Below are 43,198 nucleotides of genomic sequence, written 5' to 3' on the forward strand. Positions count from 1 at the left end.
GTCAGGCCGGACGCGTAACTGGGAACCGATCGGCACCGTGTTGTTGAACCCGGATCGAGAGCAACAGAACGAGAAAATGGCGGCATAGTTAGACGGTTGACGCGACAACTACCTTGAAAAATGCCGGGTTTGCCAAGCACTCAATCTTCCAGTGGAGAATGCTCGCTGCAAATTCCGAGGAGCGTTACAAGGAACTCTGCGCCTCACTTGGGAAGTTGTAAGTGAAACAGGGTTGGCTGTGGAGTTGGAACAGGGCAAGTACCCACTCGCTTATGCAAAGTCACGGGTCGCCGGTGGTAAGCCCACGGAGGTTGCTCTGTTCGTAGGGTTGGGGACTTTGCTGCTCCTCCCGCTCCTCCCGGAGGCGATGCTGTTTCTTCGCAGGCGCCGGTCAGTGGACGTTGCTAGCGTGTAGGGTCACTAGATGCTCGCGAGTCGCCATACAAGTCAGGCACCCGCGCAGACCTTGAGCTACCAGGATTTGTGATAAATCTGCCCCCGTTCAATGGGGCGGATAGCCGCATTTGGTTCCAGCGAGGTATGGAACCATTGCGGAACGCACATATATCTCTGGAGCAACTTGTGATAAATGAATTCTGGCGCCTTTGGCGCAGGCAATGGTTCAAACGCACGGTCATCTCCGTTGCGGTCATTGTGGTGGCGCTTTCGTTGAAGGCGTGGTCGGTCTATCAGGCGCCGAATGAACCTGCCCCAGGCTCAACACAGGCGTTACTCGTAGAATTGGATGAACAAGGACATAAGTGGCAAAAAGAGACTCAGCCTGTATCCCAACTTTTTGCTGATCTGCAGGATGGCAAAGTTGAAGGCGTAGTGCTCGGGCAAACACGAGTCTATGTGAAGACTCAGGCAGGTCAACGCTACTCGGTGAGCGATGCCAAGGGCCTGGTTAGCGAGCGTCTAGTGAATGAATACGCGAAGGAAGGTTCAGCGCCCTTTCCTTTGACCTCGGTACCACTATCGGGCTTTGACCTTGGAAGGCTCGTAGGGATCGTATTCAACACGTTGCTAGTTGGACTGATCGCCTACATGGTCATCCCACTGTTAAAAACACTGCTGCCATTCGATGTGCACAGAGGCGGTACTGATCTTACGTTTAACGACGTGGTTGGCTGCCATGGTGCTAAAGAAGCTCTGCTCGACATAATCCAGGCTAGCGAGATGCGTCGAGCTTACCGGGATGCTGGCGCCCGTCCACCAAAGGGCGTTTTACTTGTCGGCCCTCCCGGTGTTGGTAAGACCCAGTTGGCCAAAGCTCTGGCCACAGAATGTGGAATGAATTTCATCTCTGCAACCGGGAGCGACTTCACGAAGTCGATTGTGGGCCAGGGCGTTATGACCGTGCGACAGCTTTTCAATACTGCTCGAAGGAATACTCCATGCATCGTCTTCATTGACGAGATGGACGGAATTGGAAAGCGTACGCAGGGCGGAGACGCCGTAGCTACCGAGAACAACCGGATCATCAACCGCATGCTTGTCGAGATGGACGGATTTAGTAGCACCGAGGGGATCTACGTAATTGGTGCAACCAACTTCATCGGCTCAGTCGACCCAGCCATGCTGCGGGAAGGTCGTTTCGACCGAATAGTAGAAATTGCCCCGCCAAATAATGACGAGCGCCTTGAACTCTTGGAGCTGTACACCGGCAAGTTGAACAATCTCGGTCTGATGAATCTTGATGATGTATCACGGCGTTGCATCGGTCTTACCCCGGCAGCGATCGCTGCTGTGGTGAACCTAGCTGCTGTACGTTCGGTGCGGGCAGGGTCCAGGACGATCACGCAGGAGCACCTGCTGCAGGCTATCGAGACTCACCGAATTGGAGAGGTACGGGTTGGAGCCTATGCCATGACTGACGAAGTGCGCAGGCGCGTTTCGATCCACGAGGCGGGACATGCGGTCGCTAATGTGCTGCTTGGATTAGGGCAACTTGAAAAGGTATCGCTGTTACCCCGTGGTCAAGCCCTAGGAGTCACTCTTGTTACTCCCGCAGAAGATCGTCGTTTGGTAACCAGGACTCAGCTGGAGCGAGAGATGCAGATGCTCCTGGCGGGTAGGGTTGCAGAGCGGATTGTACTGGGTGATGAATCGAGTGGCGCTGCTGACGATCTCCATCGGGCAACTGAGATTGCAATCGCGATGGCGGCTGAGTTCGGCATGGCCGGCATGGGGCAGATGGCTAGCGCACGTGCTCTGCGTGCTGCGAGTATCCCGCTCTCAGCAGAGCAAATGGTTAAGTCAGCCAACCGGCTGCTTGAAGCCGCTGATTGTGCCTGTGAAAAAATGCTGGTGGAGATTATGCCGGCGCTACTCCAAATCGCAGAGTCATTAAATGAGAAGGAAGAAATTCTAGGGGAGGAGGTAGAAGGAATCCTTGCCCTGGTGCAGAGGTCACCAGAGTCCGAACAGGGTCTGAAACTGGCTGTGAACAAGGGGTAATACGTGGGTAACATGGTGCTTGAGAAGGCTCTAACTCCAGATCATGAACCGGCCTAACGGCTTATCTCCACGCGCAGACATCTAAGCAGCTGCACACAAGCCAGAACTTTGAGCGGAGTTGTGTGCAGCGGTAATTTCCTATGGTCGGCTGTCGTTCTCGGCAAGAAGCGCATGATAAAAATGCGCAGCGTGAAATGCTTTAGACAGAATCAGCGTGAGCACCAGCGCGATACCAATTGCTGGCCAAATAGTTGCGCCATATACGAATTGGTAGGCTGATTTCCATTCGGTAAAGAAGTTGGAGAAAAAGAGACCTACATGGGCGATGAGCAGTCCCTGAGTTGCGCGATAGGCCATGAGCCATTTTGTGTAGCGTTTCTCTAAATCTTCACTTGGTGATTGCATTGGTTGTTCCTTGATTCGGTTGGCGCGGGGTCAGTGGTTGTTAGCGAAGGCTTTGCCCGGAGAAACCGAGGGACATCGAGAGTTCCTGAGCCGCAGATGTACCGATCCGCTTGGCGAATCGGTCGAACGGGTTGTCCTTAGTTGAGAAATCGACAACCTTGCTTGCGCCTACGACCTCACGCGCCACATAGTCCACATCACCCAACTTATCGATAAGACCAAGCTGCTTTGCCTGCTGGCCCGACCAGATGAGCCCCGAAAAAAGCTCCGGGTGGTCCGCTGACTTCAGCCTGTCGCCGCGGCCGGCTTTGACCGCCTCGATAAATTGATTGTGGGTTGTTCTCAGGACCTCGCCCCAGAAGGCGGTTTCGTCAGCGTTCCTGGGTTGAAATGGGTCCAAAAAGGCTTTGTGCTCGCCAGCGGTGTAGGCCCGGCGTTCGACCCCCAATTTTTCCATCACACCGACGTAGCCAAAGCTTGCAGCGGTGACGCCGATGGAGCCGACCAGGCTGGCCTTGTCCGCGTAGATCTCGTCGGCGGCGCTGGCGATGTAGTACGCGCCTGAAGCCCCCAGGTCGGTAATCACTGCAAAGACTTTGATATTGGTGTGCAAGCCGCGCTGGCGCTTGATCTCGTCATACACATAGCCCGCCTGCACCGGGCTTCCACCTGGACTGTTGATCTTCAGCACGACGGCTTTAGTGCGCGCATCGGCGAAGGCCTGGCCAATGCTTTTCTTCAGAGCCTCAGCGCTGGCGGCTTCGCCCTCGGCGATGGGACCGCTGACATCGACCCGTGCCGTGATTTCTTTGGCATCAGCACCGTCTGCAGTGAAGTGCTCGACTGCCAGTGTGGTCGAGACGACAGCTAGGGTGCCCAACCACATCACGTACTTGAAGCGGCGCCGGCTTCGTTGTTCACGGACCAGGTCGCGTACCAGTGTGTCGAGCACCTCTATAGGTTGAGTCATATGTTGCCTCTGTCGGGGTCTGAAAATTGGGGTGAGGATGCCCCAGGGAGCGTCTGATAGGGCCCTAATTGGCCCCTAAACGCTGACCCAATCCACGAAAATGATGCTCGATGCTTTGCGATGCTCAGTGTCCGGATGTCGACGGATCAGCGGACGAGGATCGTCAAATGCTTGCAGATCTCTCAACTGTGGCAAAATCGCGAGCAGCTTTCGGTGTTAATCGGAAGTTAAGAACTGAGGCCGGGTACCCTGCCTCCAGACCGTTGCAGGTGCCCTTGAACAATCCTCCCACCACGTTGCCGGATGACTCGCTGAGCGAAGCGCTTCGGCAGGCCCCATATTCTCTGGAAGCGGAACAAGCCGTTCTGGGCGGACTGCTGCTTGAGAACTTGGTATGGGAACAACTTTCGGACGTGGTGTCGGAAGGTGATTTCTACTTCAGCGATCACCGTCATATTTTTCGCGTCATCAGTTTGCTGGCAGAACGTGGGCATCCATTCGACGTGGTGACGGTTCGAGACCAGTTGGTGCTGGAAGGGTTGCTTGAGAGCTCACCTGACCTCGACTACATCACGGAGCTGGCCAAGAGCACTTGGTCCAGCGCGAATGCAAAAACCTATGCGAGCGTCATCAGAGAGCGAGCAAAGCTGCGGGAAATAATCGCCACATGCGAGGACATCCAAGCCCACGCTCTATATCCGGAGGGTAGGTCGGCGTCAGACCTCGTTGAAGAGGCCGAGCGGAAGATTCTTCTGGTCGCCGGAAAGCAGCCCAAAGAGGGCGGCCCCGTTGGTGTCAACGAACTCCTGGTCAAAGGCCGTGAAAAGATTGAGGCGCGCGCAAAGGGCCAAGTAGCTGGGTTGCGCACGGGGTTCGATGATCTGGACAAAATTGTCGATTCTCTGCAACCCGCTGACCTGGTCATCGTCGCGGGCCGCCCCTCCATGGGTAAAACCACCTTTGCGATGAACATCGTTGAGAATGCGGTGCTTAAGACCGACAAGGTGGTTATTGTCTACTCCCTTGAGATGCCCGGGATCTCCTTGATCAACCGGATGATTGCCTCGATAGGCGGGATAGATCTGACCAAGGTTAACAATGGTCAACTGCAGGATACGGATTGGCCGAAGCTGGTTAAGGCCGCCGACCTGCTCAACCAGCCTAACCGATTTTTCATCGACGACTCCTCCGGTGTGAGCCCGTCGGAGATGCGGGCCGAGACACGGCGAATCTTCAGAGCGCACGGTGAGATCGGCTTGATCATGGTGGATTATCTGCAGTTGATGAGGATCCCTGGTTCAAGCGGGAAAAACCGGACCAATGAAATCTCTGAGATCTCACGTTCCCTGAAGGCGTTGGCCAAAGAGTTCGGCTGCCCGGTGGTTGCGCTGTCACAACTTAACCGCAGCCTCGAGTCGCGACCGGATAAGCGCCCCCTCAATTCGGACTTACGCGAGTCCGGCGCCATCGAACAGGACGCGGATGTGATCATGTTCGTGTACCGCGACGAGGCGTATTACCCCGACTCGAAGTACAAGGGCACTGCCGAAATCATCATTGGCAAACAACGAGAAGGCGCTACCGGGTTCTGTAGGCTGGCCTTTGTTGGAAAGTACAGCCGATTCGAAAATCTGAAGACCGGGACTCACGAGTTCAGTGAGCTGGAGATGGGGCGCAAGACCCCGCCGGTATCGCCGCGGGTTGGGCGCGTCCATGTGCCTCAAGTCGCTACCGTTGACAACTACAAGCAATCACGGCGCAAACCCCGCAAGAAGTAGCCGCTTAACACTGCGCTTCCTCTACTTGAAGGCTCGCGAGGTCGGTTTCAACCTTCAAGATCTGGGTTGGGCGTTCCTCATTTCCACGACTTCGAATCGTTATCCCAAAGCAAACCCTAACTCTGCTCGCCACAGTGCAAGTTCGTCCCTGCAATCTGGGGCGGATTGAACACTGCGCATTTTAATCAGGTGAGACCATTTCTATCTGATTGGAGAGGGGCGAGCTCCGGGGTATCCACGGGAGTGAGCCTCTTGAATCTGGCCATTGACCAGCAAATGACGTTGCCAGTTGGACGGGGCATATGGCTTCGCACGACCTGGCATTTCGAAGTGGCGCTATGCGTCCCGCCCCGACCGGAAGCTCGGAATGAGGAATGAGTTGTGGAGAAGACACCGGATAAATGGGTGGTAAGCATGAATGGGGTTTCGGTTGGCGAATTGGAAGTTCAACAGGTTGAGGCCTTTGAGCAGGAAGCCAAGCGTGACAAGCGCCTGTATTTGAGTCAGTGCCTTAACGTCGCCGGCTGCATTCTGCGCGGCCTGGCAACTACCGTACAATTTGCCCCCTTGCTCCTGGTCGCGGGCGCGACGTTATTCGCGATCGATTCGCCTGGGCGGTTTAACGAGTTACTGTCGGAAAACGCAGCGGGTCTGTTGGTTGTTGGCGTCTACACGTCACTCCTGGTTGGTGGGTTCGTCGTCGGCCTTGCGACCGCTTGCAGCATGCTGAAGCTTGGCTTCGTAAACCACTTTACCGACCGCAAGCACTTGTTGATTCGACGCGCCCTGGGCCTCGCGGCAAATGGTGACATTGAGCTCCTTTTGGAGCAGAAGGGGTAGCCAACGGCCAGACCTGAATTTTGTGCAATAAAAAACCGGCATATGCGCCGGTTTTTTTTTAGGAACAATCTAGTTTTGCAGCTGCTGAACCGAGCGCAAAGTCCTTACCACTGCTGTCGTACGCGGGGTGAGGGAGTAGCACTGTTCGATCCGATCAGCGAAGCCATCGAAACTGACCCGCTTGACCTGGGCTGATCCGTCCTTCAGCACGTGACCGAAACAAATCAAAGCGTGAGTCACAATTTCTGCTTGTTCAGATGTGCCGAGATACGAATCCACGCCAATGGTTTGGCCGCAGACAATAATGGGATCTTGCATTTTCTCGCTCCTACAGGGGAGTGAGGCGACGCCCCGCAGGGACATAGCCCCACTGGCGGTTAAGTTTTTTTCACGAAGCGCAGGCAGCTGAGCTTTACGCGATGACAAACAACACATCGAAGTGTTTTGCCCTAAGGGATCACTGCGAAGGATTCAATGACTCTACGAGTACCTGGTTTTAGTCCGGGATCTCAGAGATTGGCTTTAGACCGTTTTGTACAGCGCCACAAGAGACGTGACAGAACAAAGGTGATGGCCAGGCAGATAAAAGCGAGCAGCAGCAGGAATGTCGGCTCGTACTGGTAAGAGCCCCAGATCATCGCGATAAACCAAAGGAAAATTTCCATGGAGACCTCATGCGTTTTGAGGTTCCAGGTCCCGACAGGGGCTTGGAACCCCGGTGGGTGGATTGATGTGCTCTGTTCGGCGAACCCAGGTCCAGCTTGACCTGCCCCGAAGGGACAGCCGGTGGCTGTAAGGAGACACGATCTTACACGCCGGCGTGCATGCCCGACAACACGAGGTATGGGGTACCACACCAGTGGAAATGGGAGTACCTGATCAGCGAGGCGCTTGCAGAATTTTGAAGTGTGAAACAATTTTGGCTCTGCGTGCCCAAGGGACAGGCGTCCCGTGGCGCTCGTTGCCGGCTGCGAAGTGGGCCGGGTGATGTCCCGCATCTAATTCACTGATTGACGCGTAGGCCCTCTCTGGGGTCAATTGCGTGCAGTCAATAGCAGCCAACCCCAGTGCAAATTCGACCGGGGCCGGCGGCAACGGGTTTTCATTTCACCAGATGAAGATAAAACGAGCCCATGAACGAAATATCCGCTCCTGAGCAATACGATCTACAAACTGCCGCTCTCAAGGTCCCACCGCACTCCATCGAGGCTGAACAGGCTGTTCTCGGTGGTCTGATGCTGGACAACAACGCTTGGGAACGCGTGCTCGATCAAGTATCCGACGGCGATTTCTACCGTCATGATCATCGCCTGATTTTCCGTGCGATCGCCAAGCTGGCCGATCAGAACTCGCCGATCGACGTCGTGACCCTGTCTGAGCAACTGGACAAGGAAGGTCAGACGTCACAGGTTGGTGGCCTCGGCTACCTCGGCGAACTGGCGAAAAACACGCCATCGGTCGCCAACATCAAGGCTTATGCGCAAATCGTTCGCGAGCGGGCGACATTGCGCCAGTTGATCGGTATCAGCACCGAAATCGCCGACAGCGCGTTCAATCCGGAAGGCCGTACAGCCGCCGAGATTCTTGACGAGGCTGAGCGCCAGATCTTCCAGATCGCCGAGGCCCGGCCAAAAACCGGTGGCCCGGTGGGTGTGAATGATCTGCTGACCAAAGCCATCGACCGTATCGACACACTGTTCAACACCGACAACGCCATTACCGGCCTGTCCACGGGCTATACCGACCTCGACGAGAAGACCAGCGGCTTACAGCCGTCCGACTTGATCATCGTCGCCGGCCGTCCGTCCATGGGTAAAACCACCTTTGCGATGAACCTGGTGGAAAACGCCGTGTTGCGCAGCGAGAAGGCTGTTCTGGTTTACTCGCTGGAGATGCCAGGCGAATCGCTGATCATGCGTATGTTGTCGTCCCTCGGCCGTATCGATCAGACCAAGGTCCGTTCCGGTCAGCTTGAAGACGACGACTGGCCGCGACTGACCTCGGCGGTCAACCTGCTCAACGACCGCAAGCTGTTCATCGACGATACCGCCGGCATCAGCCCGTCGGAAATGCGTGCCCGGACCCGGCGACTGGTGCGTGAGCACGGCGAAGTCGGCCTGATCATGATCGACTACCTGCAGTTGATGCAGATTCCGGGTTCCAGCGGTGACAACCGGACCAACGAGATTTCCGAGATCTCCCGATCCCTGAAAGCCCTGGCCAAGGAATTCAACTGCCCGGTGGTGGCGTTGTCCCAGCTCAACCGTTCCCTGGAACAACGGCCGAACAAGCGCCCGGTAAACTCCGACTTGCGGGAATCCGGAGCGATCGAGCAGGACGCCGACGTGATCATGTTCGTGTACCGCGACGAGGTGTATCACCCGGAAACCGAACACAAGGGTATTGCCGAGATCATCATCGGCAAGCAGCGGAACGGGCCGATCGGCTTTATCCGCCTGGCCTTTATCGGTAAGTACACGCGATTCGAAAACCTGGCACCGGGTAGCTATAACTTCGACGACGACGAGTAAGGCTATGGGGGCCTGACTGAGTAAGCCTTCTCGCTTGGAGCGCTTGTTTTTGACCGGCCCCAAAGCTACCTTAGATTCTGATTTTGGCCTGCAGAATGAACTGCGCCCAAATGGGAAGCTGGCCCGTCTGCCAGCACTTCGTATCGTTGGGAATTCTTGGTCTATTTAGGACCTGATTCTCGTCTCAATCTCCCGGCAATTCTGCCCGGGTTCTTCGCCTACCGGGCATACTCTCCCGGTAGGGTGGGTGTGCCTGCAAAGCTAATTTGGAGGTACACACTATGTCGCAAGAACCAACTTTTTCCGGCTTTGAAACCATTGAGGCTGCACGCGCTCACCGTGAGTCGGCAGGAGGCTGGATTTTCGAAGCCGCCACCGGAGAGGTCGTTTGGTTTCACTACCGCTATACGCCTACGGTCATCCTTGGGCACCACGCAATTTCCGGTCTCACCGGAAGGCTGGTGTGACGATGAAAATAGAAACGGTCGTTCAGCTTCTGCCCGAGGACTGTGGTCTGCAACACTCCATCGTCCGCCTGCACAACAGCAACATCGATTCCAAGCGGTTGGACCGTGAAAGGTTTTTCCGGCGGGAAGCGGTGGTCATCTGTAATCCACAAAATGGGTCACGGGTTCTTCGGTATGCAATGGGTACACCAGGGGGCATCTCGATTACCAAGCGTGCTGTTGCCTTGGATTACGATGCTGTCGATGTGCTCGGTATCAGATTCAAAACTGACGTCGACCTGGAAATCAGACGGGCGTCGACCTTTGAGGTCTACCAGTGGTTTTGGAGCCATCCTGATCTTGGTATTCGGCTCTCAACTCGGCTCGGCGTGATGGGTGGCGTCCTTGGCATAATGGGGTTTCTCGTTGGCTTAATGCCATTCCTCCACTTATAGGTACCTGTTGCTCATGAAGTGCAGAACTGCTGTCGCTGCACTTAACCGAGAAATGGAAAAAGTAAAGGCCCGGCATTTGTCCGGGCTTTTTTTTGCCCATGAATTAGAAAGATGCCTTGCTTGCTCCTGCTATCCCATGTCAAGCAGGTGCTGTTCGCTGCATTGCAGCAATTCTTTAAGCTCTGGAACAATCTGGTTAGTCAGGGTCGCCTGAGCCCACGCAGCGAAGTTAGGGTCTGTCATTCGAGCAATCTCAAGTAGCGCTATGTGGAGTCGGGCAAGTAAGGCGGTGGACTTTCTGGTCAACGCCCACTCAACCAAAGCCTTGGAGTCGTTTAGGTCCTCCCTAAGGTACGATAAAAGCGATTGCGTGATTGGTTCAACAATACCAACGTCATGGCAGACAACAGAGCCACCATTAGGTAGATCGTGATGCGGCAGCTGCCCGGTGATCATTGGGTGGGATGAGAGCAACGGGAAACTCGCTGAGGCGATCTCTAAAAGAAACGGTTGTTCTAACCTGACCAGGTTGCCACTGTCATCCATGACTTCGGTTCGCGCACCACACACATGAGAAAGAATTTGCCAAGGGGTTACATCCTCGAATAACCGCCCTAAAGGTTCGCCAAGTTCAAGTCTTTTTGGCACTCCCTTTATAAAAAGATCAATAACCGTTTCGTCAACGACACGAAATTTTATATGGCCAATGCCTGGATGTAAGCCAGCGTACGTCGTGCCTGGCTTCGGTGATTTGCTTTGGGGTTTTGTAGTGAGGAGTTTAAGCATAACGCCGACCGGCAACCCCTCATCTTCCGTTGATGCCTCGAGCAGTGCATGTGCTGCAATCACATCCCCAAGTGGCAAGCGAGATGCTGCGTCAGTCAGCCAAGTGGCCGCATCCTCAGGATTCTCTTCTGATCGACTACGGATTTCGGATTTGATGACCCTGGCAATCTCGCTGGCGAGAAGTGCTGGCTGTCGTACGTAACTGATTTGCTCTTCCGTAACCTCATGAATTGCGCCTTTCAGGTAACCCGCTTCCTCAAGTAAATTCAATTCCTCAGAGCTCAGCACCTGCAACAACGTGGCACGACGGATCCCAAATGTGCGATTGCATTCGACAATTAGAGTCGGGTGTCGCGCGGCGTCGCTCGATTCAATAATCATGGCTTGAGCGACTTTTGCGAAGCCACGACGAAGATCGATGTTCTCAAATCGATCACGAGCGTATTGGATAAGGTCGGTGTTGAGCATTGGCAGGATGGCCAGAAAGGTTTCCTGGGTTTCACCTTCAAGGCCCGACAGCGCCAATGCGGCTACGGACCGGAGTATCCATGGATGACGGTAATCCGGCGTGTAAAACGCCCCCTGCATGAGCACAAGGCGATTATCGAGCAAGGTCTGTACGGCACGAGGGAATTCATAGTTATCCAGCGGCTCTACTTCAACACGCACCGCTCTGCGTCCGATTGGCGATTTGTTGCGGCCATTTGTGATCACAATTCTGCTTGCCACTGTTGTATCCAGTGCCACCACCAGCTTTAAATGTTTTCCAAACTTAGTACTCGAGAGGTCCTCAATCTCCTTTCGGACGACTCTATCGTCACTGTTGAGCCCATCGATTGCCAGAATCAGGTCGGGGCCATTGGCGTCTGACACCTGTTTCAACCAATAACGGGCCTCTTCCACCGTAACCGGCCAGTTCAGGTGACTTTCTAAAGCATCCGCGATGCACTGAAGAATGCTGCTTCCTGTATCGGTTTCTATGTAGAGAGTCGCTCCAACCTCATTGGCGGCCGTCAGCTCGCATAACTCACGCAAAACGTTACTTTTGCCTACCAGTGACGACCCCTCGAGCAAAACGAGTTTCTGATTATTCATCAGGAAGTCGACGACCACTGATGTCGCTTGCCTCGGAATAAGAAAGTTTCGGCCGAAAGGCTGATCAGTGTCCTCAATGTCGCCCGTCAGTTCCTCCATGTTCGCACTGGAGGCATGCAGTACCGCCTGCATCCAGACGGAAGAATTTGTGCCCATGAGAGTCTGAATTGCGAGCTTAAGGTCTGCCCTGGCTGCTTTTGAGGCGCTGTCCATCAAGGCGGTAAATGCCTGCGCATCCTTGTCGACCGCTACCCATACACATCCGGTGTGGGTTTCAAGGTAACGCGTTTCGATTCCGTTGCTGACCACCACCAATGGTGGAGTTGGATTAAGCGCACGAGCATACGAAAGACCTTGTTGACCATCATCGGGCTGGAGCTCTTCGCTCATCCTTTTGAGCTCTAGCACCGCCAGCGGCTTGTCCTCAACGTACAGCAGGACGTCGGCCCGCGATCTAGCGGATGTGGGTTTTGAACCGTCAACCTTGATTGCAGCATGGCCAAACTTGAATTGAAACTGGATTTGATGGCGAATGGCGTGAGCTGGCATAAGGGGAAAGGCCAGCCTTATGGACGCATGGATTTCTGCTTCTAGATCGGTCTCGGTTGGGGCGGTAGTTAGCTGTGTCACTGTCATAGTTGCCTGCGTCCGTAAGATGGTATTACGTAATAGTTGGGTGAGGTGGCCGCAAGTCTGCTGGCTTTATCGCGCGATGATCGCCGTGAAAATTTGGGGAGTATCATCCCTCTTTTGGTAAAAGGCCGCGAATGGTCAATCACCGCTCAGTCACCTGGTGAGCGTCTTCCGCACAGGTCACCCCTTCCGGTTTTGGTCGACCTGTATCAACCATTGTCTTGAAGGCACTACCAGTGCGGCCCAGCGCACCTATGGCGGCGGATAGGTCCTGCGCCGGGGCGAGGTATTCGCGCCTCAGCCGCGTTCACGCGTTACCACAGCGCTAATATTTCCTCGGTCGTTTCATCTCCAAAAACCTTTCGGCCCCACCCCATGGCCATGGCAGCTACGATAGAAGCTACCGTGAGCAAGGGTAGCGAGACCCTCATCTGACCAGGGTTATCAACTACCCATCACTTAAGAATGATCCACCGCTCACAGCCTTTGCCAGGTAGAGGCGCTCCCTCAATCAATTCTGCTGGTTTGACTTCAACTCCCTCAGCCCTGGCCTTACTTTGAACCAACTCCCGCGCTTCGGCGTGGGAGGCGCAGTGTAAGGTGGTGAACGAGTAACCACTTGCCCCTGCAACATTGCGGTTGATTGCCGTGTAATCAGAACCTGCAGGAATGATTTCCAACCACCTACCGAACGGTACTTCCTTGCCATCGGCTGTTGACGCATGCACTTCAAGCACATCGCGCGGATCGTAGTCATCTGGCAGTGACACGCCAAGCAACGAATCCAGCTGAAGATTCCCGTTTTCATCGACGCAACCATCTGCAAGCCAAGCCTGAGAACCTCTGCCATCTCGGCGCATCCAGTTCGCGTACGCAGTCGCCAGGCGCGGATCAGGATGAGAACCGCCCATAGGTCTCATATAAGCCCCGGATAGAGGTTTCATGCCCTCATGTCGGTGTTCCGCTGATAATTGAGCGAGGCCCCATGGGGATTTGTTGGCTATCAGCTGGTCATGATGTGAGGCCGCATATTCCTTGTCGACAAATGCTCGAATGAACCGGCGGCGCATTTCAGCTCGGGTATTGTCATCCGGGGCATTGTGGTACAGCCACCCATACGGGTTTGAAATACAAGCGCCGATATAGTTTACGTTCCTGGTGCTGGGATAGAGGTAGGCGCCTACAGGAATCACCAGGTTGGGGCTTGCAACGATGCTGGTTTCTTCACTCATTTCGCTGCGAAGTTCGAACCAATCCTCGAGCAGTACCCGGTGCGATGCCGCATCTTGCCCCCTAAGAAGGGCCTTGAGCTCGCCGGCGTGGCCAACGACCTCATCCAAAACCTCTTGCTTGAGCTCGTAGGAATTAAAAACAGAGGTTCGCAACCACTCATTGATCTCGCTCCACTCCTGTAGGGACGTCTCGGCGGCATCAACTTGGCGCAGGATGACCCAACGCCGGCTCTTTTCTACCAGTACGCCCTTGCTGTGCTCGAAGACCATGCGATTCACCCACGCATGAGGCTCGAGTCGATTATCAAGCTCGTTGTCTTTTGGAGCAGCGTAGGCGACGAATTTGCTGTTGCCTGTCAGGGCAATCCTTAGTGGCTGGTAGCCCAACTGACGAACGAAGGCTTCAATCTCTTGGGCCTGGCGTTTACCGTTCCCGGCCAGTGCGTACATCTGGTCGAGGAGGCCTTTCCACGCCGCGGGGGCCTTGCCATCCACAAACTGCGGGAGTGGCTTGCCACGGTTTGCTGCACGCCATGCAATTACGGTTTGACTGATGATTCCTCGCGCTTCTTCGCCGTGGGCAATGGTCCCATCGGAAAGGGCCTGTAGCATCCGATTACGGGCATCCTGCTCACTTGCTCGCTCTTGCTCGAGGTGGGCGAGCGCCAGCTTGAAGAAGCGAATGAACTGTAGGTGGCTGTAGCGAGCCTCACGGTTGTGGATGTACCACCGCAGCTCTTCAGGTTCGACCGTATCGAGACACAGGAAGGCAAGGCTGTCTGATGCCCAGGTACGACGGTCAAAGGAGGTGAGATTCACGTTGCAGGCAAACCTGCGGGCTCTAGAGCCGTAGCCACCGCTCACCTCAACTTTCACGCAGAGCGAATCGGCAACCCTTGCGGCAATTTTGAGGTTTATCGGGTTTGAGGGGCTGAAGACTCGATCAAAATGGTCTCCAGGCCGTTCCTTACATGCGCTAGGGGCAGTGTCGGGATTCATGAGCTCGTGCCACAAGCACAGGACCCTGCTACCAGAGCAGAGGTAAGCGTTTTTTTCTTTGATCCATTCTGCAACCGGCTGGCGAGGGGTGGTCTCGATCAGGCCTTCACCGTCATCGTCATGAATAAAGCGGCAGAACTTCTCCTGGAAGTCCAAGGTTACAAAGTGCAGCGATTCCGGCCCTGGGTAAAACTCACCGAACAATTTCTCTCGGTGGTCTAGGCCGCACATCAGCAGCAGGAATCGTTTGTAGTGCAAGGCGTAGCGTGCATGGCTGGACAGATGAGCCGTGTAGGCCACGTCCTCAAATTTGATCTGTGATCCGTCTACGCCACGAAAAATCCGGTCTTGGTCATCCCGAGACGGGAAGAGCCGGCCGGTGCCTAAATGACTTTCGACGGGACTGAACACACGATGAACATTTTCGCCATTGCGAACCATCAGGAAAACTTTGCGGTTCTCATCGTTCTTGGCTTGATTGGTCCAGCGATCACCGTAATCAAGGTCGCGCCGGGTAGTTGCCATCACTAGAACGCAACGCTCAGTCGGGAAAATCTGATTGACCAGATCATCGTGATTTCGCAGGGCGTCAAAAAACAGCTCTTCCTTGGTGAAATCAAAGTCTTCGTCGACCTCTGCCCAAACGGCCAACTCCTCGTCCATCATCAATTTCTTCTGAGCAAAACTCAGCGGCTGGGATGGATCGGCCGGCTTGCCGGTGCGGATGGTCTGCACCGCGACCGATTTTCCGACATATAGGTCTAGGGACTCGATGCCCTCGATCAGGTTGGCGACATACGAACGGATATCCTCCGTCTTGGCCAGTGATGCCGCGGCCTTCTCTTCAAAAAAGGGGGTGAGCTTTTTGACCACGGTAGTAATTTCGGCTGTCTTGCCCTGAATCCACTGTGACTGGATGGTGGCCACCTGGTACTCGCGCTCAGCGACTGCTTTCATTGCCTGTACCTTCTCGGACGTGATGCCGCTGCCCAAGGCATTGGCAATGCTGCCGGTTGCCAGCTGAGACATCTCTTGTCGTACTGAGTGGTCGTAGAGCACCAGGGCCCCGCCTGCTGTATCTGACTCACTCGCGGCTTCGGATTTTTCTCGCAGCTGATCCTCGACCACACGTGCAAGAATGTCCGGGTTTGACTGCGCTACGATCAGTTCTGATTGCAGCTGCTGGATCGTGCTGTGTATGCGGGCGGTTTCGTCGGCACGAATTGTATCGGCGTCGGGTTCGTACTCGAACTGGAGCAGGAAGTCCTTCAGCAAGAAGTCATATGTGCCATGGCTCACATAGGACCTGCGAACTGTGCCATCGGGCTGAGGGATTTCAATTTCCTCGCGAGTGCCGAATATTGACGGGTGCGCGCGCATGACAATGGTGTGCGCGGCGTTATCGACCCACTTGATTGACTGCAGTAGCAGAACCGAATCGAGGGCGATTGCCTTTTGCGGAATCGCTGCAATTGCGCGCCAGTATTGGCCGGCCTGAAGAGATTGGAATTTCTCTACGCGCTCAAAATCCTCGAGCGGGCGGCGGTTGGTTAGCTGGGTGTTCAGCGGATCAGACATGAGGGCATTCCTGCAGTTGCGTTGAAGGAAGGCTCTCACGAAGCTGGGATATGCAAGCCTTCAACGGCGGCATCGATGGGAAAGGAGAGGCACGGGGGATTCAGAGCATTTCGGGCCCCCGACGGGGCCGGTTGAGCTTGCTTTACGCTGCAGCTTCGCCATCTTCGGCAGCAGCCTTTGCTTCCATGGCTTTGGCTTTTTCGTCAGCCTTTTTTTCCTTGTTGCTGATTTCGTCGAGCAGCGCCTGCATCAAGGTCTGGTTCTCAGGGCTCAAGCCCTTAAAACCTGGGTCTGCGATCACTTTCTTGGCAGCGTCGTACAAAGGCTTCGCCTGCTTTTTAACGACCTTCTCCAGGCTGGCGCCGGCAATGAAGCTTTTCGTGACGCTCTTTTTGCCGGCTCGCTTGGCGCTTTCCAAACCTTGCTTGAGCACCTCTACGGCGCCGCCACGGTGCTTGCGCAGCATGTCCAGAGCGAGGCCGACTGAGCACTCGCCCTGCTGGATCATCGTCACAATGCTGATTGGAGCACTAACAACTTCGAGCAATTGATCCACGTACTCAGCGCCGAAACCCAGCTTTTCTCCGATTTGTGCCGAAGTCCAGTTGAAGCCGGCCAAGCGTTTGCACACCAGTGCGGTTTCAAATGTCGTCAGTGGCTTGCCGGTGTTGCTGGTGTACAGGCCAGCAATGATGTCCTGCAAGCCAATGCCTTTGGTGGGCAGCGTGACGATCGGAATGTTCAGGATTTTTGCGCCTTCGGCCAGCGCGATGCGCAATGCTGCCAGTCGGCAATGACCGTCGGCCAGATAGCAAACCGAACTTCCGTCCTCTTTTTCGACGACAAAGACCTCAAGGGGCTTGGAAGTTTTGAAGCCGTTGACCTTCATGCTGTCAGCAATTTTGCGGACATGGGCCTGCAAGTCGGCGTCGTTGACGCGGACGTTCAGACCATCCATCACGTGGATCTTGTCGATCTCTTTTACCGATGGCATCCAGAGGTCGCGCGCCTTGGCGCTCATCCCACGTTCGAGAGCGCCCTTGATGGAGCCGAGCACGAAATCGAGGGAGTACTCGCTGGCCGGGATATCGGAGTCTTTAAGGGTGGCGACGTGTTCGGTCATGTTCTCATTCCTATGAGGGATCTGGTTCGGCGTTTGTGCCTTTCATGATTCGAGAGTACTCACGATCGCTAAACTGCAAGGCCTCAATCCGGCTACAAATCCGGGTCAAACCTGCGCTTGTGGGGATCACCTGGCTGATCCCGCCGTGTGGTTGGAGGGTGGCAGTAGCCAATCGGAAAGAATCTTTTTGCGGGGAGTTTGAGACGCGGATGTCGTCGAGCTTCAATGCGTGTCATCCGACCGCAAAGTATGGAGGGGATCGATTCATCTCGTCAGCGACGGGGTTGGGACCCTATTTAGGCGTGAATGGAGGCTTGCCGGATCGGTGCTTATGGGAAATTTAGCGGAACCAAAAAGCGCACGACCAATGAGGGGGAAGGATGAGCACACATATCGACCACGAGATTCGTGAGGTACTCAACTCGCCAGTCGCCAGCAACTGGCTCAAGGAAGCCCTTGGCAAGGCGTTAGAGCGCGATTGTGTCGACGCCGCGAACGATGCCGAAGCATTGCTGGATCTGCTCAACAAGCGCTGCGAGGAGGCCTTTAAAGGACTTGCTCCGGTCTCCTGATCGGAATTGCCCGCCATTCTCGCCCCTACCTGTGCCCTTAGGCAGGGCCGCGGTGAGCGAGCTGTGGATCGGATAGAACCGGGCAATCGGCGCTGTGAAACTCCTAATGGTGCCAACTGCCCTCTGCGCCGGATCTATTCCCCGACAATTTCATCAATCAGCTGCTTTTCAGCCAAGCGATCGCTAACCGGTGACTGCAGGCGATCGACGTACAAGCCCCGCTCATAGGTGACTATGAGTTGGGCCTTCCACTCAATGCCGCTCTGAGTGGCGTCCGGCAGCTGCGCTTTGCGTGCACGCTGTCGTGCTTCTCGGTATGCACCTTGCCACTCTTCACGCGTTGAGTTGTAGCACCCCAGTGTTGGTTGGCGGGAGAAGGGGATTCGCTTGTAGATTCTTTGGGCTGTGCTTGGAGCCAGAGCCGTGTTGTTACTTCCATCGAGGTGAAAAGCTGCATCGGGCACGGTTTCTTTGCTTCGTGTGGGGGAGGGATTCATCTTTAGCTCCTGTCTTCGGAATAGGGTGATCCGAATTTCCCATGGACCCTTCGAACTGCAAGTCAGGGGCGACGTGTGCTGTTGGTCACCAGCATCTGCTTCCCGGCTTTGTCTAGGCTCCTACGGCCTCTGTCGTGATTGCACCGGGAGCGCAGCGTTCCCGCCGTGATCTTTCCTGGGAGTGCGTGAGTTCGGGGCGCCGAGTGTCCCCGTCCATATCTCCGCGGTACTTGAGCGTTTTTGCAATCACTGCGCCGGGCAGTCTGGAATTGGCGACTGTAAGAGGGCCGAACTCAACCCAAGGAATGCAACCACCCTGCGATCCTTAGCTGACTGGCTATAAAGCGCAGGAAAATCCTGAAGGAGAACGTATGCCCACAGTGCAGTTCATGTCACGAATTGACGCGCAACGGTATCGGCCGTCAGGCCAAGTGCATTTGCTGTCCATTTCTGACGGTGAGGACGATCAAGCCCTAGTGGAGGCCAGCCATTGGCAGAGTGTTGAATTTCATTACTTCGTCGATGGAGATTTCGACGAAGAAAAAATGGCGATGTTTGGGACCAAATTTGAGCATTTGTTCCGCGACTATTTTCTGATCCCGCAGGCCGATCGTCTTCGCGAATCCATCGGCCGGCTGACCGCTACCGGATTGGACATTGTTGTGAACTGCCAGGCGGGGCGCTCTCGTAGTGCAGCTGTGTCGAAGTTCATCAGCGAGACCTACGGTTACTCACTGAGTCAGGAGACTCCTGATGCGAATCAGACTGTACTTCGCATGCTGCGTCGAGATAGTGCTTTGCTGGCGGCATATCGTGCGACGCTGGCGCCTGTTGTTGCTAAGCCTGATCCGAAACCCGGGGCCATGAAAAGGTTGTTGAGTTTGTTTGCGCTGTGGAGGCCAACCAAGTCGTGACGGCATTTGGCGGACTTCTGACAATACCTGCACTCTGCACTGATCACTTAACCCGGCCATGCCGGGTTTTTCTTTATTTGCTCCGCTTCAGGCGCGTCGAAGTATTTCATGGGGCGGAAAAATGCCGGGGTAGAACGCTGGGGTGGGCGATAAGAAAACACCGAACGAGGGCCTTTCAGATGGTTCAAGTAAGTGGGTCGAATGGGGGGGTTGCAGTTTACGAAGCGTCGGTATTCTGAATCTGCACTCACCTTTCCAGCGTGAAAAAATAACGCACATTCAAGGACTCACGATGAACCGTATCTCGCTTCCGCTCTCCTTGCTGGCAATCGCCGTAGCGACCTCGGCCAGCTTCGCCAATGCTGAAAGCTATGAGGCCAATGCCGGACCAAAAGTGTGGAATACCAGTGTCGCTGAAGACCTGACCATCACCGGTGGTTTGACGCTTGTGGACATCAACGGTGATCCGGTGCGTCTGATCGAAGTCAACGGCACCGACACAAAATCCATCACCAACCAAGGCATCTTGCGGGCATTTGCCGACGGAGGTGTTTCGTTCGCGCTGAATCATGCGCTTGTTGACGGCGATGTGCTCAATGCCGGGCAGATTCAAACCAACGGTCCAAACAGCATCGGGATGTTGATCGACACCAGCACTGTCAACGGCTCCTTGTCTAACGCAGGCACAATCACCGTAACCGGTCGCGTCTTCCCTGTAGGGACCCCGGCCACATACGGGATTCTGGTGAAAAACTCGGACATCGACGGCAACATTGCAAACACCAATGAAATCTACGGCAGCGGTCACACGGTTGTGGGGTTGGGGATCGTCAATGACGGCCAGAATCAGATTGGCGGATCCGTAACCAACAGCCGAGTGATTTCCGTCAGCGGCGAACAGTCCATTGCTCTTCAATTGGCAGGGGCAGATGTAAAGGGCGGCATTACCAACTCTGGCCTCCTTTACGCCAGTGGTGCTGGCGCCAGAAGCGCTGTGCTCGAAAACTCGACGTTCGGCCCGCTGGTCAACACTGGTGTGATTAACGCCGTAGGCGCACAAGGCGTCCCGGACCGGAGTGTGACCGCCATCTATGTCGACAACGTTCAGGGTTACACCGACGGCAACCTTGGCACCGCGGTCATTCAAAATACTTCCACCATTTCCTCATCTGGCGTTGGCATCCTCAACACCGGCTCGTCTGATCTGGTAATTAACAATACCGGTCGAGGCACCATTCTGGGCAGCATCGCGGCCATTGATGGTGGTGATCACACGACCCTGAACCTGGGTGGTGGATCGGTAACCGGCGACATCCTTGGCCTTAGCCAATTGAATGTCCTGGAGAACACGTCCTCCATTGTCACTGCAAAGTCCATCGAGGCTGGCTCGCTGAACGTCGGCAGCAATGCTCGCCTGTACCTGCGGACGTCTCAAAGTAGTTTGAAGGGCGATTTGCACCTGGCAGGCGGATCGGCGATGGATCTGATGCTCGCCACCGACACTGACCCGAACACTGCTTACCTCGACGTCTCGGGTACAGCAACCTTCGACGCGGGTTCGGCGGTGACGGTTTCGGCAAAGCCTTTTGACTTTACGCCGACAAAAGAAGGCGTCGAGTACGTCCTGGTGAAAGCAGGCTCTATCGCCGATAGCGGCGTGTCCGTGTCCAGCAGTTCCTATCTGTTGAACGTCAAGCAGTTCGCCGTGGACGGCAAGACTGTTAAAGCAGTCGTTCAGGCAAAGACTGACGATGAGATCGGCGACATCGAAGATCCGGACGGTGGCACTGACAATGGCGGCGGTGACGGCGGTTCCCCGCATGGCAACGACAGTGTTTTCAATGGTACCACTGGCGCCATTCTGGCCATGAAAAACAGCATCCTCAGCCAGTTGCAGCCAACCGACCCGGTGTTCCAGGCGTTGAGCAACGCGCAAACCCGCGAGGAAGTGCTGAAGATCGCCAAGCAGTTGACCCCAGAGGTTAACGGTGGGAGCACTGTGGCTGCGCTCTCAGGCCAAACCATTGTTGGTGGGGCAGTAAGCAACCGCGTGAGCAGCTTGCGCACCGGCCTGTCGTCGGGTGATGTGCTGAAGGAAACCGGTGTCTGGGCTCAGGCTCTTTCCAATAACTCGGACCAGAACAGCCGGGGTGGTGTTGATGGGTTCCAGTCCAACAGTGCTGGTATTGCGATTGGCGCTGACGGCAAGATCAACGATCAAACCACGATCGGTGCTGCGTTCAGCTACCTGAACACCAACGTGACCAGCGACAGCGGCGATAAGACGGAAGTGCAGGGCTCTGCATTCACCCTCTATGGCAGCTACCAGCTTGGTAACTGGTTCGTGGACGGGAGCATGACTGCCGGTAAGAACGACAACGACTCCAAGCGCTTTATCGTGGGGACTCAAGCCAAGGGTAGCTATGACTCCGACCTGCTGGGGGCGAGTGTCCTGGGCGGCTATGATTTCCATTTCGACAATCTGGTTGTCGAGCCTCGCGCTGGTGCCCGCTACACCAATGTGAAGATTGACGGCTTCACTGAGCACGGATCGTCGGCCGCACTGCAAGTCGGTGGCCAGCGCTTTGAGGTTGGTGAGGCAGGGGCGGGGGTTCGTGTTGCAGGCGATTTCCCGCTGGGTATGGGGAGTATTGAACCTGAGGCGACCGTGATGGCTTGGCACGACTTCATCGGTGACAAAGTATCCTCGACGTCGGCATTCGTCCTGGGCGGTAGCCCATTTGTAACCACAGGTGCTTCGCCTGTTCGTGACAGCTACGAAGCGACCCTTGGTGCCAATTATCGCATCGGTGCGGTAACAGTGGGTGCGAGCTACACCTACCAGACCAAGACTGACTTCGACGGTCAAACGGTGCTGGGTCGCGTACGCTGGGATTTCTAGGATCCACAAGTAAAAACCCGCTTCGGCGGGTTTTTTTTCGCCTGGTATTCGCTCTTTGAGGCCATCTAAGGGGGCTGGGTGGTATTGAAAAGGCCGTGGACCAGTACTCTCCACCGGCCGATTCAAAGCAACAAAATGCCCCCCCTTGCACTTTAAAAAGTTGAGTGACACTGGGTTCACAATCGCAATCAGTGGTGAACCTATGGCCGTCAAACATCATGGCGCTCTTACAGAGCGGGTATGCGCTCACTCCGATGTTTTCTCGTATCACTACAGGAATAAAAGTGGTTTACGCAGTGATCTGAACTACGCCCGGGCCACCTTGTGCGGTGCGTGCGGTCAGAAAGTTAAAGATTGGTTGGCCTTCCAGGGCAAAGGATTCCATAAGCTTGAGCTCCCCAAGCTACAGGGGCGTACGCCCGGCTTGATCAGTTGGGGCAATCGAGTTCGAATCGAACGTCTGCGTACGCTTGGCCCGCTGATGAGCCATCTGCAGGCGTCGAGTGATCCTTTGGCCACCGTGGTGCTAAAGGTTCTGGAGTTGATGTTCCAAGTGCCCTGCGCGAGTTACTGGGTTGATGTGGAGAAGCAAAATTACTCTTGGTATTCCCTGCAAGGGGACGTAGCACTACTGCTTCGTGGTTCCAAGTGCCGTGACAACCCTCAGCGAAGTCCGTCCGCCGTTGGCTTCTGGATGGAGGCTCGGCCAGTCGTTGCGCAGGAAGCGATTGCCTTTGTGAGGGATAACCTAAAGGCATCCATCGCCGCACATGTTCCAAGCGCTCCTGAAAAAGCTTCTGCGTAATCACCTAAGGTGTGAATGGCCCGCGTCACGGCAAGCGCGGGGTGCACCCTCTGCCGTAATAATCTGGTGGGGGAGGGCCTCAGGTTCGCCCCTTTATGGAGGTCTAATTGGGGCCCTCGCAATTCGCGCTGATTGGAGAATGAGGCATCACGTTTCGGAGATGCCCCATGCGCGGAAAACACTATCGAATGACCTTACTTGTGGCGCTTGGGGTTTCCCCGGGGATTGCGCTTGCCGCGCCTGGTTTACAAAACATGGCAGATAGTCTGGACGAGTTGATGAAGTTCCTGCCAATGGTCATGGCCCCGATGTTTCTGTTGGCGGCCATTGTGTACATTTTTTCAGGAAACTCTGGGCAAACTGTGGCGCGAGAAGCGAGCGCTGAAACAACGCCTTCACCGTTACCGTCCTCAGTAGGGCAGCTTCAAGAAACTGCAAATGGGCGTGATCCGGTTGCGATAACAATGACTGATCGCTTGGAGCCCATTCAAGTGGAGCAGCCCGGGAGGGTGGGTCGGAAGCTGCATTTGGACTGAATATGGAATACAGCCATGAGACAGTAATCAGACTGGATTCAGAGAGTTAAAGCTGTCGCCGGGGCGCTGCGAATTTCGCGATGCTCAGCCCCGGGCTGAGGAAACGCAAAACTGTCGTAACCGCTCAGATCTCCATCAGGGCTGGCAAGCGCTAGGGAATAAAAACTGTCGCAGGAGACTTGCCTCTGGCCATCCACGTATGGCTAATGAAACCGTCACGAGATGGCTCGCTCATACCAACCTGGGAGGTATTCCTGCGTGTTCTTCATGATCTGCTTGGCTTTTCGCGGGTGATCTCTAACCCACAGTCTCAAGCCCTCGAATGCATGGGATTCAAAAAAATCTGCGCGATCGGAGGAGTGGACAGACCAGTCGCGCCGCATTGGGATTCCAAATTCGGTAGACAATTGACGTGCATCCGCCTCAGAAAATCCTCGAAGTGAAATTTTGACCTCCGAAGTGTATTTCACTACGTACCAACCCTCTATGTAATGACTATCACCCGGGTGGTCATTGGCCGGTACAAAATGCTGAATGCAGCAAGGGCCAAGGCTTACAGAACCACCTGCATTCGAGGATATGCGTGGGCCGTTGAATGAAACCCAGCCAGCAAACTCAATTCCGCCAATTGTAGCCGTGTGAAATATCTCGTTTCTCATGTCAGCAAGCCCTCGAAGGGAAAGCGGCCAATGCCCAGGCGCATGAGTTTAGCTTATCCATTGGGAATCACTGATTTTCAAGCGTATGGGCGATGCGAACTGCAACTGTCGCAGAGCTACCCCATCCATCAACTGCGCCTGAGCGCCTGAACACCAGGTGTAAAGGAGAAGGGTGAGATCATTCCTATCGACGGTCATGACGCGTGGCTCAGGTGCAGGGCGTATTCCGTTCGAGAAGAAAGGCGCGACGCTGCGGTTGGGTCCACTGCAGGCACCGCCCGGGATGCTTGCGCGACAGTTCCAATTCCTCTGCGACAGTTTTAATTCTTTAAAACCAGACAGCCTGGCGAGTCGGGCTCCTCGATCGCGTTTTACCCCAAAATCAGGTCTTCGAGTCAAATATCGGGGATTAAGCTCGTAGATACCGAATGGTTCTGTCTCTAAATAATTAGGTTTGTCACAAAATAAATAGCTTTGTCCCAAGATAATTAGGTTTGACACAACTGGCGCTTCCACGCTTCCAACAGGCTACTCAATTCAATCAAAGTCGTTTGCGGGATTGGGGGAGGAACGGGAAAGAATGTGCACTTAAGCCCCCTGCCTGCCCCGCAAAAAGCAGCATCCTCAAGCAAGGCGATGTCAAGCTTTATGTGGTAGTCTTGGCACAAATGAGGTGTTCACATGACCGATAAATCGAAGTCCCAACCAACCGCAAAAGGCCACCCCCTGTTTCAGGAGGCCGGCAGTGGTCGCTTTGTGACGCTCGCATTTTCTGGTGACCCCTCGCAGCACGAAGAGGTCAAGACTGCTCATGCAGTACGAGTGAAGGCTTTCCGACGCTTTCGAGGCTGGGCAAAGGGCAAGCATGTTGAAAAGCCGTCCATGGCAGCGATGCAGAAGGAGATCAAGGAGTTGCAGCAACAGATGCAGGCCCTGATGGACGGTATTGTGCGCAGCCAACAAGAAGCCGTGGTCGTTGACTTGGTGGATCTGGAAGGCCTCACCGTTATGAATTCGGCTGTCGCTCGTGAGATGCTCGACAATCCCCCTCCGCCAAACGCCAAACTCCAGGCCTTGCTCGCACTGCGCTAAGGCTTTAGGAAATGGAATTCAGCACTGTCCCGTACGACAAGTCGATAGACCGCAAAGCTTTTGATTGCGGTCTTCACCCTGCTCTTAATACCTATATCGCACAGCAGGCCACCCAAGACGAAAAGCGCAACGTCTCCAGGACGTTCATGCTTGTTGAGGATGGCCAGCTGATAGGCTACTACACGCTAGCCAACGCCTCCGTTGTGGAGTCCGACCTCAGCGAGGAGCAGATGAAAAAGATGCCCCGCTACCCAATGCCGGCAGTGCTGCTCAGCCGTTTGGCTGTTGACAAAGGTCAGCAAGGCAAAGGAGTCGGCAAGCGACTGATGGTCGATTTCTTCCGACGCGTGTACGCGATCTCCAAGCATTCTGGCGTGGCTTTCATCCTCGTCGATGCCAAGGACGAAAAGGCAGCAAGCTACTATCGCGACCTGGACTTTGTAGAGACCAACACAAGCCCTCTACGCTTGGCACTCTCGACAGGCACCATCATCCAGGGCTTCAAAGCTCTTGAGACTTCACAGCAGCCATCCTGACGGGGCAGCAATTGGAACCCCTTTGCCGCCGCTACGGCCAAAGCGGCGGCGCCAGCGTGAAGAGGGCTGTACTCCACGGAACGCTCAAGCACTTGTGACAGGCTTAATTGTTTGGAAACGTGCGCACATCTCGCGGATCGCGTCACGCTGTGACAGACCTATTTTTCGAATTTTTGACATGGGTACTGGCCAAGGCCCCCTTTAACATGAGGGGGCGTGACAAAGCTAATTTTCTGGGCACAGGTTCGTCCTGAAGGTCAGCCAGAGCCCATATACCTGACTATGGGGTAAAAAAAGGGGCGAGCTCGATGGATCACTCTGCAATTCCTAGTCTTGGCATACATGGCCAGTTGCTCGATAAAACTGCGCGGCAGTCTGTCAAGGTAGGCGTTCATAGCCCAGCTTTAGCATACCTTCGGGCAACATGATGGCCAACGACCTCCTACTCCAACATCACAATTCCTGATGGCCTTCAGTCGTCTGCATTTTCCGACAAGCTTGCATTTCTGAACTGGGTGGCATGCTTGATAAGCCTTCTCGGGCAGGGCACCTGGTGGGGCTAACCCTCCCAGTGCAAGCGGGGTTTGCCCCAGTTTCCGGCTCAGATGAAGCCCCAGTTGACTGTGGCCTCGTGAAACACTGAAACCATAGATTTTTCATCAGGAGATGAGATTGATGTCTGCACCTGACACCAACAACGATCGCATCAGCATCCCGCTAATGCTGGCTTTTCCCGTGGTGGCCATCAATACGTTTGAGATGACCCGCGCTATTCAAGTCGTAGGAGCGGCGGCGAAGGAGCGAAAAAAGAGTTTTGAAACCATGCCTTTCAAGCAGGTGCCCTCACCCGATTACATTAAAACCCTGGCCGGGAAGGCTGAGAAAGGCAGCCGAGGCACGGTGATTTTTGACCAGTATTTTTTTGATCGCAATAAATCCAATCCTGAAAACCTACCGAGCCTGAAAGCGTCGTTAGCCGTGATTGAGGAGCTGGGTGTGACTTACGTGATCGCCGGCAGAGATACGCTATCGGAGGAGTTTGTCTACCACATCGACCTCCCCCCGATGGATCAACAGGAGGTAATTGACGTACTTCTGAGTGCTGAGCGCGACGTTCAGTTTTCGAGCGAAAGCCTTGCCGGTCGCGCGGAAAAGACGCCTACGATCTTCAGCGGGCCTGAGCGCGCAGTCATCGCAAACCACGCGATGGGCCTGTCTCACAGTCAGATGCGTAACGTGTTCATCTACTCTGCGTACCTGAAAGCAAAAGGGCATGAGTATCTCGGCGAAATTCGGCGCGAGAAAAATCACATTTTGCGAGATGTGGGGCTGGATGTTCTCGAACCCGTGGCCATCGAGACGGTAGGCGGATTGGGACCGCTTAAGGAATTTCTGAACATCCGCAAGGCTGGTTGGGAAAAGAATCTTTCGGTCAAAGGGCTGCTGCTGGCCGGTGTGCCAGGCGGCGGGAAGACGCTTATGGCCAAGGCTGCTGCGGGTGTATTCGGAACGACATTGGTCCGCCTGGACATGGGCCGCTTCTACTCGAAATACCTCGGTGAGACTGAAGCCAAGTTCACACGTGCGCTGCAGACCGTTGAGCAGATCGCGCCGGTTGTCGTACTGATCGATGAGATCGAAAAGTTCTTCGGCAGCTCTGAAGGGGAGCATGAAGTTTCGAAGCGTCTTCTTGGCACCTTCCTGTACTGGCTCCAAGAACGAAAGGGCAAAATTTTCATCGTGGCGTCTGCCAACCGGGTGAGTCAGCTTCCACCTGAACTGATGCGAGCAGGGCGATGGGATCGGTGTTTTTTCATCGACTTGCCCAGCATCGAGGAGCGCTCCTCGATCTTTCAAATCCATATCAACAAGGCCAAGGCCAACCCTGCCAAATTCAATTTGCCGGCGTTGATTGAGGGGAGTGATGGCTACACCGGGGCTGAAATTGAACAGGCAGTGGTTGATGCCTTGTACATCGCAAATGCCAGGGATACTGCGCTGAGCCAGGAAATTTTGCTGGCAGCATTGGGTGATATCACGCCTACAAGCGTCACGCGCAAGGCCGACATCGACAGCATCCGGCGCCTGGGGGAGCAAGGTTTTTATCCCGCCAACACCTACGACGCAGTTCCTGGCTCGACGATGGGCCGGCAGCTCAACGTTGACTAACAAGGAGAAAATGCCAATGAGTCATATCGTTAAAGGACAGGTCTCGGTGTCCTACACGGACCTGGATGTGCTGGTAAAAGCACTTTCAGGGCTTGGGGAAGTTCGCGAGAACGAAAAGCTGTATCGAGTGGGCGTTGGGTACACAGATGAGCGCTGCTCCCTGGTCCTGGTAGACGCCCAAGACAACCAGCGCCGGATCGGGTTTCGCCTTGAGGGCGGCGTTTTCAACCAGTACCAGGAAGACTACGGGTCCTATGGGGCTTGGACTGCCCAGACCAGCAACAAGATCGTCGATCGCTATCTGGCGTACCACTACGAGAAACAACTCAAAGCTGAAAACTATAACGTGACGGTGATGACTCAGGCCGATGGCACGCTCGAGGTTGTTGCTGAGGAGGTTGTGTGGTGAAGAAAGTCGTTATCACGATCAAGGGCGGCCGTATCAATGGCGACTTCCAAGGGTTCCACGGCAAGACCTGCGAAACGCTGGAGCAGCGTCTGCGCCCGGAAGGCCTCGAGCTGCAGGAGGTCGAGAAGAAACCAGAGTACGACTTTCAGAGTGAAAGTGCTCAGGCACAGTACGTCTCCAGCTAGTCGCTCGACAAATCCCAGACCGCTACCAAGCCGAGCTAGTGCAACTTGTGGCTGGCTCGCTGGGTAGGTCTGGAGTTCCGGGGCAATGTATTCGGATTCATGGCTGGTTGGGCATTGGAGTTCTTGGATGAGCAGCGCAAAACAGATCATTGTCATCGCAGCTGTAGTGGTACTCATTGGTTGGATAGTTACGGGGTGGGGCGTTCTTCTGGTGCTTGCCTTGGGGTTAGGACTGTTCGGCTCGATCGGGATGTTCGAGGGGTCGAGTGCGACCTGGGAAGCTGAGCCTAGCCGACGCTCTGTCGTTGTTACGGATGTAGCCCCCATCAAACCAGCCGAGTTGGTTACACCAGGGCGAGTCATTTTGGCCCCAGCAAATGAAGAAGCTGTTAAGCCTTCAGTTGGCAGACGTCTGTTTTTGGATGATGTCGCCGACGAGTGACAGAGCAGAGAAGAGGGTTTATGTCTCATAAAAGACGAATTGTCATATGCAATGGAACCGTTACCGGTTTTGCCGATGAGGTCAACTTTGCGGGGCTTACCGTAACGGGCTTCGACAAGAAGCGTGTCTCACGCGTCCTTCCTACGGGCCGCTTTCAGCGCGGCTGCTTCCTGGTGCTTCGCGCATTGGTCAATGATGAGTCAAAAGCCGCGGCGTGGACCAGGCGCTGGCGCTGCCAATGGAACGTCCAGATCGACAGTGAATCGCATGGCCCGTTCCTGAGTCGCTCGGCCGCAATTCTCTTTGAGAAGGATTTCATTTACAGGCAAGGGAAATTTGGTAGCCCTGTTCAGTTGGAGGGGGCGATAGAAAGTGCGGATTGTTAATTTCGTGCGGATTGCAGTTACTTTGTTGGCCGTTTCATTGGGCGGTATCGCCGGGACTGCGGCAGCAGACGTTGGCTCGACCTCGCCGGGGGCGGCCAAGCAGGAGGTTCTTTCGGTCAAGACACTGAACCTGCGATGGGATCAATGGAATCATGAGGCTGGAAGTGAGCTCAAGGTCTGCCCGGGACGATTTCGTACCATTGGCGGGGAGATGCGGTGCCGGGTTCCCGATGGGGGGCTCAATGGCCTTCTGGGGGGCATGGTCACTGGTGAGTCAATGACTGCTCAGGAAGCAATCCTTAAATTGGCAGGCGGTACCGCCAAGATTCTTGATATCACTCAGAACGGCGACCAGAACAGATTGCAGATCAAGTTCTCATATCAGGCTACTGGTGGTCCCGTATCGTCCTTCACTGATCTCAGTGCGATTGCCACTCGCGCACCCACTGAAGCGGACGACCTCGCCAAAACAGCGCTTGGTTCATTTTTCGGGGTGGGAGTAGGGATATTCGTCGTCATCGCAATAGCAGTGTTCCACTTCGAACGAAAGTCCCCAACTCTGTCTGAACGTGAGGTTAACTTTTCCCGGTTGCGGGACGAGCAGGCAATGCAGCGACCTACCGCTCGGGTGGACACGCCTCCGCCACTGGTATTACAGCCTACTGCCCAGCCAGCGCCTTCAGTGAACGTAGCGCCAACAGAACCGACTCCAACCTCGGGTCGCCGACTTTACCTGGATTGATCTTCATGGGCTCGATTGAGCCTGTCGGCCAGTCTCATCGGAAGCCCGCTCAAGTACATGCCTTGCCCCGCCGAAAAATGGGGCCAGAGCCTTAGAGGGGCGTCAGTTACGCGTCCGCGAAACTTAGTCAGGAACCAGCAGAAATGACACAAATCCTTATGGTATTGGCAGCTGCGAAGTTGCACTCGATTTGACCACCCGTTTGCATTCGGCCAGACCACCGACTTGCATTCGACTTGACCAGTCACTTGCAACGGATTTGACCCGCACGCTTTCTGCCGACAGGAGCAGAAGTCGACCCGTCCAGTCTGGACGTACTGGCAGAAATCGGCCACAAGCGGCAGTTAGAACGCCAATCTGCTACAGCCCGAAAGTTGCCGCTGACCAGCAATCATCGATCACGACCTGGATGAGGAAGCGTTAAGCTTTGACGCCAGAAGGATTCTATAAGCGTGCAGTCTCCCAGCGATATCCAACTTTTATCACCTATGCTCAAGACGCAACTGACAACTTGCGAGCTAACGACTGACGCATTGAACGATAGGAGAGCAAGGAATGTTGACCCCGGCCAAGTATTGGCGAGTCGCTTGTAAGCTGGATTGCGAAGTTGCCCGGCCACCATCCATGTTTAGCTTACCGGAAGGATTGGCGAGCCAGGCTTCACCACCTACTCTCGGCCACGGCATCACTATTGCTGCCTACGACGAAACTCAGCAGACAGGGATGCTCAGATGGCTTGGCATCATTACTGGTGGCACTGGTGCGACTCGCCATGTCGATTGGACGTCCACCTCGGCGCAGATCTGGATAGACAGTCCCAAGGGGCGTGGAATCTGGAAGGCGGGAGAGTTTGGATTCGCCCCTAAGAAAATAGCCGACTACGGACTGCATGAGCTATGGCAGGATCACTTTGACAACTTGGAACTCCGTGACCGCGCCGCAATGGTAACCAGGCCGACGGTTTCGAAACGACCTACTTCCAGCAGCATTGCGCCGGAGCGCCTCAACCCGATTGAGGTCATCGGCGAGATGACCAGCGGTGCTAAAGCTGGCGTCGTTTACGTACTGAAGTCTGCTTTCGGTTACAAGGTTGGGCGTACTCGCAATGTGCCGGCCCGGATGAGAGCCTTCGGCGTGCACCTACCTTTTGTTTACACCATCCCGCTGTGCGCCTGGTTTGACGACTGCCATGAAGCTGAGCGCCGTTACCATGCGATTTTTGCCGGCAAGCGAATAAACGGTGAATGGTTTGACTTGGATGAAAATGACATACGACGAATAAGGCTCAGGACGTAGTCGAGGAAACTGCTGGTGGACTCACCGAGTCTCCCACGTTTCTCTAGACAGCTCTGAACGGCTGCTTCACGCCAATTTCTGCCGATGCTGACCGGCTGCAATGGGGTCGTTCTTTGCCGGTCATGACCACGAAGCGCGATGGCCAAATCCGTTGCAAGTGACTGGTCAGGTCGAATGCAAGCGGGTGGTCAAATCGGTGCAATTACTCAGCAGCCGCTGTGTTCACGTAACTGTTGTTTGGTGGCGTGGCCAAAGTGGCAGGAGTTTTGGCCTCCACAACCCTCGAGATTTTCGGGTTCAACATACCTGCACTGTTTGCGCTCATCGTCACATTTGCCGTTGGTACTGTGGCGTGGATGTTGTTTTCGGCTTTCGGAATTAAAACCGCAGGCATGGCAGGGACCGTTGCCATCGAAGCCTTTGGCTTTTATTCCCTGTGTCGTAGCGAAACGCCGACCGGCAGCGCATCGCTCTGGCTCATTAATGCTTTTGCGCTCGGTGGTCTGTTCATTTTCTGTGTAGCGCTATTGGCCTAAAGTTGGAGGAATTGAACATGGAAATGATGTTGATAGGTGCAGCCTCCGCAGCAGCTTTCTCCAGCGAGTCGTAGCCCCGTCGCTCCTATCCAGGGAGCCGATAATAGCCTCGCATTGCGCCCACGCTTTGGGGCTGATCAACGCCCTTTCCCCGCCCACATAAGCGACCCTTTCTGCTGTCTAAGGCGAGTCGAGGGTCTGACCCATGAAGTTCATCAAACCGATCATCATCTGTTCCGCGTTCTACATCCTGATTCAGCTCTTTGCGATCCGTTCGGGCCTCGATGGCGTGACGTATGTAGCGGCAGGCTTCCTTGAGTACCTGGTGTCTGCTTTGGTCATCATGTGCGGTCTATATCTGGCTCACAGTCTTGCCGGTACTAAAGTCCTGGTAGTCCTACAACTGGTGTTAATGGCGGTTCTGGCCTATGCAATTTTCCTGGGTACGTACGCGATGATCGGCCACTTAGATTCGCTGATTGGCCTGCACCTACTGGCCGTTACCTCGGCCGTTGTTGTGCTGATGGGGACTGGCATTTACCTGATCGTCATCGCGGCACTGCTGGCCAGGGAGAATGCACCAGCACCGATCGAGTAGCTGGGTAGGCGGTCAATTTAAGGTAATGCGTTGTTCATGTATGCCCCGGCGAATGGGGCAAATTGACGGATCACTGACAGCTTGATTCATCAATATGGAGCACATCGCCAAGCAGGATGCTGCCATGCCAGACCTCAGTAATGTCACCCCGGTTCAAACGGGTTCAGGAACGGGACCGACGTTTTGGATTTCAATTCTCGGGAGGTGCTTGTCAGCTCATCCAGTAAGATCGGCGTTCGACCGCGCTCAACGCTGGACCTACCAATTGCTGCGTATTCGCCTTGATTCAGAAGACTCTTCTGGTGAGTTTCGAAGCCAGTTGTTGGTTAACACTGCCCAACAGGTACCGATCGGCTCGATCGATCCATGCGCGGCCTTAAGTTCGACGAGCGCACGGGTGCAACGATTTGACCGCCTTTACAAGAATGCCGGTATGACCCATCGAGTTGAGGCTGTAATTCACCGGGAATTCGGCGGCGCCGAGGCGGCGACATTTTGGATGAGAAAGCCAAGCGATAAGGCAATTCAAGCTACGCTCGTAAGGCGTGGGTCGCGTGGCGCACAAAATTATCAACTAATTGAATTGTAATGCTTTCACCGTTCCCATCGTGGGAATACGTACCTGATTATGGGGTAATTGTCGGTGTGGGCGCCGAGTACTTGCATACCAAAACCTTCGGATACCATGAAGCTCCGAATAGCAAAATTGAGAACCTCGATGCCTGTCACTGAGCTCCGACTGTATGCGCAGATCAGCCTCGTAATGGTAGGAGCGGCCCTGGGCACTGGTTGTGTAAATTACACCGCTCGCCTCGTAGGTGATGCCCATGCTGCCGGCCGCACAGCCATGATTTATACCGGGGGATTCTACCCAGTCCAGTCGGTACTGCCCAAATCAGTGAAAGGCGAGGTGTTGAGGGTGTACGTCGAGGGCGATGGCCACGCTTGGGCTACGGCAAGACAAGCCAGCACCGATCCAACTCCCCATGAAAACCTTGTAGCAAATCTCGCTGCTAACGATCCTGGCGGAGCTGTGTACCTGGCCAGGCCCTGCCAGTTTGTTTCGAACGAGCATTGCAATCCCAAGGCGTGGACCGATCAGCGTTTCAGCCCCCAGGTCATCGCATCCATGTCGTCGGCGCTGGACGCTATAAAATTGCGGTATACGGGGACGCGTATCGAGTTGGTGGGTTACTCAGGTGGAGGCGCAGTAGCCCTGCTTTTGGCTGCGCAGAGGGATGACGTAGTTTCGGTGCAAACGCTCGCTGGCAATATAGCCGTAACGGCTTGGACGCAGCTGCAGGGGCTAACTCAGCTCAGTGGATCGCTTGACCCCGTGAACTACGCCGACAAGCTCAAGACGATTCCTCAGCGCCATTTGGTTGGGGACCTGGACAGTGTGGTTCCTCGGGCGGTGTCCTCGGCGTACCTGTCATCGTTGGGCAGCACGCAGTGCGTTGAAATAGCCACAGTCCATGCGAATCATCAGGACGGCTGGTCCGCCGCCTGGGCGGACTATAGCCGACGGCCGACCAGCTGCCTGAGATAGCGGCCGCGACCGATGATGATCCGAGAATCAGAAAGCCGGCGCTAAGCGCCGGCTTTCTCTAACGGGGGCAGTGTTCAAGCGGGAGGCCACTCAACAGGCGGTCGGCACTCGAAAGGCGCGTTCAATTTGAGGGGCTTGGAGGTGGTACCCATCCGCCACCAGCAACTCCTTAATCGCTCTCGATCGGCGGCAGTCAAAGGGCATATTGGAGCGGGGGAGATCACGAGCGAGGCTGGAGATGCGCGCGGTTCTTGCGCGGAGCCAGTTAGCGTCGGCAGTCAGTTGTGCATCTGGATTTGATATAAGGATCGCGAGCACCTTTTCTGCTAGTTCAACGGTGAGCACGACCCGGCCCAAGATGTGGAAGTCATCATGCCTGATCGTAGCAACGTCGTTCGCAGTCATCGCTGCAAGGTTAGACGGTACCCCCGCACAAACCTTGCGGGTGCCGAAGAGCTTAAACGCCTCCTCAAGTAGATCGCCGGCACTCAGGCGGCCAACCTGCAGTGGGACGATAACCCGTGCTCCCGCCTCAACCCAGCTCTTCACGCGCAGGGCATATTCAGCCCATAGTTCAAGGGTGGAAACCTGGTCCCCAACCACGTCGGGCGCAACGATCGAAAGATTCCCGGGTTGAGTGGTCTGATCAATGAGCGTCTCGTAGGTTTGAAAAACCTTTTCCCAGTCCATGATGGTGCGCTTCTGGAAGGCGCTGAAAGCACCTGAGTCAACGAACAGTTTGCCGCCGGCGTCCAGGTGTTTTGGCAGCGTAAGGAAAATCTGGCGAGTGGTGAGTAATGTCGCGACCACGCCAACGGGCAAGCCAAGATCAGTAGCGGCCCTCAGGTCAGCTGATGAGGACATGCCGGAATGGAATGCGTACTTCCACGGTGTAGTTGAGACGGACATAGCGTAGTACCTGAGAGAATTCAGACTCCATCCTCTCGCGCTTGCGAAATATGCAAGCCCGGCCTCTTGGGTCTTTCACGCAAAGAGCCGGTGCCGGTCTTGCCGACAGTATTTGCACCGATTGCAGGGGCGAATAGCTGGCACAGAGAAAGTGGCGATCTGTGATTCTTTACGAAAGTCTCCTGGAGCAATGCCGTGTCAATTCGATCGCTTTTCAATGAACTCAATGAAGTTGGCATTAATGTCGTCGTGATTGACGAAAATTGCGTAAGTGCAGTGCTTGACGGAAGCCGAAGCAGCCAATCTTTAATTGAGGAGTTGAGTTCGTCATCTAGAACGAGTGGATATTTTGTTCGCCAGCCAGGGGCGAATGAATTGCAGGTCGAGCAGTGCCTCCGGAAATGGGGGGGCGATGGTGCGGCCAAAATTCACCACTTCCCTGTATATGATAATGCCTTCACGAACGGCGAGGAGCGGTTGTTTCTGCGTGCAGAAGCTGCCCATCTGTTGCACGAAGGATTGGCTAGAATTCGCGGTGCCGCCGGCAGTGATCCAGCGTTCGTCGAGGCAATATCAGACGCTCTTTACCATTTGCCGAACAATGTGGTGGCGGATGGTCAACGCAGCTTGGAAAATCTGCGTGAACTAATTGGTCCGGCGAGGAAAGTTCTTCTGGAGGCAAGGGCGGACAATAAGAAGCATAGTAACTATTACCGAATGATTCCGTCACCAGCTGTAATGTATTTGATGTCGGCCATTGCAGCAGTCGACGCTGTAACGTCGCTAACGCAGGGCAAGTTTGTGTATGGTAGTGTGGCTAGCGTGCTTTCGATGATATGCGCGTTGATTGGGCTGGTGTCTTGGCGCCGAAAGAAAGTTAAAGGTTAATCTTTTATTTATATATATGACTAAATCTTTGGTTTGCAGCTATTTCGGAGCAGGCTTGATAGGGTTTTTAGAGTTGGTGTTCGGGCGCCTTTAATTGGCACTATTAAGTGACGATCTTGGGCGTAAGCGTAAGAGATAGGTTTATAAGTTTTTCTTATCACTGGGTATTCGGCTTACCGCTTTAGTCCGCGGTTCTACAGGCAGCCAGAAGGCACCCCGGCGGCGGATTAATTCGAGTAGTAGGTGGAGGCATGTCAGTCATCATAGTAATGGTGGCCTTTACCTGATTCTTTAATTGCACTTTGCCATGGTTATGCCACGGCCCGTATCAGATCACTTTAGATTGCAAGAGTGCTGGCCTCAAATTCACTCCGGCTCACCCACTCATACAAAGGTTTGAGACTGGATAACTCACGTTTGATCATGGGTTAGACTAATTTCATTTAGTGCTTTCCGAGACTTCCCTAAACAATGAGATGACAGGCAAAAGATTTCTTGCCGTGGAGCCTGTTATTAATCATAAAATGCGCTGCCGAGCCGCCAGCAGGGAGAGCAATGGAGGGCGATTTCACCATAGTGGAGCCCGGTCTTGCACATTGAGAAGTCCATGAGAGGGTCATACCAAATACGCGAGGTGTTTGGTATGACAACTAAAGAAAAATACCCTGATTTCCCACTGGCTATTCGTTGGCATGCAATCAAGGTAGCGCTGTTGGCGAAGGGAATTTCCCTCTCCTCACTTTCCAAGTCCTCAGGTGTGACCGGCATCGCTTCGGCTGGAAATCGTAACTATCCAGCGGCGCAAACCGAAATTGCCAAAGCGCTCGGAGTCAGCGAAGGAACCCTTTTCCCGGAGCGCTACGATGTTGTCTGGAGTGATGAGCTCCAAGAGAAGATTGAGGCTACGTTGCCGGAGCTGTTTGGCCTCCCGGTCGCGGTTCCTGCGCGACAACTCTTTACCGATCTCATGGAACAACATTCGGGAAGTCCAATCGATCTGGACGGCTTGCCAATGGCGGAGCCTGCGCGGTTGACCTGGATTAAGGCCGCCCTGCGCAATCGCGGGTTTGTTCTGGTTAGCCTTACCACGCATCTTGGTATCAGGCGTTCTGCTCTGGATACCTTGGGCTCCTCCCGACTGGATAAGCTGCAGCATCTGGTAGCCAGATGCCTAGGGGTTAGGCCCGAGCAGCTTTGGCCTGAACGATATGATGTCTTGGGGCGGCCAATTCCAAAGGCGAGGACTCGTGCAAAGGGACCAGAGAACCGCGAGCCCCAAGTGGTATATCGGCTTGATCTCACGAAAGGCCTATGGTTGCCGGTGAGGGACTTGGTCGGGTTGCCAGGTATGGCCACCGATGAAACGTTTATTGAGCACCGGGCGCATGTGCAAGGGTGGCAGATGCGGCAGCGATTCGGCGTCAATGAGCTCGCCTTTGGATCGCTCCCGGAGGCGACCAAGCAATACCTCCTCATGCCGACGGCTCTTGGGGCAGAAGAGTCAATTGTTCGTTCGCGTAGACGGTTGAGCGGACCTGTGTCGGTTGAGGCGACCGGTAAGCATGGGGCGGCCACCAACACCGTCGTTAAGGTCGATGTGGTCGATAATGCGGTGCACCTGCGGATGGGAGTGGAGGGTGATCTGGCCGTCCTAAACAGGGAGGAAGTTTCTCTGCTTGCGGCTGCCCTCATCGATGCCAGTCAGGAAATCCCTGAGTAAGCATTTGATTCTGGCAGACAGCTATTTGCTCGGGTGCTGCTCGTGCCGGGCCATCAGGTCCTGGGCCTTCACTGTCGCGGCCGCCATCCAACTGTGGAACTCCATTTTTTGAACTGCGAGGCACGATCCCAAGGTTGCAGTTTTGGGGTTATGAGTATCTTGGGCTCAAACATTTCAGGAACTTTAACGATGACGCCATTTTTGAACCTTGCTCCTCACATGTCTGCATTGTCGGCTTCGCTGTCCATGGAGGTGATGGCAGTATCTACTGATGAACTTCAAGGTCTTTTCGTTGAAGCTCTGGATGAGGCGGATTGCCGTGTGCTTCATCGGATCAGTGCCGGTTGTCTTTACGTGCACCCCTTTGCGGCTATGGCGGTTCACTCATCCTGGCTGACCCGGGTTGGCGATTTGCTCTGCGTTGACGTAGTCGATGAAGAGGGTTCCTTTCTCGGCCCCCATTGCGAGCTTTCCGAGGCAGCGCTCGCCGATCTGATGCGTGCCTGCGCTGTTGCGCTTATGAAGGCATCGGACGACATGAAGCGAGTAACCGGTGCTGGGCTTGTTGATGCGGTCAGGCTGTCATCGACGTCGGGTGAGCCCCTGGCGCAGTCTCAGGTGCGCCTGGCCCACATGCAGCGTGGACTGCGTGTTGGCGCTGATGGAAAATTGACCCACCCTGCCGATTGAAATTTGACCCAGGGCGGATTGCTGATTTTGTTACCAGCAACTGTGGATAAGTCTACCAGCGCAGCTGCTGTTGCCCCCACTCCTTCGCTAGCCCAGTTCAGTTGTTTAAGACCTGCCACACGCAGCCATGTAGCAGGCCGTCGTCGCCATGAAATCAGAACGGCTCATCGTCCTCCGGTTCCTGGCCGCCCTTACGCTTTCGCTCCCGTGATTTGATCTTGGCCTGGGCCGCCAAGCTACTGTGTTGCAGGCGATAGGACTCGTTACCGGTTTCGACGATGTGGCAGTGGTGGGTCAGCCGATCCAGCAGGGCGGTGGTCATCTTGGCGTCGCCGAACACGCTCGACCATTCGGCGAAGCTCAGGTTGGTGGTGATCACCACGCTGGTGTGTTCGTACAGCTTGGATAGCAGGTGAAACAGCAACGCACCGCCGGCCTGGCTGAAGGGCAGATAACCCAGTTCGTCGAGGATGACCAGATCCATGCGCAGCAGAGCTTGGGCGATCCGCCCGGCTTTGCCGTCGTGCTTTTCGCGCTCCAGCAGATTGACCAGATCGACCGTGGAGTAGAAGCGCACGCGCTTGCCGTGCCGGGTGATGCCGGACACGGCCAGCGCAGTGGCCAGGTGGGTTTTACCGGTGCCAGGCCCACCGATCAGCACCACGTTCTGCGCGGTGTCGGTAAAGGCCAGACTGGCCAGTTCGCTGATCAAACGAGCGTCTGCGCTGGAGGCGCTGAAGTCGAAGCCGGCCAGGTCGCGGTGCATCGGCAGCTTGGCCATGTTCATCTGGTGGCTCACCGAGCGCATGGCGCGATCTGTGTGCTCTTGTTCCAGCAGGTGTTCGAGCAGCCACTTGGACGAGGCTGTGTTCGACTCACCCTGCGCAGTCAACTCCGCCCAGGCCGTGGCCATGCCGTGCAGGCGCAGCTCCTTGAGTTCCGCCATCAAATCACGCATGACCGATCTCCTCGGTCTGGCCACGCAGGCGGTCGTAGCGCGCCGTGTTAGCGACGGGGGCTTCCTTGAGCGACAAGTGGGTTTCGACGCTGGGTGGTGGTTCGGTCGCGGCCAGGCGCGCCACGACATTGAGGATGTGTTCGGCGCTCAGGCTGCCGCTTTCCAGTACCAGCTCAACAGCCACCAGCACCGCATCGAGCCCGGCGACCGGTACGGCAGCCAGAACTTGCGCCATGATCCGGTCACCGCCGGCATGACGCCCCAGACCGTGCTTAAGCTGACGCAGCGGCGCCGGCAGATCAGCAAAGGGCGCGCCGTTGCGCAGCGCACCGGGCTTGCGTTCGATCAGCGGGAGGTAGTGCTGCCAGTCATAGCTGACCTGGTCGCGATCCAGCAAGCGGACATGGCTGGCGATCAGCGCGTCGTCAGCCACCACCTCGATTCGCGTCGGATACAAACGGCTGCTGACCCACTTACCCGCATACTCACACGGCACCGAGTAGCGGTTGCGCCCGACGCTGACCAGGCAGGTGCTGGAGACCCGCGCAGGCCGCTCGACGTAACCGTCGAATGGCGCTGGCACAGGCATCAGTTCAGCGCGCTCCAACTCCAGCACTTCGGCCACACTCAGCCCGCTGTATTGAGGGTGCGTCAGCTCGTTCCAAAGCGCGCGGCAGCGCTGGCCCAGCCAGGCATTGAGTTCCTCGAAGGAGTGAAACTGGCAGTCCTGGGCGTCTAGCCAGATACGCCTGCGGCTGTCTTGCACGTTCTTTTCAACGATGCCCTTTTCCCAACCAGCGGCGACGTTGCAGAAGTCCGGATCGAACAGGTAATGCGCGCACATCACCGCAAAGCGCGCATTCACCGCCCGGCCTTTGCCCTTATTGACCTTGTCGACGGCGGTCTTCATGTTGTCGTAGATGCCCCGGCGCGGCACGCCGCCCAAGGAGCCGAACGAGCGTGTATGGGCGTCAAATAACATCTCATGGCCCTGGCTCGGATACGCCACAAGCCAGAACGCACGGCTGGCACACAGCTTCAGATGTGCCACCTGCATACGCCGGTAAATGCCGCCGACCAGCAAGCCTTCCTCGCTCCAGTCAAACTGAAACGCCTCGCCAAGAGCAAAGGTCAGCGGCACAAAGGCCTGCGACGCCTTGCCCTGTCCCCCTCGCCAGGCACGGATAAACGCGGTGAGCTGGCTGTAGCCACCGTCATAACCTTCGGCTTTGATTTGCGCCAACAGCGCCTTGGCACTGCGCCGCTGTTGCTTGGGCCGCAGCGAATCGGCTTTTAGCGCCTGCTCCAGCGTGGCGTGAAAAGGGCTGAGTTTGTTGAAGATCGCGCGGCGTTGGTAGACCGGCGGCTTGGCCTCAGGTGCTCTGACCCACTTGCGAATCGTGTTGCGCGCCAACCCGGTGCGCTTGGCTATCTCATGCAGCGACAGCTTGTCGCGGAAATACATCCGGCGAATTTTGCCCATCATTTCCATACTGATCACCCTGTGTTCTCCTGCTCAAAAATTGAGCAGAAGCAGTTGAACACCTGGGTCAGTTTTCAGTCGGCAGAACAGCCTCTACTGGGTCAGTTTTCGGTCAGCGGCAACATGGACTGCGTCTCGTCTCGGCTGCTTGAGCCTCAAGAAAGATTATTTTGTATGGTTATGGCGGGGGGGCTGGGTACGCTGGCTCACCCGCCACCCAGCTATCAGTTTGCCCCATGAACGGGTACAAACCCGCCCCCTACGGCCCTGCCGGGTGTTTACAGTTGCGTCCATCAATAGCCTGGCGTCGCCAGGCAAAAAGTGGATAAGGCAATTCGTAGATGCAGATTCGATTCGGCCTCGACGCCCAGCAACTGAAATTAGGCAAAACCGTCCCTGTGATTTGGGACAGTTTAAAGCTAGTCAATGGCCATACGCTTATTGTGGGTATGTCCGGCTCGGGTAAAACCTTCACGCTTCGAAAAATGATCGCTCAGTTGCTTAGATCTGCGGGGCACCAGATCCCGCGCGTTCACCTTTTTGATGTGCATGGTGATCTGGAGATACCTGGTGCTTCCGAGGTCCGGTTCTCCGAGCAGACGTGTTGGGGGTTCAATCCTCTGAAGGTCAACCCCGACCCGCATTTTGGCGGCGTCAGAAAACGAATCCAGTCTTTCATGGCCACCATGAATCGGACCATGCGCACGATGGGGCCAAAACAGGAGGCCTGCTTGCGTAATATTTTGACCGACGTCTACGCCCAGTACGGATTCAAGCAAGATGATCCGTCGACTTGGTATGTCCAGGATGAGACCGCGGTGCTGATGAGTGATGGTCATGAGGAGCGGCTGTTCATTGATGTACCAAAGGCCGAAAAAGACGAGGCAAAGGCCTTGGGCGCACGTTGGAGTGGTGGGCCTCTCTACTCCTGGTACATCAATCAGGACCAGTACGAAGGAGCTGTGACCCGTTGGCCTCCAAAGCTCATGGCCAGAACAAACCCGTCGATCAAAGATGCTCTGAGAATGGCTCAGAATATCCTGCAGCAGTCCTTCCTGGGATCGGGGGCCGACGCGGTCACCTATCTTGAACTCGCCAACAGATCAGCACAGTCCTACCGCAAAAAGGCGATTCAAGCTCTTCGCAAAGGTGAGGCGAACTTTGAGGACGAGGCTGGCAAGCTGGAGCTGGACAAGGCCAAAAAGAAAGCAATCGACGCCTTCGCGACTTACGTGGAATCCATCACCACGGGCCGAGAGCTGAACTCTCTGATGAAGTACGACAGCACTGACGTGCTGAAGTCTGTTGTCGACCGCCTGCAGAATCTCGATGCGATCGGCATTTTCAAACCGACTCCTCCGCCGTTCGAAATGAGTAACCCCATCTGGCGTTACAACATCCACGCGCTGTCAATGGAGGAACGAAAGTTGTTCGTACTCTTCAAGCTCGAGGAGTTATTCATGGCCGCGGTGGAGCGAGGCCCTCAGGACCATATTCAGGACGTAATCATCTTGGACGAGGCGCATATCTACGCCGACGATGATCCAGACAATCCAATCAACACCATCGCAAAAGAGGCGCGAAAGTTTGGCGTGATGCTCGTGGCAGCATCCCAGAGTCCGACGCACTTTCCGGAGGACTTTGTCGCTTCAGTGGCCACCAAGATTGTGTTGGGTATTGACGAGATTTACTGGAGGCCAAGCGCGACAAAACTGCGCCTGCGCGAAGAAGCATTGGCGTGGGTAACCTCGACTAAGACGATGCTGGTCCAGCTCAAGATGAAAGGCGAAACACAAAACGACTGGGCCTGGTGCTCAATAGCCTAATGGGGACAGCCATTTGAAAACTTTACCAATCGCGATGCTTTCGCTGTTGCCGCTATTTGCAATTGCGGGCCAGACACCAGTTCCTCAGGACCCGGCACGAGAGCCAATACCTGAAGCGGCGATGCTAGATCGCCTTGAGCGTATTTCCCTTCCCATTGGCAAGGGAGCAATCTTGCAGGATCGTCGAGGCTGCCTGTGGAGTGTCATGGAGGGGGAGAAGGCCCCTCGCCTGGTTGCCCTGACCGATGGGATGAATAAGCCTCTGTGTCGCACTGTGGAGGCTGATCAGCCTTCTCTGAGTCCGCCAGTCCATCCAACCAAATAACAATTATAAATCCCACGACGAATGAGCTGGTGTGTTCAAAACAGCTCCACGAATGGTTGGATGCTGTTGGCGCGCTTGGGTAATCCATTTTTCGCTAAGTTCAGCGTGCAGCATTGCCCCCGGTGTCAGGATAGTTGTCGCCTCTCCGATTTTTCCTAAAAAAGCATATCGGGGGCGGAAAGAGACTGGTCGTGCCGTACTATTCACCTGAACGCAGAGCCGCATTACTTAAAATGCTGCTTC

General features: G+C 55.2%; 38 protein-coding genes. 27 read left to right on the plus strand and 11 right to left on the minus strand.

Going from position 1 to position 43,198, the window contains the following annotated elements; translation table 11 throughout:
• Positions 1–582 precede the first annotated feature (582 nt).
• Positions 583–2,460 carry an AAA family ATPase gene (locus QMX98_RS11290; RefSeq protein ID WP_200617753.1) on the plus strand — a complete coding sequence of 626 codons (1,878 nt, stop codon included), beginning with the start codon at positions 583–585 and terminating at the stop codon, positions 2,458–2,460.
• 138 nt (positions 2,461–2,598) lie between these two features.
• On the opposite strand, the gene QMX98_RS11295 is transcribed toward QMX98_RS11290, so the two are convergent.
• Complete coding sequence (locus tag QMX98_RS11295; RefSeq protein ID WP_200617749.1) at positions 2,599–2,865, minus strand: hypothetical protein; 267 nt, start codon at positions 2,863–2,865, stop codon at positions 2,599–2,601.
• 40 nt (positions 2,866–2,905) lie between these two features.
• A complete protein-coding gene (locus QMX98_RS11300) occupies positions 2,906–3,835 on the minus strand; it encodes a S49 family peptidase (RefSeq protein ID WP_200617746.1) in 930 nt (309 codons plus the stop codon).
• A 275-nt stretch (positions 3,836–4,110) separates the two neighbouring features.
• Here QMX98_RS11300 and dnaB (QMX98_RS11305) point away from each other — a divergent pair, with 275 nt between their 5' ends.
• On the plus strand, positions 4,111–5,613 hold the full coding sequence (dnaB, locus tag QMX98_RS11305) for a replicative DNA helicase (RefSeq protein WP_234451898.1): 1,503 nt from the start codon (positions 4,111–4,113) through the stop codon (positions 5,611–5,613).
• 381 nt (positions 5,614–5,994) lie between these two features.
• Complete coding sequence (locus QMX98_RS11310) at positions 5,995–6,453, plus strand: hypothetical protein (protein ID WP_200617400.1); 459 nt, start codon at positions 5,995–5,997, stop codon at positions 6,451–6,453.
• A gap of 69 nt (positions 6,454–6,522) precedes the next feature.
• Here QMX98_RS11310 and QMX98_RS11315 read toward each other — a convergent pair whose 3' ends face one another.
• Both QMX98_RS11315 and QMX98_RS11320 read right to left on the minus strand, forming a co-directional pair.
• Positions 6,523–6,771: a hypothetical protein gene (locus QMX98_RS11315; protein ID WP_200617401.1), complete on the minus strand. Its 249-nt coding sequence runs from the start codon at positions 6,769–6,771 to the stop codon at positions 6,523–6,525.
• A 191-nt stretch (positions 6,772–6,962) separates the two neighbouring features.
• Entirely contained in the window at positions 6,963–7,118 is a 156-nt protein-coding gene (locus QMX98_RS11320) for a hypothetical protein (protein ID WP_200617402.1), read from the minus strand.
• A gap of 468 nt (positions 7,119–7,586) precedes the next feature.
• Here QMX98_RS11320 and dnaB (QMX98_RS11325) point away from each other — a divergent pair, with 468 nt between their 5' ends.
• The 3 genes from dnaB (QMX98_RS11325) to QMX98_RS11335 all read left to right on the plus strand — a co-directional run bounded on the left by dnaB (QMX98_RS11325) (position 7,587) and on the right by QMX98_RS11335 (position 9,885).
• Positions 7,587–8,984: a replicative DNA helicase gene (gene dnaB, locus QMX98_RS11325; RefSeq protein WP_200617404.1), complete on the plus strand. Its 1,398-nt coding sequence runs from the start codon at positions 7,587–7,589 to the stop codon at positions 8,982–8,984.
• A 281-nt stretch (positions 8,985–9,265) separates the two neighbouring features.
• Positions 9,266–9,451: a hypothetical protein gene (locus tag QMX98_RS11330; RefSeq protein WP_200617405.1), complete on the plus strand. Its 186-nt coding sequence runs from the start codon at positions 9,266–9,268 to the stop codon at positions 9,449–9,451.
• A 2-nt stretch (positions 9,452–9,453) separates the two neighbouring features.
• Entirely contained in the window at positions 9,454–9,885 is a 432-nt protein-coding gene (locus QMX98_RS11335) for a hypothetical protein (protein ID WP_200617406.1), read from the plus strand.
• Between the two features lie 129 nt (positions 9,886–10,014).
• Here QMX98_RS11335 and QMX98_RS11340 read toward each other — a convergent pair whose 3' ends face one another.
• The 3 genes from QMX98_RS11340 to QMX98_RS11350 form a co-directional block, all read right to left on the minus strand.
• The gene (locus QMX98_RS11340; RefSeq protein ID WP_200617408.1) at positions 10,015–12,402 is read right to left on the minus strand and encodes a type I restriction endonuclease; all 2,388 of its coding nucleotides are present in this window, start codon (positions 12,400–12,402) and stop codon (positions 10,015–10,017) included.
• Between the two features lie 452 nt (positions 12,403–12,854).
• Complete coding sequence (locus QMX98_RS11345) at positions 12,855–16,208, minus strand: hypothetical protein (RefSeq protein ID WP_200617410.1); 3,354 nt, start codon at positions 16,206–16,208, stop codon at positions 12,855–12,857.
• 142 nt (positions 16,209–16,350) lie between these two features.
• Complete coding sequence (locus QMX98_RS11350) at positions 16,351–17,331, minus strand: hypothetical protein (RefSeq protein WP_200617412.1); 981 nt, start codon at positions 17,329–17,331, stop codon at positions 16,351–16,353.
• A 380-nt stretch (positions 17,332–17,711) separates the two neighbouring features.
• Here QMX98_RS11350 and QMX98_RS11355 point away from each other — a divergent pair, with 380 nt between their 5' ends.
• Positions 17,712–17,903 carry a hypothetical protein gene (locus QMX98_RS11355; RefSeq protein WP_050682403.1) on the plus strand — a complete coding sequence of 64 codons (192 nt, stop codon included), beginning with the start codon at positions 17,712–17,714 and terminating at the stop codon, positions 17,901–17,903.
• Positions 17,904–18,037: 134 nt separating this feature from the next.
• Here QMX98_RS11355 and QMX98_RS11360 read toward each other — a convergent pair whose 3' ends face one another.
• A complete protein-coding gene (locus QMX98_RS11360) occupies positions 18,038–18,400 on the minus strand; it encodes a hypothetical protein (RefSeq protein WP_234451895.1) in 363 nt (120 codons plus the stop codon).
• Positions 18,401–18,771: 371 nt separating this feature from the next.
• Between QMX98_RS11360 and QMX98_RS11365 the strand changes: the two genes are divergently transcribed.
• The 16 genes from QMX98_RS11365 (at position 18,772) to QMX98_RS11440 (ending at position 33,196) form a co-directional block, all read left to right on the plus strand.
• Positions 18,772–19,314, plus strand: coding sequence for a hypothetical protein (locus tag QMX98_RS11365; protein WP_200617413.1), 543 nt, complete (start codon positions 18,772–18,774; stop codon positions 19,312–19,314).
• 292 nt (positions 19,315–19,606) lie between these two features.
• A complete protein-coding gene (locus QMX98_RS11370; RefSeq protein WP_200617414.1) occupies positions 19,607–22,216 on the plus strand; it encodes an autotransporter outer membrane beta-barrel domain-containing protein in 2,610 nt (869 codons plus the stop codon).
• Between the two features lie 202 nt (positions 22,217–22,418).
• Positions 22,419–23,021, plus strand: a complete 603-nt coding sequence (locus tag QMX98_RS11375; RefSeq protein WP_156320503.1) for a hypothetical protein — start codon at positions 22,419–22,421, stop codon at positions 23,019–23,021.
• Between the two features lie 167 nt (positions 23,022–23,188).
• On the plus strand, positions 23,189–23,557 hold the full coding sequence (locus QMX98_RS11380) for a hypothetical protein (RefSeq protein WP_200617415.1): 369 nt from the start codon (positions 23,189–23,191) through the stop codon (positions 23,555–23,557).
• A 1,340-nt stretch (positions 23,558–24,897) separates the two neighbouring features.
• A complete protein-coding gene (locus QMX98_RS11385) occupies positions 24,898–25,308 on the plus strand; it encodes a hypothetical protein (RefSeq protein WP_200617416.1) in 411 nt (136 codons plus the stop codon).
• 11 nt (positions 25,309–25,319) lie between these two features.
• Complete coding sequence (locus QMX98_RS11390; protein WP_282410770.1) at positions 25,320–25,844, plus strand: GNAT family N-acetyltransferase; 525 nt, start codon at positions 25,320–25,322, stop codon at positions 25,842–25,844.
• 675 nt (positions 25,845–26,519) lie between these two features.
• Positions 26,520–28,013, plus strand: coding sequence for an AAA family ATPase (locus tag QMX98_RS11395; RefSeq protein ID WP_200617422.1), 1,494 nt, complete (start codon positions 26,520–26,522; stop codon positions 28,011–28,013).
• A gap of 16 nt (positions 28,014–28,029) precedes the next feature.
• Positions 28,030–28,422 carry a hypothetical protein gene (locus QMX98_RS11400; protein ID WP_282410771.1) on the plus strand — a complete coding sequence of 131 codons (393 nt, stop codon included), beginning with the start codon at positions 28,030–28,032 and terminating at the stop codon, positions 28,420–28,422.
• Positions 28,419–28,607, plus strand: a complete 189-nt coding sequence (locus QMX98_RS11405; RefSeq protein WP_200617424.1) for a hypothetical protein — start codon at positions 28,419–28,421, stop codon at positions 28,605–28,607. The genes QMX98_RS11400 and QMX98_RS11405 overlap by 4 nt, the downstream gene beginning before the upstream one ends.
• Positions 28,608–28,734: 127 nt before the next feature.
• On the plus strand, positions 28,735–29,049 hold the full coding sequence (locus QMX98_RS11410) for a hypothetical protein (RefSeq protein ID WP_200617426.1): 315 nt from the start codon (positions 28,735–28,737) through the stop codon (positions 29,047–29,049).
• Positions 29,050–29,069: 20 nt separating this feature from the next.
• On the plus strand, positions 29,070–29,435 hold the full coding sequence (locus QMX98_RS11415; protein ID WP_200617428.1) for a hypothetical protein: 366 nt from the start codon (positions 29,070–29,072) through the stop codon (positions 29,433–29,435).
• On the plus strand, positions 29,422–30,177 hold the full coding sequence (locus QMX98_RS11420; RefSeq protein ID WP_200617430.1) for a hypothetical protein: 756 nt from the start codon (positions 29,422–29,424) through the stop codon (positions 30,175–30,177). The genes QMX98_RS11415 and QMX98_RS11420 overlap by 14 nt, the downstream gene beginning before the upstream one ends.
• Before the next feature lie 555 nt (positions 30,178–30,732).
• Complete coding sequence (locus QMX98_RS11425) at positions 30,733–31,473, plus strand: GIY-YIG nuclease family protein (protein ID WP_200617433.1); 741 nt, start codon at positions 30,733–30,735, stop codon at positions 31,471–31,473.
• A 245-nt stretch (positions 31,474–31,718) separates the two neighbouring features.
• On the plus strand, positions 31,719–32,009 hold the full coding sequence (locus QMX98_RS11430; protein ID WP_200617434.1) for a hypothetical protein: 291 nt from the start codon (positions 31,719–31,721) through the stop codon (positions 32,007–32,009).
• A gap of 205 nt (positions 32,010–32,214) precedes the next feature.
• Entirely contained in the window at positions 32,215–32,607 is a 393-nt protein-coding gene (locus QMX98_RS11435; protein WP_200617435.1) for a hypothetical protein, read from the plus strand.
• A 94-nt stretch (positions 32,608–32,701) separates the two neighbouring features.
• Positions 32,702–33,196, plus strand: a complete 495-nt coding sequence (locus QMX98_RS11440) for a hypothetical protein (protein ID WP_200617436.1) — start codon at positions 32,702–32,704, stop codon at positions 33,194–33,196.
• A 1,050-nt stretch (positions 33,197–34,246) separates the two neighbouring features.
• Here QMX98_RS11440 and QMX98_RS11445 read toward each other — a convergent pair.
• A complete protein-coding gene (locus QMX98_RS11445) occupies positions 34,247–35,065 on the minus strand; it encodes a hypothetical protein (protein ID WP_234451897.1) in 819 nt (272 codons plus the stop codon).
• A 195-nt stretch (positions 35,066–35,260) separates the two neighbouring features.
• Here QMX98_RS11445 and QMX98_RS11450 point away from each other — a divergent pair, with 195 nt between their 5' ends.
• The 3 genes from QMX98_RS11450 to QMX98_RS11460 all read left to right on the plus strand — a co-directional run bounded on the left by QMX98_RS11450 (position 35,261) and on the right by QMX98_RS11460 (position 38,363).
• Entirely contained in the window at positions 35,261–35,953 is a 693-nt protein-coding gene (locus tag QMX98_RS11450; RefSeq protein WP_200617438.1) for a hypothetical protein, read from the plus strand.
• Positions 35,954–36,596: 643 nt separating this feature from the next.
• Positions 36,597–37,673 (plus strand): helix-turn-helix domain-containing protein, encoded by a 1,077-nt coding sequence (locus QMX98_RS11455; RefSeq protein WP_200618093.1) that lies wholly within the window; start codon positions 36,597–36,599, stop codon positions 37,671–37,673.
• Positions 37,674–37,862: 189 nt separating this feature from the next.
• On the plus strand, positions 37,863–38,363 hold the full coding sequence (locus QMX98_RS11460) for a hypothetical protein (protein ID WP_200618092.1): 501 nt from the start codon (positions 37,863–37,865) through the stop codon (positions 38,361–38,363).
• A 154-nt stretch (positions 38,364–38,517) separates the two neighbouring features.
• Here QMX98_RS11460 and istB read toward each other — a convergent pair whose 3' ends face one another.
• Together istB and istA are read right to left on the minus strand one after the other, a co-directional pair.
• A complete protein-coding gene (gene istB / locus QMX98_RS11465; protein WP_010454871.1) occupies positions 38,518–39,321 on the minus strand; it encodes an IS21-like element ISPst3 family helper ATPase IstB in 804 nt (267 codons plus the stop codon).
• Positions 39,314–40,813 carry an IS21-like element ISPst3 family transposase gene (istA, locus tag QMX98_RS11470; protein WP_024012635.1) on the minus strand — a complete coding sequence of 500 codons (1,500 nt, stop codon included), beginning with the start codon at positions 40,811–40,813 and terminating at the stop codon, positions 39,314–39,316. The genes istB and istA overlap by 8 nt, the downstream gene beginning before the upstream one ends.
• Before the next feature lie 332 nt (positions 40,814–41,145).
• Between istA and QMX98_RS11475 the strand changes: the two genes are divergently transcribed.
• Positions 41,146–42,630, plus strand: coding sequence for a DUF87 domain-containing protein (locus QMX98_RS11475; RefSeq protein WP_200618072.1), 1,485 nt, complete (start codon positions 41,146–41,148; stop codon positions 42,628–42,630).
• The last annotated feature ends 568 nt before the right edge of the window (positions 42,631–43,198 follow it).

The sequence above is a fragment of the Pseudomonas sp. PS02303 genome (genome assembly GCF_029959925.1).
Lineage (GTDB): Bacteria > Pseudomonadota > Gammaproteobacteria > Pseudomonadales > Pseudomonadaceae > Aquipseudomonas > Aquipseudomonas mandelii.

What these genes read in the sequence shown, in the direction of transcription:
- QMX98_RS11460 (WP_200618092.1), top strand. Translation starts at nt 37,863, where the DNA reads ATGACGCCATTTTTGAACCTTGCTCCTCACATGTCTGCATTGTCGGCT.
- istB (WP_010454871.1), bottom strand. Translation starts at nt 39,321, where the DNA reads ATGCGTGATTTGATGGCGGAACTCAAGGAGCTGCGCCTGCACGGCATG.
- QMX98_RS11455 (WP_200618093.1), top strand. Translation starts at nt 36,597, where the DNA reads ATGACAACTAAAGAAAAATACCCTGATTTCCCACTGGCTATTCGTTGG.
- QMX98_RS11475 (WP_200618072.1), top strand. Translation starts at nt 41,146, where the DNA reads ATGCAGATTCGATTCGGCCTCGACGCCCAGCAACTGAAATTAGGCAAA.
- QMX98_RS11360 (WP_234451895.1), bottom strand. Translation starts at nt 18,400, where the DNA reads ATGAATCCCTCCCCCACACGAAGCAAAGAAACCGTGCCCGATGCAGCT.
- QMX98_RS11440 (WP_200617436.1), top strand. Translation starts at nt 32,702, where the DNA reads ATGGAGCACATCGCCAAGCAGGATGCTGCCATGCCAGACCTCAGTAAT.
- QMX98_RS11425 (WP_200617433.1), top strand. Translation starts at nt 30,733, where the DNA reads ATGTTGACCCCGGCCAAGTATTGGCGAGTCGCTTGTAAGCTGGATTGC.
- QMX98_RS11355 (WP_050682403.1), top strand. Translation starts at nt 17,712, where the DNA reads ATGAGCACACATATCGACCACGAGATTCGTGAGGTACTCAACTCGCCA.
- dnaB (WP_200617404.1), top strand. Translation starts at nt 7,587, where the DNA reads ATGAACGAAATATCCGCTCCTGAGCAATACGATCTACAAACTGCCGCT.
- QMX98_RS11335 (WP_200617406.1), top strand. Translation starts at nt 9,454, where the DNA reads ATGAAAATAGAAACGGTCGTTCAGCTTCTGCCCGAGGACTGTGGTCTG.
- QMX98_RS11395 (WP_200617422.1), top strand. Translation starts at nt 26,520, where the DNA reads ATGTCTGCACCTGACACCAACAACGATCGCATCAGCATCCCGCTAATG.
- QMX98_RS11295 (WP_200617749.1), bottom strand. Translation starts at nt 2,865, where the DNA reads ATGCAATCACCAAGTGAAGATTTAGAGAAACGCTACACAAAATGGCTC.
- QMX98_RS11370 (WP_200617414.1), top strand. Translation starts at nt 19,607, where the DNA reads ATGAACCGTATCTCGCTTCCGCTCTCCTTGCTGGCAATCGCCGTAGCG.
- QMX98_RS11400 (WP_282410771.1), top strand. Translation starts at nt 28,030, where the DNA reads ATGAGTCATATCGTTAAAGGACAGGTCTCGGTGTCCTACACGGACCTG.
- QMX98_RS11375 (WP_156320503.1), top strand. Translation starts at nt 22,419, where the DNA reads ATGGCCGTCAAACATCATGGCGCTCTTACAGAGCGGGTATGCGCTCAC.
- QMX98_RS11410 (WP_200617426.1), top strand. Translation starts at nt 28,735, where the DNA reads ATGAGCAGCGCAAAACAGATCATTGTCATCGCAGCTGTAGTGGTACTC.
- QMX98_RS11330 (WP_200617405.1), top strand. Translation starts at nt 9,266, where the DNA reads ATGTCGCAAGAACCAACTTTTTCCGGCTTTGAAACCATTGAGGCTGCA.
- istA (WP_024012635.1), bottom strand. Translation starts at nt 40,813, where the DNA reads ATGGAAATGATGGGCAAAATTCGCCGGATGTATTTCCGCGACAAGCTG.
- QMX98_RS11345 (WP_200617410.1), bottom strand. Translation starts at nt 16,208, where the DNA reads ATGTCTGATCCGCTGAACACCCAGCTAACCAACCGCCGCCCGCTCGAG.
- QMX98_RS11365 (WP_200617413.1), top strand. Translation starts at nt 18,772, where the DNA reads ATGCCCACAGTGCAGTTCATGTCACGAATTGACGCGCAACGGTATCGG.
- QMX98_RS11350 (WP_200617412.1), bottom strand. Translation starts at nt 17,331, where the DNA reads ATGACCGAACACGTCGCCACCCTTAAAGACTCCGATATCCCGGCCAGC.
- QMX98_RS11380 (WP_200617415.1), top strand. Translation starts at nt 23,189, where the DNA reads ATGCGCGGAAAACACTATCGAATGACCTTACTTGTGGCGCTTGGGGTT.
- QMX98_RS11415 (WP_200617428.1), top strand. Translation starts at nt 29,070, where the DNA reads ATGTCTCATAAAAGACGAATTGTCATATGCAATGGAACCGTTACCGGT.
- QMX98_RS11300 (WP_200617746.1), bottom strand. Translation starts at nt 3,835, where the DNA reads ATGACTCAACCTATAGAGGTGCTCGACACACTGGTACGCGACCTGGTC.
- QMX98_RS11390 (WP_282410770.1), top strand. Translation starts at nt 25,320, where the DNA reads ATGGAATTCAGCACTGTCCCGTACGACAAGTCGATAGACCGCAAAGCT.
- QMX98_RS11320 (WP_200617402.1), bottom strand. Translation starts at nt 7,118, where the DNA reads ATGGAAATTTTCCTTTGGTTTATCGCGATGATCTGGGGCTCTTACCAG.
- QMX98_RS11340 (WP_200617408.1), bottom strand. Translation starts at nt 12,402, where the DNA reads ATGACAGTGACACAGCTAACTACCGCCCCAACCGAGACCGATCTAGAA.
- QMX98_RS11445 (WP_234451897.1), bottom strand. Translation starts at nt 35,065, where the DNA reads ATGTCCGTCTCAACTACACCGTGGAAGTACGCATTCCATTCCGGCATG.
- QMX98_RS11435 (WP_200617435.1), top strand. Translation starts at nt 32,215, where the DNA reads ATGAAGTTCATCAAACCGATCATCATCTGTTCCGCGTTCTACATCCTG.
- QMX98_RS11315 (WP_200617401.1), bottom strand. Translation starts at nt 6,771, where the DNA reads ATGCAAGATCCCATTATTGTCTGCGGCCAAACCATTGGCGTGGATTCG.
- QMX98_RS11385 (WP_200617416.1), top strand. Translation starts at nt 24,898, where the DNA reads ATGACCGATAAATCGAAGTCCCAACCAACCGCAAAAGGCCACCCCCTG.